The sequence below is a fragment of the Thermosynechococcus sp. NK55a genome (genome assembly GCF_000505665.1).
GTDB lineage: Bacteria > Cyanobacteriota > Cyanobacteriia > Thermosynechococcales > Thermosynechococcaceae > Thermosynechococcus.
Map to the genome: position 1 here is coordinate 1,571,761 of NC_023033.1, position 57,295 is coordinate 1,629,055.

55 protein-coding genes and 1 pseudogene (1 of these 56 cut by a window edge) are annotated in these 57,295 nt (G+C 53.7%); 30 read left to right on the forward strand and 26 right to left on the reverse strand.

The window, feature by feature from the left end; translation table 11 throughout:
• Nucleotides 1–279 precede the first annotated feature (279 nt).
• Entirely contained in the window at nt 280–3,291 is a 3,012-nt protein-coding gene (locus NK55_RS07645) for an AAA family ATPase (RefSeq protein ID WP_024125184.1), read from the forward strand.
• A gap of 62 nt (nt 3,292–3,353) precedes the next feature.
• Nucleotides 3,354–4,601, forward strand: a complete 1,248-nt coding sequence (locus NK55_RS07650) for a VWA domain-containing protein (protein WP_024125185.1) — start codon at nt 3,354–3,356, stop codon at nt 4,599–4,601.
• Here the strand turns inward: NK55_RS07650 and NK55_RS07655 are convergent.
• From NK55_RS07655 to NK55_RS07675, 5 genes are read right to left on the reverse strand one after another with little or no spacing between them, the layout of a single operon-like run.
• Nucleotides 4,593–5,369: an S-adenosyl-l-methionine hydroxide adenosyltransferase family protein gene (locus tag NK55_RS07655; protein ID WP_024125186.1), complete on the reverse strand. Its 777-nt coding sequence runs from the start codon at nt 5,367–5,369 to the stop codon at nt 4,593–4,595. The two genes, NK55_RS07650 and NK55_RS07655, sit on opposite strands and share 9 nt — an antisense overlap.
• A 7-nt stretch (nt 5,370–5,376) precedes the next feature.
• Nucleotides 5,377–6,111 carry an SDR family oxidoreductase gene (locus tag NK55_RS07660; RefSeq protein ID WP_024125187.1) on the reverse strand — a complete coding sequence of 245 codons (735 nt, stop codon included), beginning with the start codon at nt 6,109–6,111 and terminating at the stop codon, nt 5,377–5,379.
• On the reverse strand, nt 6,108–7,403 hold the full coding sequence (locus NK55_RS07665) for an FAD-binding oxidoreductase (RefSeq protein WP_225871746.1): 1,296 nt from the start codon (nt 7,401–7,403) through the stop codon (nt 6,108–6,110). The genes NK55_RS07660 and NK55_RS07665 overlap by 4 nt, the downstream gene beginning before the upstream one ends.
• A gap of 40 nt (nt 7,404–7,443) precedes the next feature.
• The gene (locus NK55_RS07670; protein ID WP_024125189.1) at nt 7,444–7,851 is read right to left on the reverse strand and encodes a GtrA family protein; all 408 of its coding nucleotides are present in this window, start codon (nt 7,849–7,851) and stop codon (nt 7,444–7,446) included.
• Entirely contained in the window at nt 7,848–9,254 is a 1,407-nt protein-coding gene (locus NK55_RS07675; protein WP_024125190.1) for a UbiA family prenyltransferase, read from the reverse strand. The genes NK55_RS07670 and NK55_RS07675 overlap by 4 nt, the downstream gene beginning before the upstream one ends.
• A gap of 244 nt (nt 9,255–9,498) precedes the next feature.
• On the opposite strand from NK55_RS07675, the gene NK55_RS14290 reads away from it, so the two are divergent.
• A complete protein-coding gene (locus NK55_RS14290; protein WP_071823303.1) occupies nt 9,499–10,056 on the forward strand; it encodes an IS5 family transposase in 558 nt (185 codons plus the stop codon).
• Nucleotides 10,057–10,424: 368 nt separating this feature from the next.
• Here the strand turns inward: NK55_RS14290 and NK55_RS13195 are convergent, their stop codons facing one another.
• Nucleotides 10,425–11,261, reverse strand: a complete 837-nt coding sequence (locus NK55_RS13195; RefSeq protein ID WP_157869692.1) for a hypothetical protein — start codon at nt 11,259–11,261, stop codon at nt 10,425–10,427.
• A complete protein-coding gene (locus NK55_RS07685) occupies nt 11,251–11,769 on the reverse strand; it encodes a hypothetical protein (RefSeq protein ID WP_041429139.1) in 519 nt (172 codons plus the stop codon). The genes NK55_RS13195 and NK55_RS07685 overlap by 11 nt, the downstream gene beginning before the upstream one ends.
• Here NK55_RS07685 and NK55_RS07690 point away from each other — a divergent pair.
• From NK55_RS07690 to NK55_RS07715, 6 genes are read left to right on the forward strand one after another with little or no spacing between them, the layout of a single operon-like run.
• Complete coding sequence (locus NK55_RS07690; RefSeq protein WP_024125191.1) at nt 11,768–12,727, forward strand: SPFH domain-containing protein; 960 nt, start codon at nt 11,768–11,770, stop codon at nt 12,725–12,727. The two genes, NK55_RS07685 and NK55_RS07690, sit on opposite strands and share 2 nt — an antisense overlap.
• Nucleotides 12,728–12,730: 3 nt before the next feature.
• Nucleotides 12,731–13,000 carry a phosphoribosylformylglycinamidine synthase subunit PurS gene (purS, locus tag NK55_RS07695; RefSeq protein ID WP_024125192.1) on the forward strand — a complete coding sequence of 90 codons (270 nt, stop codon included), beginning with the start codon at nt 12,731–12,733 and terminating at the stop codon, nt 12,998–13,000.
• A gap of 5 nt (nt 13,001–13,005) precedes the next feature.
• Nucleotides 13,006–13,611, forward strand: coding sequence for a hypothetical protein (locus tag NK55_RS07700; RefSeq protein ID WP_024125193.1), 606 nt, complete (start codon nt 13,006–13,008; stop codon nt 13,609–13,611).
• A complete protein-coding gene (gene purQ / locus NK55_RS07705) occupies nt 13,608–14,333 on the forward strand; it encodes a phosphoribosylformylglycinamidine synthase subunit PurQ (RefSeq protein ID WP_024125194.1) in 726 nt (241 codons plus the stop codon). Before NK55_RS07700 ends, purQ begins: the two co-directional genes overlap by 4 nt.
• Before the next feature lie 28 nt (nt 14,334–14,361).
• On the forward strand, nt 14,362–14,991 hold the full coding sequence (locus NK55_RS07710) for a MarC family protein (protein ID WP_024125195.1): 630 nt from the start codon (nt 14,362–14,364) through the stop codon (nt 14,989–14,991).
• 52 nt (nt 14,992–15,043) lie between these two features.
• A complete protein-coding gene (locus NK55_RS07715) occupies nt 15,044–15,766 on the forward strand; it encodes a C40 family peptidase (RefSeq protein ID WP_024125196.1) in 723 nt (240 codons plus the stop codon).
• Here the strand turns inward: NK55_RS07715 and NK55_RS07720 are convergent.
• From NK55_RS07720 to NK55_RS07740, 5 genes are all read right to left on the reverse strand, one after another.
• Nucleotides 15,749–16,912: a GuaB3 family IMP dehydrogenase-related protein gene (locus NK55_RS07720; RefSeq protein WP_024125197.1), complete on the reverse strand. Its 1,164-nt coding sequence runs from the start codon at nt 16,910–16,912 to the stop codon at nt 15,749–15,751. The genes NK55_RS07715 and NK55_RS07720 overlap by 18 nt on opposite strands.
• A 112-nt stretch (nt 16,913–17,024) precedes the next feature.
• Nucleotides 17,025–17,915, reverse strand: a complete 891-nt coding sequence (locus NK55_RS07725; RefSeq protein WP_024125198.1) for a hypothetical protein — start codon at nt 17,913–17,915, stop codon at nt 17,025–17,027.
• Between the two features lie 154 nt (nt 17,916–18,069).
• Nucleotides 18,070–20,253 (reverse strand): glycine--tRNA ligase subunit beta, encoded by a 2,184-nt coding sequence (gene glyS, locus NK55_RS07730; RefSeq protein WP_024125199.1) that lies wholly within the window; start codon nt 20,251–20,253, stop codon nt 18,070–18,072.
• A gap of 12 nt (nt 20,254–20,265) precedes the next feature.
• Entirely contained in the window at nt 20,266–22,413 is a 2,148-nt protein-coding gene (locus NK55_RS07735; RefSeq protein WP_024125200.1) for a polyribonucleotide nucleotidyltransferase, read from the reverse strand.
• A 71-nt stretch (nt 22,414–22,484) separates the two neighbouring features.
• The gene (locus NK55_RS07740) at nt 22,485–23,510 is read right to left on the reverse strand and encodes a hypothetical protein (protein WP_024125201.1); all 1,026 of its coding nucleotides are present in this window, start codon (nt 23,508–23,510) and stop codon (nt 22,485–22,487) included.
• Between the two features lie 201 nt (nt 23,511–23,711).
• Between NK55_RS07740 and NK55_RS13510 the strand changes: the two genes are divergently transcribed.
• Both NK55_RS13510 and menA read left to right on the forward strand, forming a co-directional pair.
• Nucleotides 23,712–24,101, forward strand: coding sequence for a hypothetical protein (locus NK55_RS13510; protein WP_024125202.1), 390 nt, complete (start codon nt 23,712–23,714; stop codon nt 24,099–24,101).
• 33 nt (nt 24,102–24,134) lie between these two features.
• Nucleotides 24,135–25,031, forward strand: coding sequence for a 2-carboxy-1,4-naphthoquinone phytyltransferase (gene menA / locus NK55_RS07750; protein ID WP_024125203.1), 897 nt, complete (start codon nt 24,135–24,137; stop codon nt 25,029–25,031).
• Here menA and NK55_RS07755 read toward each other — a convergent pair.
• From NK55_RS07755 to thrS, 4 genes are all read right to left on the reverse strand, one after another.
• Nucleotides 25,019–25,285: a DUF5340 domain-containing protein gene (locus tag NK55_RS07755; RefSeq protein WP_024125204.1), complete on the reverse strand. Its 267-nt coding sequence runs from the start codon at nt 25,283–25,285 to the stop codon at nt 25,019–25,021. The genes menA and NK55_RS07755 overlap by 13 nt on opposite strands.
• Before the next feature lie 37 nt (nt 25,286–25,322).
• Nucleotides 25,323–25,829, reverse strand: coding sequence for a GNAT family N-acetyltransferase (locus NK55_RS07760; RefSeq protein ID WP_225871803.1), 507 nt, complete (start codon nt 25,827–25,829; stop codon nt 25,323–25,325).
• A gap of 170 nt (nt 25,830–25,999) precedes the next feature.
• The gene (locus NK55_RS07765; protein WP_024125206.1) at nt 26,000–26,656 is read right to left on the reverse strand and encodes an NAD(P)H-dependent oxidoreductase; all 657 of its coding nucleotides are present in this window, start codon (nt 26,654–26,656) and stop codon (nt 26,000–26,002) included.
• 252 nt (nt 26,657–26,908) lie between these two features.
• Entirely contained in the window at nt 26,909–28,726 is a 1,818-nt protein-coding gene (gene thrS / locus NK55_RS07770) for a threonine--tRNA ligase (protein ID WP_024125207.1), read from the reverse strand.
• Between the two features lie 230 nt (nt 28,727–28,956).
• Here thrS and NK55_RS14160 point away from each other — a divergent pair, with 230 nt between their 5' ends.
• Nucleotides 28,957–29,661 carry a response regulator gene (locus tag NK55_RS14160; protein ID WP_024125208.1) on the forward strand — a complete coding sequence of 235 codons (705 nt, stop codon included), beginning with the start codon at nt 28,957–28,959 and terminating at the stop codon, nt 29,659–29,661.
• Here the strand turns inward: NK55_RS14160 and recR are convergent, their stop codons facing one another.
• Both recR and NK55_RS07785 read right to left on the reverse strand, forming a co-directional pair.
• Nucleotides 29,662–30,270 carry a recombination mediator RecR gene (gene recR / locus NK55_RS07780; RefSeq protein WP_024125209.1) on the reverse strand — a complete coding sequence of 203 codons (609 nt, stop codon included), beginning with the start codon at nt 30,268–30,270 and terminating at the stop codon, nt 29,662–29,664.
• A gap of 8 nt (nt 30,271–30,278) precedes the next feature.
• Nucleotides 30,279–31,904, reverse strand: coding sequence for a peptide chain release factor 3 (locus NK55_RS07785; protein WP_024125210.1), 1,626 nt, complete (start codon nt 31,902–31,904; stop codon nt 30,279–30,281).
• Between the two features lie 44 nt (nt 31,905–31,948).
• On the opposite strand from NK55_RS07785, the gene galE reads away from it, so the two are divergent.
• Nucleotides 31,949–32,980 (forward strand): UDP-glucose 4-epimerase GalE, encoded by a 1,032-nt coding sequence (galE, locus tag NK55_RS07790; RefSeq protein ID WP_024125211.1) that lies wholly within the window; start codon nt 31,949–31,951, stop codon nt 32,978–32,980.
• 457 nt (nt 32,981–33,437) lie between these two features.
• Here galE and NK55_RS07795 read toward each other — a convergent pair whose 3' ends face one another.
• Nucleotides 33,438–33,647: a chlorophyll a/b-binding protein gene (locus tag NK55_RS07795; protein ID WP_024125212.1), complete on the reverse strand. Its 210-nt coding sequence runs from the start codon at nt 33,645–33,647 to the stop codon at nt 33,438–33,440.
• A gap of 186 nt (nt 33,648–33,833) precedes the next feature.
• Here NK55_RS07795 and NK55_RS07800 point away from each other — a divergent pair, with 186 nt between their 5' ends.
• Genes NK55_RS07800 through NK55_RS13515 form a run of 3 tightly spaced genes read left to right on the forward strand, consistent with a single transcriptional unit; the run spans nt 33,834 to nt 38,270 of the window.
• Nucleotides 33,834–34,802 carry a bestrophin family protein gene (locus NK55_RS07800; RefSeq protein ID WP_157869693.1) on the forward strand — a complete coding sequence of 323 codons (969 nt, stop codon included), beginning with the start codon at nt 33,834–33,836 and terminating at the stop codon, nt 34,800–34,802.
• 35 nt (nt 34,803–34,837) lie between these two features.
• Nucleotides 34,838–37,147 (forward strand): heavy metal translocating P-type ATPase, encoded by a 2,310-nt coding sequence (locus NK55_RS07805; protein WP_024125214.1) that lies wholly within the window; start codon nt 34,838–34,840, stop codon nt 37,145–37,147.
• Nucleotides 37,122–38,270: a site-specific integrase gene (locus tag NK55_RS13515; RefSeq protein WP_024125215.1), complete on the forward strand. Its 1,149-nt coding sequence runs from the start codon at nt 37,122–37,124 to the stop codon at nt 38,268–38,270. The genes NK55_RS07805 and NK55_RS13515 overlap by 26 nt, the downstream gene beginning before the upstream one ends.
• Here NK55_RS13515 and NK55_RS07815 read toward each other — a convergent pair.
• From NK55_RS07815 to NK55_RS07825, 3 genes are all read right to left on the reverse strand, one after another.
• Nucleotides 38,248–38,442 carry a hypothetical protein gene (locus tag NK55_RS07815; RefSeq protein WP_024125216.1) on the reverse strand — a complete coding sequence of 65 codons (195 nt, stop codon included), beginning with the start codon at nt 38,440–38,442 and terminating at the stop codon, nt 38,248–38,250. The genes NK55_RS13515 and NK55_RS07815 overlap by 23 nt on opposite strands.
• Before the next feature lie 65 nt (nt 38,443–38,507).
• Nucleotides 38,508–38,771, reverse strand: coding sequence for a DUF3146 family protein (locus tag NK55_RS07820; RefSeq protein WP_024125217.1), 264 nt, complete (start codon nt 38,769–38,771; stop codon nt 38,508–38,510).
• A 12-nt stretch (nt 38,772–38,783) separates the two neighbouring features.
• A complete protein-coding gene (locus NK55_RS07825) occupies nt 38,784–40,376 on the reverse strand; it encodes an Hsp70 family protein (RefSeq protein WP_024125218.1) in 1,593 nt (530 codons plus the stop codon).
• A gap of 120 nt (nt 40,377–40,496) precedes the next feature.
• Between NK55_RS07825 and hemH the strand changes: the two genes are divergently transcribed.
• The 3 genes from hemH (at nt 40,497) to NK55_RS13695 (ending at nt 42,217) form a co-directional block, all read left to right on the forward strand.
• Nucleotides 40,497–41,663: a ferrochelatase gene (hemH, locus tag NK55_RS07830; protein WP_041429144.1), complete on the forward strand. Its 1,167-nt coding sequence runs from the start codon at nt 40,497–40,499 to the stop codon at nt 41,661–41,663.
• 79 nt (nt 41,664–41,742) lie between these two features.
• Entirely contained in the window at nt 41,743–42,027 is a 285-nt protein-coding gene (locus NK55_RS07835; protein ID WP_024125220.1) for a hypothetical protein, read from the forward strand.
• A 19-nt stretch (nt 42,028–42,046) separates the two neighbouring features.
• Entirely contained in the window at nt 42,047–42,217 is a 171-nt protein-coding gene (locus tag NK55_RS13695; protein ID WP_024125221.1) for a hypothetical protein, read from the forward strand.
• 3 nt (nt 42,218–42,220) lie between these two features.
• Here NK55_RS13695 and argC read toward each other — a convergent pair whose 3' ends face one another.
• Nucleotides 42,221–43,273 carry an N-acetyl-gamma-glutamyl-phosphate reductase gene (argC, locus tag NK55_RS07840; RefSeq protein ID WP_041429146.1) on the reverse strand — a complete coding sequence of 351 codons (1,053 nt, stop codon included), beginning with the start codon at nt 43,271–43,273 and terminating at the stop codon, nt 42,221–42,223.
• Between the two features lie 203 nt (nt 43,274–43,476).
• On the opposite strand from argC, the gene NK55_RS07845 reads away from it, so the two are divergent.
• Together NK55_RS07845 and NK55_RS07850 are read left to right on the forward strand one after the other, a co-directional pair.
• Entirely contained in the window at nt 43,477–43,806 is a 330-nt protein-coding gene (locus NK55_RS07845) for an Hpt domain-containing protein (protein WP_024125223.1), read from the forward strand.
• 5 nt (nt 43,807–43,811) lie between these two features.
• Nucleotides 43,812–44,510 (forward strand): DUF1995 family protein, encoded by a 699-nt coding sequence (locus NK55_RS07850; protein WP_024125224.1) that lies wholly within the window; start codon nt 43,812–43,814, stop codon nt 44,508–44,510.
• Here the strand turns inward: NK55_RS07850 and NK55_RS12915 are convergent.
• The 3 genes from NK55_RS12915 to lpxA all read right to left on the reverse strand — a co-directional run bounded on the left by NK55_RS12915 (nt 44,490) and on the right by lpxA (nt 47,351).
• Complete coding sequence (locus NK55_RS12915; protein ID WP_024125225.1) at nt 44,490–45,944, reverse strand: serine/threonine-protein kinase; 1,455 nt, start codon at nt 45,942–45,944, stop codon at nt 44,490–44,492. The two genes, NK55_RS07850 and NK55_RS12915, sit on opposite strands and share 21 nt — an antisense overlap.
• 7 nt (nt 45,945–45,951) lie before the next feature.
• Entirely contained in the window at nt 45,952–46,485 is a 534-nt protein-coding gene (locus NK55_RS07860) for a hypothetical protein (RefSeq protein WP_024125226.1), read from the reverse strand.
• Between the two features lie 62 nt (nt 46,486–46,547).
• A complete protein-coding gene (lpxA, locus tag NK55_RS07865; RefSeq protein WP_024125227.1) occupies nt 46,548–47,351 on the reverse strand; it encodes an acyl-ACP--UDP-N-acetylglucosamine O-acyltransferase in 804 nt (267 codons plus the stop codon).
• A gap of 64 nt (nt 47,352–47,415) precedes the next feature.
• Here lpxA and NK55_RS07870 point away from each other — a divergent pair, with 64 nt between their 5' ends.
• The 9 genes and pseudogenes from NK55_RS07870 to NK55_RS07905 all read left to right on the forward strand — a co-directional run.
• Nucleotides 47,416–48,942 carry a UbiD family decarboxylase gene (locus NK55_RS07870; protein ID WP_024125228.1) on the forward strand — a complete coding sequence of 509 codons (1,527 nt, stop codon included), beginning with the start codon at nt 47,416–47,418 and terminating at the stop codon, nt 48,940–48,942.
• A gap of 166 nt (nt 48,943–49,108) precedes the next feature.
• Nucleotides 49,109–49,954 (forward strand): DNA repair protein RecO, encoded by an 846-nt coding sequence (recO, locus tag NK55_RS07875; RefSeq protein ID WP_024125229.1) that lies wholly within the window; start codon nt 49,109–49,111, stop codon nt 49,952–49,954.
• Nucleotides 49,944–50,579 (forward strand): MFS transporter, encoded by a 636-nt coding sequence (locus NK55_RS13520; RefSeq protein ID WP_051372823.1) that lies wholly within the window; start codon nt 49,944–49,946, stop codon nt 50,577–50,579. The genes recO and NK55_RS13520 overlap by 11 nt, the downstream gene beginning before the upstream one ends.
• Complete coding sequence (locus NK55_RS13525; protein WP_162147179.1) at nt 50,525–51,244, forward strand: MFS transporter; 720 nt, start codon at nt 50,525–50,527, stop codon at nt 51,242–51,244. The genes NK55_RS13520 and NK55_RS13525 overlap by 55 nt, the downstream gene beginning before the upstream one ends.
• Nucleotides 51,245–51,335: 91 nt before the next feature.
• Complete coding sequence (locus NK55_RS07885) at nt 51,336–52,727, forward strand: PP2C family protein-serine/threonine phosphatase (protein ID WP_041429149.1); 1,392 nt, start codon at nt 51,336–51,338, stop codon at nt 52,725–52,727.
• A gap of 75 nt (nt 52,728–52,802) precedes the next feature.
• Nucleotides 52,803–53,192, forward strand: coding sequence for a hypothetical protein (locus NK55_RS07890; protein WP_162147180.1), 390 nt, complete (start codon nt 52,803–52,805; stop codon nt 53,190–53,192).
• A 99-nt stretch (nt 53,193–53,291) separates the two neighbouring features.
• Nucleotides 53,292–55,894, forward strand: a pseudogene (gene mutS / locus NK55_RS07895) (DNA mismatch repair protein MutS).
• 49 nt (nt 55,895–55,943) lie between these two features.
• Entirely contained in the window at nt 55,944–57,170 is a 1,227-nt protein-coding gene (locus NK55_RS07900; RefSeq protein ID WP_024125232.1) for an MFS transporter, read from the forward strand.
• A 77-nt stretch (nt 57,171–57,247) separates the two neighbouring features.
• On the forward strand, nt 57,248–57,295 hold the 5' end (the start) of the coding sequence (locus NK55_RS07905) for an AarF/ABC1/UbiB kinase family protein (RefSeq protein ID WP_225871804.1). Its footprint extends 1,743 nt past the window's final position; the window shows 48 of its 1,791 coding nt (coding positions 1–48); its start codon is at nt 57,248–57,250; the stop codon falls past the right edge of the window.

Here is a 57,295-nt window from a genome sequence, read left to right on the forward strand (position 1 = left end):
GTGAGCTGTTTCCTTGGCTGTCATTTGGAGCAGTTCCCGCCCATGAATTCAATGGGATCATCTTCACTTAGAAGCCCAAGTTCTAGTAAACGGTGATCCTCCTGCACTGCAAATCGCACCGATGGGGGGGTTGGAGTGGGTTAAGGTGGGCGTGATCATGATCTTATTGCTCCTCTTATTGATCGTAAGTATTTTAGGCAGATATTTTAGACAGACTCTCAGGAGTGGCGCATTCTTCCCCACAGAATGCCCTAAACTGTGTCAAGGGTGTGGTGCCCTATGATTCCACGTCAACTGGTATTGCGCAACTTCCTCAGCTATCGCCAAGCCACTCTTTCCTTTGCGGGGTTACATCTGGCCTGTATTTGTGGTGCCAATGGGGCGGGCAAGTCTTCGCTCCTTGAGGCGATCGCTTGGGCACTCTGGGGGCAAAGCCGCGCTAGCCGTGAGGATGATGTGATCTACTACGGCGAAATGGAAGCCCAGGTGACATTTGAGTTTAGCGTCCAAGGGCAGACTTATCGGGTGGTACGGTTGCGGCGACGGCAGCAACAGACGGTTTTGGAGTTGCAGATTCAAACGGCGCTGGGCTATACCTCGCTAACGGGGCGATCGCTACGAGCGACCCAGGAAAAAATCATTCAAATTCTTCGCCTTGACTACGCCACCTTCGTCAACAGCGCCTATTTGCGCCAAGGACGTGCCGATGAATTTATGGCCAAGCGCCCCAGTGAGCGCAAGCAACTGCTGGCCAGCCTTTTGGGCTTGGATCAATACGAGACCCTAGCGGAGGCGGCGCGGGATCGCGCCCGTGACTACAAAGCCCAAATCAGTGTTCTGGAGCAGCGACTCCAGACCCTCGCGGATGAATTGGCCCAGGAGCCCCGCCTGCGTACCCAACAGGCAGCGGTGCGCCAGCAGATCCAACAGCAACGGCAGCAGGTACAGCAGTGCCAACAACGACTCCAAGAGCAACAGGCCGCCTACCATATCCATCAACTCCAACAGCGGGACTATGAACACTTGCAACAGCAGCGCGATACGCTTGCGGCAGCGATCGCCCACCTGGAGCACCAGTGCCAGACCCTTCGCCAAGAACAGGCCGCTATTGCGGATTTGGAAGCCCGTGCCCCCCTATTGGAAGCCGCCGTCAGGCAATGGGAGAGCCTGAAAACCGCCGAAGCGCAATTGCAGCAGTGTTTTAGTAAGTATCAACAGCTGCGCCAAGAGCGCGATCGCCACCAGCATAGCCTCGACCAACAGCGGCAAGACCTTCTGCGCACCCTCCATGGATTGGAGAGCCAGCAGCAATTTCTGCTGGAACAATGCCAGCAGTTGGAAAAGTTGCTCAAGCAAGAAAATCAGATTATTGCTGCTTTTGAACAGCTACAGCGAGCGCGCGCTCACCTCCAAGCCCAAGAAGAGCTGCAACAAAAAGTCTTTCCGCTCCTGCAAGCCAAACAGCGCCTCGAACTGGAACGGCAACAGCAGGAACAACGCCTCCGCAGCCGGCGCGATGAATTGCAGCAGTTGTGGCAGCATCTCCATCAACAGATAGAGCGGCAACCCGCTCTCCAAGAGGCAGTGACCCTGATTACAGCACAGATTGCAACCCTTGAAAAACAGCGTATCTATCAAGACCATGTGCGAGAAAAGGGACTGGAGCGCCGCCGCTTCCTCGAACAACTGCAAGCCCGCCAGCGGGAGTATGAGCGGCAAATGAATCAACTGGAGCAGCGCTTGGAACTACTGAATCAACCGGGAGCCATTTGCCCCCTGTGTCAACGTCCCCTCGATCGCGAGCACTACCAGGCTGTCCGGCAACGCCATGTCGCCGAAAAAGAGGAACTGCTGAATCAGGTGTGGGTCATCCGCGAGCAACTGGCAGTTACCGAGCGCGAAATTCAAGTTTTACGGCGGGAATATCTAACGGTGGGCTATGAGATCTCACAACTGACGCAACTGTTTGAGCAGCGGGGGCAACTCCAGCAGCAACTCCAGAGCACCCAAGATTTAGAACCGCAACTGGATCGCCTAGCCGGGGAAATTCAGCAGGTTGAGGAACAGCTCAGGAACGGCCATCAGGAAAGCCTTGGGGAACTGCAAGCGATTGAGGCAGAACTGGCACGCCTGAACTATGACGAGAAAAATCTGGCGATCGCCCGCGGCCAAGTGGAAAAATGGCGTTGGGCCGAAGCCAAGGAACAGGAACTCCGCCAAGCGCAACGGCAATACCAGCAGATTCAGCAGCAACTGCCAAACCTGATGGCCCAACAGGAGGAACTGCAACGGCAGCTCAATGCCCTTGAAACCACTTCCCCTCTTGCCCAGACCTTGGCAAGGATTGACCAGCAATTGGCCACCTTAGCCTACAATCCAGAGCGCCATACCCAAATTCAGGCCCAACTGGCTGCCCTCGCAACGGACTATGAGGCCTATGAGGCCCTGCAACGGGGGCGATCGCGCCAACCCCAACTCCGCCAAGACCTCGAGCACCTAGCGGAAACGCTGCAGCAACAACAGGCACAATTGCAACACATCACTGACAAACTCGCCACCCTTGAAGAAACCGCTCGCGCCGCTAGCCGCCTGGCCGCCGATCTCCATCAACAGCAACAGCACCTCCTCAAGCAACAGCAGACCCTCGAGGCCAACCTTGCCCAGCATGGCAAACTCAGCGCCGAATTAGAGCAACTCCATCGCCTCAGACAAGAATACGAACAGGGACAGCAAACCCTTGCCCACCTCCGTCATCAATACCGCCTCTACTGCGAGCTAGCCCAAGCCTTAGGCAAAAATGGTATTCCCGCCCTGCTTATTGAAACCGTCTTGCCCCATCTAGAGGCAGAAACCAATCATATCCTCGGTCGCCTCAGCAACCACCAACTCCATGTGCAGTTCATTACCCAGCGCAGCCGCCGTCGCAGTGGAGCCGACACCAAGCCCATTGAAACCCTTGATATTCTCATTGCCGATTGCCAAGGGACCCGTCCCTACGAAAGCTATTCGGGGGGTGAAGCTTTTCGCATCAATTTTGCTTTGCGCTTAGCCTTAGCCCGACTCTTGGCCCAGCGATCGGGGAGTGATGTCCAGTTTCTGATTATTGATGAGGGATTCGGTACCCAAGATGCCCAGGGTTGTGAACGGCTGATTGCCGCCTTGAACGCGATCGCCCCCGAATTTCACTGCATTCTCGCCATTACCCATGTTCCTGCCCTCAAGGAAGCCTTTCAAACCCGCATTGAGGTCACCAAAGTAGCGGGAGCCTCCCAACTGAGCATCATCACTTAAGCCCGTCGTTGGTCTTTTCGCCAAAATAGTAGAGTAGGCTCAGAAAGAATCACTTTGCAACGATGACAGTTGAACTCATTGCCAAGCTCAGCGATCCCATTGTCAGTGCCGGACAGGGGGCACAGCGCCAACTAGAGCTGACGCTAAGGGCACAGCGGCAACAACAGCGCGCTCCTCTAAATCTCTGCTTGATTTTGGATCACAGTGGGTCAATGGCATCGCAACCGTTGGCAATGGTGAAACGGGCAGCAGAGTCCCTAGTGGATCGGTTATTGCCGAGCGATCGCCTGAGTGTCATTGCCTTTGATCACAAAGCGAAGGTTCTGGTGCCCAACCAGACGGTCTGGGACAAGGAGGCCATTAAAGCCCAGATTGCCACCCTCGAACCGGGGGGTGGAACCGCCATTGATGAAGGGATGAAACTAGGATTGAAGGAAATTGCCACAGGCAAGCAGGGTACTATTTCCCAAATCTTTCTGCTCACAGATGGTGAAAATGAACACGGTGACAACCAGCGTTGCCTTGAGCTGGCCAAGCTGGCCGCGGAGTACAACATTACCTTGAATGCCCTAGGGTTTGGCGTCCACTGGAACCAAGATGTCCTTGAACAAATTGCCGATGCCGCTGGCGGACGGCTGGTGTTTATTGAATATGCTGAGCAGGCGATCGCCTGTTTTCAATCCCTCTTTAGCCACATCAGCAACGTGGACTACACCAATGCCCATGTCCTACTCACCTTGAGTGAAGCCGCTCAACTGGGGAACTTCAAACCCGTGCACCAAGTGGCGCCCGACACAATTGAACTCACCTACGAAAGCCCCGATCCCCACGAGTATGTGATTCGCGTGGGGGATGTCTCGGCAACCATCAGACGGACACTCCTCATTACCCTAACGACCCAGCCCTTGCCAGCGGGGTCTCACCTCATTGGTTTTGCCCAAGTCCGCTATGATGACCCGGTGCAGCAGTCCAGAGGCCTTTTCTCTGAGAGGATTCCCCTGACGCTCACAGCAGAACCAGAGCACGTGCCCCAAGTAGATCCAGAGGTACAGCAAAGCATTCTCATCCTCGAAAAATACCGCAAAACTAAGCTGGCAGAAACGAAGCTGCAATCGGGGGACACCGCTGGCGCGGCCACCTTTCTTCAGAGTGCGGCCAAAACTGCTCTACAACTGGGGGATGCGGAAGCAGCAAAAGTCCTTGAGGCCTCTGCCCAAGAGCTACAGCAACAATCTACCCTCAGTGAATCTGCCCTCAAGCGCACGCGCATTGCCTCAAAAACAGTCCTGAGCCGTCCCCCCTCAAACTAGCCACAGGGCATCGCCATTCTGGCAGCCTAGGAGAGATTGGGCACTGCCCCTATTCACCGCTAGCTCAATAAACCCATGACTGCCTACCAAGGCAATCAGATGGTGAGGTGGGGCATCGCCATAGGTGGGGACAAGGGGAATCTGCTGCCCCTGAATCCGGATTTGGTGATAGCCCTTAGCCAACAAATGCCCAGGGAGCGTAGTAATCACATTCCCAAAGTGATCAATGGCTTGAATCCAGCCTTGGACGCCTTGGGGGGTCATCTCATAGGTGAGATGGGGCAAGCGCACCAAACTGTCTGGGTCAATGGCACAGCCAAGGAGAGCAAAATCCGTTCCTGCGGCTAAATGGGCAGCCACGGCGGCAAAAATGTCCCGCCCATGGAAGGTCAAACTGGGACTGGCGGTGCGCCAAAATTGCGGTTGGGTTAGCTCAACGACGCGTCGGGGAGAATAGCGATCGCACACCTGGCTAAAGATGCCATTATCTGGACCAACACAATAGCCAACCTCCAAATCGAGGGCGATCGCCCGCCGACTTGTGCCCACCCCCGGATCCACCACCACGATATGCACCGTTTCCGGCGGAAAATAGGGCACCGCTTGCAGCAGTTGAAAACTGGCTGTGCGGCAATCCTGGGGTGGAATTTCATGGCATAGGTCAATGACCTGGGCTTGGGGGCAAATACTGAAAATCACCCCCTTCATCACCCCCCCATAGACATCCCGGTAACCAAAATCCGTCAGCAGTGTAATGCAGCAAGCCATGGGCATTTCACAGCAACAGTCGCTTAAATAAGGGTTCAGGAATCCAACGAATCACCGCCATGATCCAGCGCCAAGTGGATCGCACGTAGATCACGTCCTTCTTTTTTTCTATAGCTGAGAAGATTGCATTGGCCACTTCCTTTGGCTCCGCCGTAAGTTGGGGGGGCAATTTCCTTCCTTCGGTCATCCGCGTCTTCACATAGCCGGGCAAAACCGTTAAGACCTGTACCCCCGATTTGGCAAGGCGATGCCGCAATCCCGACAAAAATGCTGTGAAGCCAGCTTTCGCAGAACCATAGAAGTAATTACTTGCCCGCCCCCGTTCCCCAGCGACAGAGGAAATCCCCACTAACGTACCAAACCCCCGCTGCTCAAACAGATTGGCAAAGAGACTTAAAATAACCGCTGGACCTTCATAATTGGTGCGCATCACTTCAAGAGCAAGGGACAAATTTTGCTCACATGCTTTTTGGTCTGGCATGAAACCAACAACACAGATCACAATCGCCGGCTGCTCCGGGAGTTGCTGGATAAAGGCTGCATGGGTCTCCAGCGCCAAGACATCAAATTCATGGATACTGACAGCCACACCATAGCGTATTTCCAAATCCGCTTTATCTGGCTCCAGGCGGCTCACCTGCCGTGCAGCCAATTGAATTGGATAACCCTGAGCCGCAAACTGATGGGCGATCGCCCGCCCCATATCGGAAGTCGCTCCCAAAATCAGAACAGGGGCGGTCATAGATGTAACCTCTTCGACTGTTCTGAGGCAAAGTTCACCGTCCACTGGTGGGCATCCCTGACTTTTACAAAGGTTTCTACCCGAGAATCGGACTGGCGCAGTCGCATCGGAGTTAAATGGCTATCCTTGGCAAGGTAAAAGCGACCCCCATACTGTAGAGTGATTTCCTCCAGTTGATCCAAAAGCTTGAGGGTGCGTTGGGACATCGGAAAGTCCAGAGCCAAGGTATAACCCGCCATCGGAAATGAAAAATAACCCTGTTGATCACCCAACTTCTTCAAAACTCCGAGAAATGACCCCGCTCCTGCGACTGACGTGCAATGCAGTAACGCCGCTAGACCCTCGCGGGCAGTGCTCAGGGGCAAAACGCATTGGAACTGGACCAAACCACGCCGCCCATAGATGCGATTCCACCCCAAGAGACAATCCAGGGGATAGAAGAAAGTATCCCAATCCACAAAGGACTGGCCGGCTTTGCGTTGACTATTGAGGAAATACAGTTGATTAAAGGCACGCACAGTTAATGAATTCAAGGCACCATTGGGAAAATCCACAGGAATCGAGAACTGACGCCGTTGCGGAGTCCACAGTGGCCTGTGCCGATATTTGGTTGGCAGCTCCTCCCGCGTCGCGTGTTCTCCTAGCATCAGCACAGACCGCCCCAACTGAGAACGAGCCGCTAGACAATCAATCCAAGCCACGGCGTAGGTCACATCCTGCGCAGCCTCAAAGAGATCAACGGCCTCGTCTAAATTCCTGGCGATATAGGTGGTTTGGCGAATCCACGCAGTTTCAATGGGGCGCAATCGAAAGGCTGCCCTGAGGATCACCCCCGTCAAGCCCATTCCCCCCACCGTCCAGTAAAACAAATCTCGATTTTCTGAAGGAGAGCAGCGATAAATTTGCCCCTCGCTAGTTAGGAGATCCAGCCAGTCTAAACTTTGAACAAAACTGCCCTCTTTGTGGTGGTTTTTTCCATGAACATCGGCGGCAATCATGCCCCCCACCGTAACGAACTTCGTGCCAGGGGTCGCCAAGGGAAACCAACCGCGAGGCCCAAAAATCTCTAGAATCTCTGCCAGTAGAACCCCTGCCTCAGCAATCAATTGACCGGTTTGCGGATTAAACCCCAATAGGCGATTGAAGTGGCTCATTTGCAGTGTTGCTTGCCGATTGAGGGCGCTATCTCCGTAGGCACGGCCATTTCCACGGGCAATGAGCGGCAAACCACTGTTGAGAAGCTGGATAATCTCGGATTCTGAGCGCGGGCAATAAACATGACAGGTCTGCACAGGATACCGTCCCCAGCCGCAGAGCCTTTTGAGAGAACTCCTAGGAGTCATTAGAGAAGACATAGCGTTTATCCAAGTGATACTTGACCCCATAGCCAATGGCTAAACCAATAATGGCACCCATTTCCCGCATGAAATGGCTTTGCCAAATCAACCAAAATAGGGTTTCAAATCCCCAAAAAATGGCGGTTGTAAAAATTCCCATTGAAGCATACAGACTAAATTGACGGCTATAGTGATGTATACCCTTTTTATGATCGAAGAAAATCCATCGCTTATCCAGATAGTATTTCACCACCAACCCCACGAGCGTACCCACTGCTACTGCGACCACAAAATAAGGGAAGCTATTATCAATGATTAATATTATCCTCTGAAAAAATAAATTCATAAAGGTAGCAATCACCGCAAAAACGGTATAGCGAATAATTAGGGTTTGTAAAGTCATAAAACTCCACCTAAGATAAAGCAAACCAGACAAATCAAGAAACAGATTTGGCTTTGTCGATCTTTAATTGCATAAACAATTGGATCATAGTGCATCAAACCGCGGTGGGTCAGCATGATGGTTCGGGTAATCCAGTATAGAAGCACACAGCAAATGCCCCAGAGTACCTGTGGGTTTGTGTAAAGAAGCTGCACTTGGGGAGAGTTGATATAGAGCGCCAGCACCAAAATTGAGACATAACCCGCCCCAATAGCCATCATGCTAATAATCGGCAAATCGTCAACGTGGTAGCCTCGACCACTGGCCTTGAGTTGTTTGCGGTGATAGTAATCCACCAGTTCTGCTTGGCGCTTGACGGTTGCCAGACAAAAGAAGAAAAAGATGGAGAAAGCCAAAAGCCACACACTGAGGGAAATCCCTGTGGCAACCGCACCTGCAAAGATGCGAATCGTGTAAAGGCCCGCAAGGACGCAAATGTCAATAATCATCCGGCGCTTTAGGTAAAAGGAGTAGGCAGTGGTGAGACCATAATAGGCGAGGAGAATGCTCAGAAATGACCAACTAATGGTGGTGGCGATCGCCACGCCGCCGCCGAGGAGGATCAAAATCAGCCATATCCCGTGGGAGAGGGGAATATCTCCAGCGGCAAAGGGACGATGACGCTTGCGGGGATGGGCGCGATCGGCCTGCAAATCTAAAAGGTCATTTAAGACATAGACACTGGACGCCGTCAGACTAAAAGCAATTGCTGCCACCAGCGCAATCCAAAAGGTGGACAAATTAAACTGGTGCGCCGCGAGCATAGGCACAAAGACCAAAACATTTTTTACCCACTGATGGGGCCGAATTTCCTTGAAGTAGGGTTGAATGCTTTGTTTTGCGCTCCCTAAATGTTCCACATTGGGATTGATTTGCTCGACTTTTTGGCGTAGCCGAGGAGATGCATTGACGGTAATTGCTTTGGCCACAACTGCCCACACAGGTAAATCAGCCTCAGAATTCCCCATGTAGATAACATTTTTCTCACCCAAACGCTCTAGGATAAACCTTGCCTTGTTTTCTCCCTTCAAATTAAGCTGGCCATCAGAACCATAAACCTCATCAAAAAGCCCCAAATGGGCAGCAATCCTTTCAGCGGCGAGTTGATGAGTGGCAGTGATGAGGGCAACCTTAGCCCCCTTGGCTTTCCAATCTTGGATATACTGAATAACTTCTGAGTTATAGGGTAATGTGGTAATGTCCAAGTCAGTACAGGTAGCTAATTTTCTTTTGATCTGAGCAGGATTGAAGCTTTTTATTTTGAAGAGTTGAATTAGTAGCTCACTAAAAGACAAACAGATTAATTCTAGAAGGACATTCGTTCTCAGTAGGGTGTTATCCAGATCGATAAGAAGGTAAACCATTTTTACAGTTTAAGGTTTTGCTGGGCGTTGGTGCAATAACAATAGTATTTTACCTTTACGCCGGTAAACGGTCGTCTGACAGACAAACGGAAAGCAAATGGCAGTGAGAACCTAGCGAAATGAGCGCATGGCAGAGCAAAAACATCGCTACTGGGTGAAGAACTAGGCAAAATATGACCATGCACTGGTCAATCATGGCAACCAAACGATCTAGTTTGATGAGGAGGACATTGCCAAGAACTGGATGCCCCTTCCCTCGAACAGGCGAGGTAAGTCGAGGTTTTATTCTAACTTGGCCATTCAAGTCTATCTGAGGCCCAAGATTCTGTCCCGTCTGCCCCATCGTGCTGCGGAAGGGTTGGTGAACTCACTGATGCGCCTGTGTGGGTTGAACTTGCCGGTGCTGAATCACACTCATGTGTGGCGCCAGGCGGCCACGTTGGAAGTGAAGATTCCACATCGTTGGAGAACAGGTGCGATCCATGTCGTGGTGAACTCGATTGGTTTGAAGATTTTCCGTGAAAGCGAATGGAAGGTGCACCAGCATGGGGCACTCAAGCGTTGTACCTGGCGCAAAATCCATCTGTCGGTAGATGCAACAGCCAAGGACATCGTCGGCATCGAGATCACCACTACCCCCTGGCACGACAGTGAAGTCTTTCCTGACCTGCTCTCGCAAGTCGAAGGTGACATTTCCCAAGTCAGTGCCGATGGGGCTTACGACACCGAGGCAGTGCATGCTGCCATCAGCGAACCTCAGGTGAAGGCAAGCATACCGCGGCGCGAGGAGGCGGTGCCTTAGGGGAATAATCCTCCCCGTGACCTGATCGCCGATATTGCCGCCAAGGGACAGGAAGGCTGGAAGGAAGAATCTGGCCATTACCTGCGCAGCCTTGCCCAGAAGATGATGTACTGGTTCAAGCAACTGGGGATCGTCTCTTCCCACAGGCCTTTGACCGGCAGGTTACTGAGAGTCATGTGCGTGCAGCGATCATCAAGACTTTGCTCTAATCTTGACACGCCACAGTGCGTGCAGGGTGGGCATAGTGCACCTGCTGCATGAATCAGGATGGGGAGAGGGGAAGATCATACTGGAAACCGCTGATTCAACCCATAGGTATATTAAATAACGCTAATTGTGTACCAACACCCGCACAATCCATTGTTTTTTTAACCCAGATTTTCCATTAGCCACTTCAATGCACGTTTTAAAAAGCTTAAAAAGCCAGTATCATATCCACCAACACAGCAGTGTGGTATAGACCAAGTTGTTAGATAGATTAGTCCAGCAACAATAAAAATTCGTCTGTAGCGATACTTAATGTTTACTTCGCTTGCAAGAGCAAGACAGAAAAACATAAATATGATGACATGAACCCAGCGACCCCAATCAATTGCGAGAAGAAAAAGAGGAAATATTGTTGCTATGCTAGCCACAAACAAAATTTCTCGTTCTTTATTCCACCATGTAGTAAATGATAGAGGAAGTAATGCAAGCCAAAGAAATACAGGGGTAAAGAGAGACCGGTAATCCAAAAGACTTAGCACACGTCTTAGTGCAGTACCGGTATCTTCGCTAAGCCAATCGATAGATCCTTTACAGATATTGGGATCAAGGTTGCGAGTTGTTAAAGACTGACAAATGGCCTGCGCTAAAGCTTCATTGCCTTTATAGAAAAAAGCGAAAATCAAAATTACTGAGCTTGCCGTGGCGAGGATTGAGCTGTAGGCAATAGCAGTACGATTAGTGATAAGTCCATCTTTTGTGCTCACATAAATCAAATAGAAGAAAAACGGTAGCGTGAAAACAGTTAATTCATGTGAAAGTGCCCCTAAGCTGTAAGCAAGAGATATAAAGGTTAGCTTAAAAGGGGTGACGTTCTTATTGGCATATATCAGGCAAAAAAAGCAAAGATTAGGAAAACAATAATCTCCTTTCGGAATCCACCTTGCGTGTCGTAGAAAGGGAAGAGCAAAAATGCTGGTGAAAATAGGATTAAAAGCCAAAATAAACTTCTTTTTTTCGATAATAGAGCTTTAGTACAAGACCAAAAATTAGAGCATAGATAGCTACTTGTGTGACATAGGTTACCCATAACAATGGCAAACCAAAGTCTGAGACTTTTAATAAGAAGGTCCCTATTAGTCCTCTTCGTACGATTCCTGCACTGTAATTGATTAGCCAATCACCCGTTTTCCAGTTGTTTCCACCATTCAAAATTTCTATTGCGTAATAACGACAAAAGTAAGCAAAAAATACCCAAACTACATATGGCGCATATTTTTCTATTTTTGTTTTGCTGAGCATCTTAGAACAATTTTGCCTTAGAGATGTCATTAGTGCATTAAAGCAGCCAATGAAATCTGTGGCAAGGGGCTGTGTCATCGTAATTATAAGCAGCAACACCTCTTGCAGGGGAATAGGTAACAGATTATGAATTCTCTGCTGCTGGGCATGACGCTCAAACGGCGAGCCACTAGAGTAGTAGTGAATCGGTTTGGGAACCAAAACCATGAATGAGCTCTTTGCTTTGCTGTTTATATTTGGGCTTGGGACCTGGGGTATTCCTAGCTCTGTGCGGATTATCAAACAGGGCAATATGGCGCTGGTCGAGCGGTTGGGCAGCTATCACCGTCGCTTGGAACCGGGGTTGAATCTTATAGTTCCCCTCCTTGAGCGGGTAGCCTTTGAGGAAACGATTCGGGAAAAGGTCTTAGATATTCCGCCGCAGCAGTGTATCACCCGTGACAATGTAACGATTACCGTGGATGCCGTCGTTTACTGGCGGATTATTAATATGGAGCGCGCCTATTATAGGGTGGAAAACCTGAAAATGGCGATGGTGAATTTGGTGCAAACGCAGATTCGAGCAGAAATGGGGAGGCTAGAACTCGATGAAACCTTTACCGCTCGTACTCAGGTGAATGAGAATCTCCTACGGGATCTCGATATTGCCACAGATCCGTGGGGCGTGAAGGTGACCCGTGTGGAACTGCGGGATATTGCCCCCTCGAAGGCGGTCCAAGACTCGATGGAACTGCAAATGTCTGCGGAGCGCAAAAAACGCGCTGCTATTCTCACCTCCGAAGGGGAACGGGAAGCGGCCATCAACTCTGCTCGCGGTAAAGCAGAAGCTCAAGTGTTAGCCGCCGAGGCAGAACAAAAAGCCGCCATTCTGGCAGCGGAAGCAGAACAAAAAGTGGTTGTGTTGCGTGCCCAAGCCGAGCGTCAAGATCAGATTTTGCGTGCCCAAGGAACTGCAGAAGCGATGAAGATTATTGCGGCAGCACTGCACGAAGATCCCAAGACGAAGGAAGCGCTCCAGTTTCTCCTTGCTCAGAGCTATTTGGATATGGGACGCACCATTGGCCACAGTGATAGCAGTAAAGTACTATTTATAGATCCGAGCAGTATCCCAGCAACGATTGAGGGTGTAAAGTCCCTAATCGAGCAGTCTCCCCGCGAGGTATAGTCCATGGCACAATTTCGGGCACAGGTTTTTGTTACGCTGCGACCATCAGTGTTAGATCCCGCAGGAGTTGCCGTACAGGCGGGGATTCATCATCTGGGCTATACAAATGTGCAATCGGTGCGCATTGGCAAACTAGTAGAACTCACCCTAGAGGCCCGCGATCGCGCCACTGCTGAGGTACAACTCACCCACATTGCCGATCAACTGTTAGCCAATCCCGTGATTGAAACCTTTCGCATTGAATTGCAGGAGCTGGCGACTGCCGCAGAGTAGGCACGATGTTCAACTGGTGGGATGATCTATTAGCCAGTATCGAGGCGGGCATCAAGGCCGGCATTGAATCGGGATTGCAGTCCTTGGCCCACACCCTTGCCCCTTTGCTGCAAGTGCCGGAAGCCACAGCTCCCTTCCAGCGCATTGCCTTCTTTCGGGCGGGTGTGGATCAACCGATCGCTGGCCCTGGCATTAGAGTCGAAGGTGCTGCTTGGTGTCTGGCGTCCCACTGGCCGCAGAGAATTCCCCTCTTTGAACTCCCGGAAGCCCATCTGTGGCTGGAAGTGCCCTCTGCCCAAGGGGGAGATCAACTGCTCCTGTGCCGTGCTTTAGTCAAAACCGGGAGCTTGCCCGAGGGGGCACAACTGTTCCTCAGCCGCAGTCAACCCTTGGGTTGGACATTTTCGCGCACGGTTTCCCTCGTGGGCGATCGCGACTGGCATCTGTGCGAAGTGCCTTTTCACCTCAAACCAGAACTCCAGACCCCCGGCTTGATTAAAATTGGGGTGGAATTCATGGGACGCGGTGTGGTCTGGCTACGGGATATTGAGCTGCTCCATGCCCCCGCCAAGTTAAAGCCAATTACTGATGTGATGGATGGATTGCTGTGAGTCATGGCCTAAACGTAGGGATTGTCGTTTTTCCCGGATCTAATTGCGATCGCGATGTGGCCTACGTCACCAGTGAAATTCTCCAGTGGCCCACGCAACTGCTATGGCACGAGGAGACCGATCTGCGGGGTTACGATTTGATTGTGCTGCCGGGGGGCTTTAGTTTTGGCGATTATTTGCGCTGTGGGGCGATCGCCCGCTTCTCACCCATCATGGCCGCCGTCAAAGACCATGCCGCCGCTGGCAAATGGGTGCTCGGCATTTGTAATGGCTTTCAAATTCTGACGGAGGCAAAACTGCTGCCGGGTGCCCTCGTGCGCAATCGGGACTTGCACTTTATTTGCGATCGCGTCCATTTGCGCTTAGAAGCCAAAGAGCGGCCATGGCTACAGGCCTATGGCGATAAGACCGTGATTCGCTTGCCCATTGCCCATGGTGAAGGCTGCTACTATGCCGATCCTGCCACCCTCGCCGAACTGGAAGCCAACCGCCAAGTCCTCTTTCGCTACGCTGATGCCCAAGGGAATGTTACCCCTGAAAGTAATCCCAATGGTTCGCTCAACAATATCGCAGGTATTTGCAATGCTGCCGGCAATGTCTTGGGAATGATGCCCCACCCTGAACGTGCCGCTGACCCTGCCTTGATCAGCTCCCCCAGTGAACATACCCTGGAGGGCCTACAATTGTTTCAGTCACTACTAGGGGCCCCTGTCGGTTGCTAGAGGAACAGTGCTCAGCTAATGCATCTCCATGGAGCCGCTGCTGTCTTATCTGGTGGGAGCGATTGCAGCCCTCTTTCCCATTGTTGATCCCATTGGGGCTATTCCCATTTTCTATGCCCTAACTGCCAAGCAATCTCACCAACGCCGTTGCCAGCAAGCAAAACAGGTGGCCCTCAACGTGGCCGCGGTGCTGACGGTTTTCTTTCTCATGGGAAAAGGGCTGCTTGCCTTCTTTGGCATCTCTCTGCCGGTGGTACGTATTGCTGGTGGCTTGATTGTTAGCCATACTGCTTGGCAGATGGTGACATCTCAGGACCGGTTGACCCATCGGGAGCAAACGGAAGCGGCAGATAAGGCGGACATCTCCCTAACCCCTATGGCTGTTCCCCTCCTCAGCGGCCCGGGGGCGATCGCCATGACCATTAGCCTCTCTACGCGCTGTCATACCTGGCTAGAATATCTAGGGGCGTGGTTGGGGATTTTGTTGTTGAGCGCGATGGTTTACTTCCTTTTGATCTTGGGAGAACCCCTCAGTCAAGCCTGGGGAATTACCGGTCGGGGAGCCTTGACACGACTATTGGGCTTTTTCATTCTGGCGATCGCCGTCCAGTTCATTGCCGATGGCAGTCTGGCGCTCCTCCAACCCTTGTTGCGCTAGCGTACTTCGTCCTCTTGTCAATCTTTCGTCAATCGCTATCCAATCCATCCAAATGCCCATTTTTGCGACCAAGGGTGCCCACGTTTACCAACTGCACCAACTCACGGCAACGGTGAACCTCTACGACGCCTCCAGGGGCGATCGCTTGGCAACCCAAGGGGCAGCAGGACGGTTTCTCTGGGTATCTGCTTTGGCGTCTGAACGGACCCACGTACAACTGGCGGAGGATGAATACTGGGGCTGGTTGGATGCAGAGGATTACTGCCATCTCACACCCGCGACTCAGCCCTATCAACCCATTGCCCGCGATCGCGCGGACATCGAGGCTGTCCTTGAAGAGGTTATTGCCTTTTGCTTGGCGGCACAGCAAGTCCCCCATGAATATCTCTGGGGAGGAACCGTCGCCCCCCACTACGACTGTTCTGGCTTGATGCAGGCCAGTTTTGCCAGTCAAGGCATTTGGCTACCGCGGGATGCTTATCAGCAGGAGGCCTTTGCCACCCCTTTAGGGAGCAACTCGATTGCGGAAACCCTACCCCAACTTCAGCGGGGCGATCTGGTCTTTTTCGGCAGCTGTGAAAAGGCGACCCATGTGGGCCTCTATCTGGGGCAGGGGCAGTATATTCATAGCTCTGGCAAGGAATACGGCCGCAATGGCATTGGCATTGATACCCTCTTCCCCAGTGAGGATCCCGTGAGCATTGCCTATCAGCGGCAGTTTCGCGGTGGTGGCCGCATTGAGTATAGCTATCTGCCCCTAGCGACCCATCCCTAGTTTTTGCGCTTTTTGATAGACCTTACCTTCCGTGAGGAGGGAAGGAGCAATGACGATCTCCACCTGCTGCATTTCCCGCAGATCCTTGGCCCCAAGGGTTCCCATACTGGTTTGCAACGCCCCAAGGAAGTTGTGGGTTCCATCGTCCAACTGGGCAGGTCCCCGCAGAATCTGCTCAAGGGTACCTGTGGTGCCCACATGAATGCGCGTCCCCCGAGGCAGGACAGGACTAGGCGTGGCCATACCCCAGTGATAACCGCGACCGGGGGCTTCTTTAGCACGGGCAAAGGGCGACCCCATCATCACTGCATCTGCGCCGCAGGCAATACATTTGCAGACATCGCCACCGGTGACAAGGCCGCCATCGGCAATCACAGGCACATAGCGTTGCGTCTGTTCAAAATAGGCGTCCCGTGCTGCTGCACAGTCGGCGATCGCCGTCACTTGAGGCACGCCCACCCCAAGCACGCCACGGGAGGTACAGGCCGCCCCTGGACCGATTCCCACCAGAATTGCCGCCGCGCCACAGTGCATAAGACTGAGAGCCACCTCATAGGTGACACAGTTCCCCAAAATAACGGGCATCGGCATCCGCTCACAAAAGGCAGCCAAGTCTAGGGGATCTGTCCCCTCAGGCGCAAGGTGAGCCGGTGAGACAACGGTTGCTTGCACAAAGAGCAAATCCGCCCCTGCCGCTGCCACAACATCACCAAAACGACTGGCCCCCGCTGGAGTTAAACTGACAGCAGCAATCCCCCCTTGGGATTTGATTTCTTGAATGCGTTTTTCAATGAGCTGGGGTTGAATTGGCTGCGCATACAACTGCTGCATCAGGGGCACAAATTCATCCACACTGACGCTGGCAATGCGTTCGAGAATCGGTGCGGGATCTTCGTAGCGGGTTTGAAGCCCCTCAAGATTGAGGACGCCCAGTGCCCCCATTTGGCTGAGTTTGACGGCCATGGTAACATCCACGACCCCATCCATGGCACTGGCAATAATCGGAATTTCCCGTTCAATGGCACCAATGCGCCAGCGGGTATCCACCAATTGAGGATCAAGGGTGCGGTTGCCGGGGACAAGGGCAATTTCATCAATACCGTAGGCGCGGCGGGCGGTGCGATGTCCGCCTAGTTGAATTGTCATGGTGTTCCTCGCAGTTGGTAGGCTAAATGATCAAGTACCGTGTCTGAGTTGTTGTGGACAGTGGAACAAATTTACAAAAATTTACAACACCTTGACAAGCCATGCCTTGGCGCTAGTTCAATGGTGGGTTGGGCGATCGCCGAACCGGGCGAAAGGAAGTCGGACGCGGTGCTGGGGGCGATGAAGCGGCGCGCTGGGGGCGGGCTAGCCGTGCCTTGGCCTTGGCTTTCTTGGACTTCTTGATTTTGCGCGGGGGCAGAATACCCACTGTGGTTGCCTCCTGGACCACTAAACTTGTTCCCTGTCGTTGCACCTGAAAGTCCCAAAAGTACCCCGGCGACTTCATGGGCACGGTTCCTGTGAGTTTCAGTTTGAAGGCTTTGGGTTTTTCGCCCCGCCGGCGCGGCAACTGCTGGATTTTAACGACGACAAAGTTCTTTTCTTGGGAGTTGAAGATCACTTCTCCCCGTACAGAAAAGTAACCGTCATTGACGCCGGGATCCACTGCTGTGGCATTGGCCTGTTGCAGGCGCTCCGGTTCCCATACGCCCACAATTTGCAGGTGCAGTTTCACCGCTGCTTTGTCTTTGTCAGCATTACGGGTGCGAGGGTAGACTACCCAGAGGTGGGGTTCATTCAAGTCGAGATATTTTTTAATCAGGTTCATCACCTGCCCCAAGAGGACGGTTTCAATTTCCACCCCATCCTCGGTAATCATTACCCCTCGGTTGAACTCCTGCTCCGAAGCGGGTACATAGCGACCTCGCACAACCCCGATCGCCCGATATTGCATCCGTTCACTGGGGGGTGGGATGGGTTGGGGGTGGGCAGGAAGATCCGGTTGCCTAGAAATGGGTTCTTCAGGAGCGGCATTGACCTTGGGCAGTGAGCTACCCGCTGCAGCAACACCGAGAATTTCTGGGCGAGGCTTGGTTTCTAAATCAGGGGCAGGCGCTGGGGTCTTCTTGGTGCGGGGGCGCTTGGCCGGCGGTTCAGCAGTCATGGCAATTCTCGCAAACAGTCTAAACACCCATTGAGTAACTGTTCAGATGAACAGGCCACGGCAATTCTCAATTGGGGTACTCTCAATTATGCGTTGCTACTGGGAGCTAAGCAACACTTTTATTCCTGCCAAAATTCCTGCCAAACTTTGAGAACTATGGGGCTGATGGAACGCTCTCAGTTTGGACAATTGCCCCAAAATCGCCAATAATTGCCGCACAGTTGCGCAACAGACCAAGGAGGGCTAAACGATTGGCACGCACTGTCGCATCCTCTGCCATCACCAGCACACTTTCTTCCCCATCGAAGAAGCGACTGACAATCGGGGCAAGGCTGACTAAAGCATCCACAATTTGGCCATAGGCACGCTGCCCCTGGGCCTGTTGCACCGTTGGCAAGATGTCCTTGAGGGCGCTGTAGAATTCCTTTTCAATGGGGGCTTCAAGGTGCTTGGCCTTGACTGCGCGGATATTTAGGCAGTCTGTCCCTAGGGTGCCTTGGCGTGCTAAGCGAGCGGCGCGGTTCACCGTGGGGTAAATGGCCATGAGGTCACCAGATTGGCGCAGTTTTTGCAGAAACTGGGCGCGATCGCGGGCATCAACCACATCCTGGAGGGCACGAGTCTGCAACTCCGGCTGATCCTCTGGAATCACCGCATTCACCAAGTCATACTCAATGCCTAGGTCTTCTTGAAGAAGTGTCCGCAGCCGTTGGCTAAAAAACTGCCGCAGTTGCTGCTCTAAATCAGCGGCACTGAGCTTGGCAGCAAATTGGCGACAAAAGGCTTGGGCATACTCCTGTAGCAGAGCGAGGAGATTTAGGTGGTGTTCCCCCTGCCAGAGGATGGTGATTACCCCATTGGCTGCCCGCCGTAGGGCAAAAGGATCCGAAGAACCCGTGGGACAGAGGCCGAGGCCAAAGAGGCAGACTAGGGTATCCAAGCGATCAGCCAATCCCACCACCTGGCCCGTGAGACTTTGGGGCAGGCGATCGCCAGCAAAACGAGGCAGATAATGTTCAAAAATTCCCATGGCCACCGCTGGGGCTTCCCCAGAGACCCTGGCATAGACTTGTCCCATATAGCCCTGCAGTTCAGGAAATTCCCCCACCATCTGCGTCACTAGATCCGCTTTGCATAGACAAGCCGTGCGCTCAATGGCAGCAATATCCGCAGCCGCACAATTTAAAGCGGTTGCAATTTGGCGAGCCAAGGCGGTTAGCCGCTTCACTTTGTCCGCCATCGATCCCAATTCATCTTGGAAGGTCACCGTGGCTAGTTTCCCGCAGTAGTGCTCTAGGGGCTGTGCCGTATCCGCCCTGTAGAAGAACTCAGCATCCGCTAGGCGGGCCCGAATCACCCGCTCATTCCCAGCGCGAATCAAGGAAGTGGCCGCCGGATCGCCATTGCTAATCGTGATGAACACCGGCAGCAGGGCTTGGCGAGTCGCATCGGTGTACACGGGAAAATACCGCTGATGGGACACCAATACGGTGGTAATCACCTCAAGGGGCAGAGCAAGAAACCGCGCTTCAAAACTCCCCAAGACTGCTGTTGGCCATTCCACAAGGTGGGTGACTTCCTCCAAAAGGGGCACTTCTAAATCCACCCATCCCGCGGCCTCCGCAGCAAGGGCAGCAATTTGCTCGCGAATCCGTTGCTGGCGGGCTTCTGGATCCACCAAGACCCCTGCCTTTTCAAGGGCAGATGCGTAGTCTTGGGCATGGCTGAGGGCAATGGCGCCTTGGGAAAGCACCCGATGGCCATAGGTGGTGCGATCGCTGGCAATGGACACAGAATGGCTTTCCAAAACCAAGGGCAACACCTGCTCATCCCACAGCAACACCAACCAGCGAATGGGACGCGAAAAGCGCAGATCGCCATCTCCCCAGCGCATGAAGCGAGGGCCCTCAAGGGCAGCAATCCACTGTTGCGCCAACTCGGTCAAGAGTTGAGGGGTTGGTTGGCCGGGGCGAATCTGTTTGAGATAGACCACCTCCCCCTTTTCCGTGGCGCGGATTTCAATTTCCTCGAGACTGCCTTGGCGCGATCGCAGGAACCCCAATAGCGCAGGGGTGGGTTCCCCCTCCCGAAAGGCCACGGTGGCCGCTGGCCCTTTGATCTCAATTGCTTGATCCGGCTGCTGGGGCGGCAACCCCTCAATCAGTACTGCTAAGCGGCGCGGGGTTGCCCAGACGTTGACCTCTGCCGTGAGTCCCCGTTCCTTAAGGGTTTGGGGGATCAGGGTGCGCCACTGCCGCAGGGCACTACTGACAAAGCGGGCGGGCAGATCCTCAGTGCCCACCTCCAAGAGGAAGGTATGCAGTGATGACTGGGGCATGGTGACCATGGGCTAGACAACGGAGTTACTGCGGGCGGCTTCGGCCTCGTCGGGATGAATGCCAAGGCGGGTGAGGTTAATGCGGCCTTTGCTGTCCACCTCACGAATTTTGACGACAATTTCATCGCCAATTTTCACCTCATCCTCAACTTTACCGACGCGATACTCCGCCAACTGGGAAATGTGGATCATCCCCTCTTTGCCCGGGAGAAACTCGACAAAAGCACCGATGGGAATAATTCGTGTCACCTTGCCCAGATAGACATCACCGGCGTTGAGCTTTCGCGTTAGACCCTCAATGGCAGCCCGTGCTTGCTTCGCATTGGTTTCATTGGGGGCAGTAATGGTGACTAGCCCCTCTTCGCTGATGTCCACCTTGACGTTGTATTGCTCAGAGATACCGCGCACAGTTTTGCCCCCTGGACCAATGACCAGGCCAATCATATCGGGGGGAATTTGCAAGGTGAGCAGCCGTGGCGCACTGGGGGGCAGTTGGGGACGGGGTTTATCGAGCACCGCCAGCATTTTCTCAAGGATATGGAGCCGCGCCGGACGCGCCTGTTCGATCGCCTGCTTAATCACGGCAACGGGCAAGCCGGTAATTTTCATATCCATTTGCAGGGCGGTGATGCCGCTGTCGGTGCCGGCCACTTTGAAGTCCATGTCCCCAAGGAAGTCTTCAATCCCCTGAATGTCGGTCAGGATGCGCACCTCATTGCCCTCCTTGATCAACCCCATGGCCGCACCACTGACGGGCTTGCGGATTGGTACCCCGGCATCCATCAAGGAGAGGGTGGAACCACAAACGGAGCCCATAGAGGTCGAGCCATCGGAGGAGAGCACCTCCGACACCACCCGAATCACGTAGGGAAACTCCTCCTTGGGAGGAAGGACGGGTTCAAGGGCACGCTCAGCAAGGGCACCATGGCCAATTTCTCGCCGCCCCGGCGATCGCAGGGGTTTGACTTCACCGACGGAGTAAGGGGGAAAGTTGTAGTGGTGCAGATAACGTTTGCTGTCCTCAGGATGCAGATCATCAAGAGCTTGGGCATCGGCAGGAGAACCGAGGGTGGTCACGGACATCACCTGCGTCAAGCCACGATTAAAGAGGGCGCTGCCATGAACCCGCTCCGGGAGAACCCCCACCTCACACCAAATAGGGCGCACTTCATCGAGACGGCGGCCATCAACTCGCACCCCTTCTTCAATAATTTGCTGCCGCATGAGTTTTTTCGTGACGGCCTTAAAGAGGGTGGGTAGGGCTTTGGGGTTTTCCGCCGCCGCCACAGCCACTGGGTGATCTTCGGGCAGAGCAGCAATTTCTTGGGCGATCGCCCCTTGCACCTCATCGAGGGCAGCATCCCGAACATTTTTGTCCTTTTCAAAGCGTTTGAGAATGGCTTTGACCGGTTGAGCGGCACGCTCGTAGATAAAGTTTTCTAAGGTGGGGTCGATCGCCGGTGGCTCAGCGCGGACAATGTCAATGCCCAATTCCTTGAGGAGATCCCGCTGCGCTTGAATCAGGTCCTGGATCACCTCATAGGCAAAGTCAATGGCCTCAATCATGTCGGCTTCTGGCAGTTCATTGGCACCGGCCTCCACCATCACCACCCCATCGGGAGACCCGGCAACGACAAGATCCAAGCCACCGCGCTCAATTTCTTTGTAAGTGGGGTTGATCACAAACTCATCCCCCACAAGGCCGACGCGCACCGCTGCCATCGGACCATTAAAGGGAATTTGTGCCAAGAGAACGGCAATTGAGGCTCCGGTTACCGCCAACACATCGGGGGGAACATTTTCATCGAGGGAAACCGTCGTTGCCACCACTTGGAGATCGTCGCGCAACCACTGGGGAAAGAGAGGGCGCAGCGGCCGGTCAATCAGACGACCAATGAGAATGGCTTTTTCGGGGGGGCGACCCTCACGCCGTAAAAAACCGCCGGGAATCCGGCCAGCCGCATAGAGGCGCTCTTCGTAATCCACAACAAGGGGCAAAAAATCAATACCTTCACGCGGGGCAGCACGATTGGCCGTTACGAGTACAGCTGTTTCTCCCGAACTAATGAGAATGGAGCCGGCGGCTTGGGGGGCAAATTTTTGCAATACTACCTTAACATCCCGTCCATCTAGGGGGATAATCTTTTCTAGACCCTTCATTTGCGTTCTATTGTGTCCTTACTTCCTATTTCTTTCTCTCTACTAGGATAACTGCTTCTGCCACTCATCCGCTAAACTTCAAGGATTAGCCGTGTGCCCCCAAGAACCGCAAGACTGGGGGTGGCTGTCCAGCTTTGGGTCAATAAAATTTGTATCAGTTCTGCCGATCGCTGGCCGCTGGGGCTACCCTGCAACCCCAAATAGAAACTAGCAGAGTGGTGGCTATCTTGACCCAGAACCTTCAGCAGATCATCAGCGTAGTGAATGGCTTTTTCCATCTGGGTTTGCAAGCTGGTCCATAAATCCACATTGCGGAGATTGCTTAGGGTTTCGGCCACCACGTCTTGACGATGTTGAATTAAGATAGTTCGCGGCTGGAGCTCGGGGGGTAAATCCGCAAAGAAAATAGCGGGGCCATAGCCAATGAGATGAACGGTCTCCATCCATTTCGTTTGCGGCAGCAGTAATTGACGGACAATGTGACAGGCAAGGGCAGTGATAATTAATCCTTGGCTATGGGCAACAAGATACAATTCAGCCCCCGCTTGTAACCCCTTGACAATTTCATAGGCCAACCGCAGGGTGGGACGTGGCGCCCCGGCTGGAAAGGCACCGTAGAGATACTGGGCAAAATCCCACCAGCTCAATTTTTGTAGGAATGATAGATCAAGGAGTTTCGTTAGGTCAGCGGTACGATTGATCTCGAGGGGGCGCTGTTGGATTTGGCTGGGTTGGGCGATCGCTAGAATATCGGCATCATCGGCCAGATCTTTGCTCACCAGTTGGCCAAGGAGTTTGGCATACTGATAGCGGCGATCCTTGCTGGGGTCTGGAGCTGGGGTCTGGGACCAAAAATGGTAGAGTTCTGCCTTACCGAGGAAACTTTCCAAGAGATCCGCTTGGAAGCCATGGGTTTGATTGTGAATGCCACGAATTTCTAAAGGATAAGTCGCCGTGAGTTCGGCAAGGCGGTTCAAATCCCGCAGTTGCTTGGCAGCATCGCTACCTATCCCATTCACATGGAGTAAACGCCGTCGCAGAGGAGCACTGAAGAGTTTCTGGGGCAAAAGAATCGTGCCGTCGAGGGTAGAGGTCATAGGAGATTCAGAAATTTAAATGAGAGACTTTGGCCAAACGCCATCAAAGGCGGCTAAGTTGTGATCATGGTCACAGTCATTCTATCGAGGGATAGGTCATACTAAATAGTGACTCAGTACTATCCGAGTCATCAACAGGGAACACACAACGAGCCGACAGACTGTAGGTCAGTTTGTCGGTTTTTTTAGATAATTTCAGGCATGCGCCACAAACAGATCACGGTTCGTTTAGATGCCAAACTCTATGGCCAACTTCAACGCTGGCAGGTGCAGCAGGGATGCAGTTCCCTGAGTGAGGCAATTCGTAGGCTTTTGCAACAATCCCTTCAGCCGACGGAGATGACCTGTCCAACGGTTTTACAACGCCTGAGTACCCTAGAACAGCAAGTGGCAGCTCTTGAACGCCAACTGCGCCCCCCTCAACCCACTCTTGAAACCCTGACGATCCCCGAGCTAGAGCGGCTAAACCGCCCACAACTGGTGGCCTTAGCCCGGGATTTGGGCATCTATAGCTATAAGCTGAATAATCCAGCGTTGCGGCAAGCGATTTGGGCGGCAAAACAAGCGATCTATGGGCAGGGGCAGCAATGATATGCTGACCAAGGTGACTCAAAGTTAAGGGAGATGGCTGGTTCGTCAGAATCCATAGATCGCTCGCGTTTATGGTGGGCGGCGATTAAACTTCCCATGTACAGTGTGGCAGTGATGCCCATTTGGTTGGGCACGGCGGGGGCGATCGCCAAGACAGGCAGAGTACACTGGTGGCCTTTTGGTTTGTTTCTAACGGCGGCTGTACTCATTTTGGCCTGGCTGAATCTGAGCAATGATGTCTTTGATGCTGAAACGGGGATCGATCGCCACAAGTACCATTCCGTGGTCAATCTCACAGGCAAAAAGCAACTGATCTTTTGGCTGAGCAACCTCTGCTTACTCTTGGGGCTACTGGGGATTGCCGCCATTAGTTGGCTGCAACAGGATGGAACGGTTTTAGGGTTGGTATTGCTCTGCTGTGCCCTAGGGTATAGCTACCAAGGGCCGCCCTTTCGTTTGGGCTATTTGGGTTTGGGGGAGCCGATTTGTTTTATTTGCTTTGGCCCCTTGGCAATCGCTGCCGCCTACTATAGCCAAGTGCAAACCTTTAGCCCCAGTATTTGGCCTGTAGCCACCCTCAATGGTCTGACAACAACGCTGATTCTCTTTTGCTCCCACTTTCACCAGGTGGCCGATGATCTAGCCGCCGGCAAACGTTCCCCGGTAGTGCGCCTAGGGACGGCTCGCAGTGCCCAACTGGTCTATGGTGCCTGTGGTCTCTTTTATGGGGTGTTGGTGGCCAGTGTTCTCTGGGGACTCCTGCCGGGGCCAACACTGCTGGCTTTGGGTTCACTGCCCTGGGCAATTTATTTGTGCCAGCGGATGGCGCAATTTCACAGTGTGCCTGAGCAGATCGAGAACTCGAAATTTATTGCGGTGCAACTGCATTTTTGGAGTAGCTTGCTCTTGGGATTGGGCTATTTGCTTTGAGCTTGGGGGCGATCGCGATTCAGTGACCACTGGTATTCGACACTGCCGCCGCCCGCTTGCCATTCCTCCTCAAACTGCTTTTGCAGCCGCAGGGCTTTGCGCAGATGAATGACAGCACTGTGGAGCTGTTGATAGCCACTGGAGTTGGGGGGGAGGGTGGGTAAGGAAGCCTGTTCCAAAATTTGCAGCACTAGCTCGTAATGAATGTGGGCAGGAACGGGAACCTCATCTGAGGGGGCAGAATAACGAGTCACCGGGGCAAACACCTCCAAGGAACAACTATCTAACCTTCTAGCGGCGGCGGGGACGGCGATAGGTCAGCCGCTCGGAGCGATCGCGCTCGTAGGCAATCAGTCGGCCATAGATTTCATGCTTGGTTAAGTTTAACGAAAAAAAGACATGCCGCCGCGGATTGCCAAAGCCCTTACGGGTAAAAAACTTCACTGCGGGGGTATTAGCAGGGTCAGTATCCACCAGCATAAACCGTGCCCCCTCTTCAATCATGCGTTCGATGAGCTTATCCACGAGCCTGTCGGCAATGCCCCGCCGTTGATACTGCGGATGGACCCCTAGCCAGTTAATGTAACCATAGACCCATGGGGCTTTGCTAATAATCGTGCCCAAGATAAACCCGACCACCTGTGAATCGGCTTCGGCAACCAGACAGTATTCTGGATCGGTGTTATAGAAACCAATAACCTCCCATTCATCCCAGATGCGATAGAGGGAAGGATACAAATCACTTGTAAAAAGTTCTTCACCCAGGTGAAAGACTGGCGCAATGTCATCAATCCCCATCTCGCGAATCGTAATGTTAGTGGGTTCAGAGCGCTCTTCTTCTTTGGTGGGAACGATCTCTAAATCAACTAAATTGTGGTCGATGGGATCATCGGTGTGCAAAGACATACAAACTTTGTACCGAGCTATTTCTAGCTTAGCCTATGTTCATTGGCATCAAGCGGGCAATTCTAACGCACTTCCACAACGGCCTCTAGGGGATAGCGCACCTTGGGGGAAGTTGCATACTGGTCATCAGCGGCCCGGTAGCCAGCGGCACACACAACTACGGCATGGTAGCCTTGGGCAGGGAGGTTGAGAAGGCGGTCGTACTCTTGAGGTAAGAACCCCTCCATAGGACAGGTGTCAATTCCAAGCAGGGCCGCCGTCACCATGAACTGCCCCAAAGCAATATAAACTTGGCGGGCTGACCATTCATCAACATTCAGAGGATAAGGGGGCGATTGCAAGAAGCCCTTGACCAAATCTCCATACCCTTGCAGCTCTTCCACTGAGGTTTGGCGGACTTCCGCTTGCCGTGCAAGGTAGCGATCGACATCGGCAGCATTCAAATGACTTTTGATCGCAAAGACCACTAAGTGAGAGGCATCCACCACCTGCCGTTGATTCCAAGTGTGCGGCAGCAGGGCTTGGCGCAGTTCTGGGGTTTCAATGACGTAAAACTTCCACGGTTGCAGACCAAAGGAGGAAGGAGCGAGGACCAAACTTTGTAGAAGTGTTTGCCACAGAACCGCAGGAATTTTGCGATTAGGATCAAACTTTTTTGTGGCATAGCGCCATTGCAATTGCTGCAAAATCACTGTTGCCAAAACAGGTGTCTCAGTCATGGGTCACCACATTTTTCTCAAGCACAAGATTTTTCTCAAGCACAAGCATAGAACCGTCTCAACACTATCGCCGTATTGAACAGGAATGAGTAAAACTGCCAAAGGGTTGAGTAGTCAGGACAAGGGGGCTGAATTTACAGGTAACAGCCGGCAGCCGCGATAGCTCTTTTAAGCTTATCGGATTTACTGCACCCCAGCCCCTTTCCCTTCCTCTTTGGGAGCAAATTTGGGAGCAAAATTGAGATTTTGAGCTTAACCCCACTCAATCTCACCATGCATGGCATCCATTGCCAATGTCAGCTTTTCAATCAGGTGATCAACGGCAAAGGTACCGACATCTCCTACAGCACGGGTGCGAATACTCACCGTCTGACTTTCTACTTCTTTGGCGCCAATGATGCCCATCACCGGTATTTTCTGGGTTTCAGCATTGCGGATTTGTTTAGCCAAGCGATCGCCACTGCGATCCACGCTCACGCGCACCCCCCGCTCTTGCAGTTGAGCCGCCACCCGTTCGGCATAGGGACGTTGCTCATCCCCCACAGGCAACAGGCGCACTTGCTCCGGTGCTAGCCAAAAGGGGAAATCCCCTGCATACTCCTCAATGAGAATGCCAATGAGCCGCTCCAGGGAGCCAAAGGGGGCACGGTGGATCATCACCGGTCGGCGGCGGGTATTGTCCTCAGCAACATATTCCAAATCAAAGCGCTCAGGCAAATTGTAGTCTACCTGAACCGTTCCCAACTGCCACTCGCGACCGAGGGCATCCTCAAAGATAAAGTCCAGTTTCGGCCCATAGAAGGCGGCTTCACCAATGCCTAAAAAGTGCTTCATGCCCAACTGTTCTACGGCTCGCTGAATTGCTGCTTCGGCCTTTGACCACGCCTCATCGGAGCCAATGTATTTATCGGACTTAGGATCGCGAAAGCTCAAGCGGGCCTTGAATTTATTCAGACGCAGACAGCGAAAGACCGTAAGGATGAGGTCAACTACATTCAAAAACTCGGCATCCAACTGTTCTGGGGTAACAAAGAGATGGGAGTCATCCACCGTAAAGCCGCGTACCCGTGTTAAGCCCCCTAATTCTCCCGATTGCTCATAGCGATAGACAGTGCCAAATTCCGCCAGCCGCAGCGGTAAATCGCGATAGGAGCGCAGCTCACTTTTATAGATTTGAATGTGGAAAGGGCAGTTCATCGGCTTGAGGACAAACCCCTGCTCGTGGGCGGCAGCCTCAGCATCTTCGGCCATTAGAGGGAACATATCCTCCTTGTACTTTTGCCAGTGGCCAGAGGTCTTAAACAAATCCACACGGGCAATGTGGGGAGTGACCACCGGTAAATATCCCCGCTTCAGTTGCTCTTTTTTGAGAAAGTCCTCAAGGGTGAAGCGGAGCACCGTTCCTTTGGGGGTCCATAGGGGCAAACCTGGTCCGACTGGATCGGCAAAGATAAACAGGCCTAGTTCTTTACCCACCTTGCGGTGATCGCGGCGGAGTGCTTCTTCTTTGCGACGTTTATACTCCGCCAATTGTTCGGGGGTTTCCCATGCGGTGCCGTAGATGCGCTGAAGTTGGGCTTTGGTTTCATCCCCCCGCCAGTAGGCACCGGCAACACTTTCAAGGGCGATCGCCTTGGGATTAATCTCGCCAGTATTTTCAACGTGGGGCCCTGCACAGAGATCCCACCACTCATCCCCCAAGTGGTAAATCGTAATTGGTTCTTCGAGGTCTTGGAGAATTTCTAGCTTGTAGGGTTCCCCCAGTTCGCGAATGCGACGCTCGGCTTCCGCACGGGTCACTTCTTCACGGATCACTGGTAGCTTGCGCTTAATGATCTTGACCATCTCCTTCTCGATAAGCCTCAGGTCTTTTTCACTGAAGGGCTCTGGGTGGTCAAAATCGTAGTAAAACCCGTTTTCAATCCAAGGGCCAATCGTCACTTGAGCCTTGGGAAACAGCTTCTGGACGGCCATTGCCAAAATATGGGAGGTGGTGTGGCGAATGCGCTTTAGCCGCTCTGACTCACTGGTTTTGGGGAGGTGAATAGGGGCAGCAGCAGACTCTGGCATAGGGGTGATCTATTTAACAAATCTTGAATGAGGGTGAGACTTCTATTGTGACATTCTGCTGGGGCGATTAGCAGTGAGTTTTTTTTGGGGCGGGGGCGATCGCCTGTGGGCAAATGGAAAAGACATGGCTATGCTAAGGTTGAAATCACGTAGTGATAGTGATCATGCCACTGCCGCCCTCTATTCAGCATATCTTGTATAGAAATCTCGCATAGGAATGGAGTGTTTCCGTGAGTAGCCGTAAAGTCGTTGTCATTGATGACAGTAAAGTCATCCGGATGCGCGTCCGTGAAATGTTGCCAGAGGGCGACTATGAGATCTTGGAGGCCAAGGATGGGCGTGAGGGCTTGCAACTGATTGAGCAGTCTGATCCCACCCTGATCATGCTAGATTTTCTGCTGCCGAAGGTGAGCGGCTGGGAAGTCTATCAGGAATTGGAGAAAAACAACCTCCTAGGGGCAATTCCCTTAGTGATTATGTCGGGGCGCAAGGAAGAGGTCACAGAGAAGCTCCAGGAGCCCTTTGAGTGGTTTGAGTTTATTGAGAAGCCCTTTGAAAAAGAACAACTCGAAGCAGCAATTCAAGAGGCCTTTCGCAAAGCCCGTAAGCCCAGACCCGTCAAAGCAGTAGCCCATGCTGAAGTGGCTGCTCCAGTAGCCGTGGATCTCACCCCCGTCTATGACAAATTGGCCGCCCTTGAAGGCGCCATTCAAGTCTTGCAGGCACAATCTGTCACTGCAAATGACTTTGCTCAACTCCAAGCAACGGTTGCTCAACTGCAACAGCAACCAGCGGCAACAGGTCGTGGTGGGGATGAAAATCGCCTTGCTGCTTTAGAAGCTGAAAACCAACGGTTGCACCACGAGGTGGATCAACTGAAGCGAGCCGTTCACCAAATTGTGGCGGCATTGCGGCGGTTGCAGGGGGGACACTAACTACTGCCACTCAATCTCGCGGCGGCCGGCGAGGGCACGGGCAAGGGTCATTTCATCGGCATAGTCGAGATCGCCACCCACGGGTAGGCCAAAGGCAATGCGGGTTACTTTGACAAAGGGGCGCAGCAGCTGTCCCACATAGAGTGTGGTGGTTTCCCCTTCGATACTGGGGTTGATGGCGAGGATCACTTCTGTCACTTGCGGTTGGCTGGCGCGCTGAATGAGCGGTTGAATGTGCAGGTGTTCGGGGGTAATGCCCTCTAGGGGTGAAATGAGTCCGCCCAAAACATGGTACTTGCCGTGGTACTCGCGGGTTTTTTCAATGGCAATGACATCGCGGGAATCTGCAACCACGCAAATCGTGTGATTGTCTCGCTGGGGCGAGGCACAGATCTCACACACCGGTTCTGCAGAGAGATGAAAACACACTGAACAAAGTCCCACCTGCTGTTTGGCCTCAAGAAGAGCCTGAGCTAGGGCTTGGATATCGGCTTCAGGACGTTTGATGAGGTGGAGAGCTAGCCGTTGGGCAGTCTTCGGGCCAATCCCCGGCAGGCGCTGCAACTGCTCAATGAGACGAGCAAGGGGACGGGTATAAACACTACTCATGGGGCAGGCTAGGCAGGCACCGCAGCGGCAAGGGGGGCGATCGCGCTCAGGCGTAGTTTTGGATGATCTGCCATTGTTTGTTGCAGATTCCACTCGTTCTTAAACAGTAGAACTGGCCGTCCCCAACTGTCCTTGACGGTAGCGGCATTAAAAATGCGGCCAACCGCTTCAAGGGCTTCCCAACCATCGAGTACCCAACGCGCAACGGTGTAGGGCAGGGGGTCAAGGCGGGTCTCAACACCGTATTCATGCAGCAGGCGAAACTGCACCACTTCAAATTGCAGTTGCCCGACAGCGGCAAGGATGGGTTCTCGTTTCGATTCATCAGTGGAGTACATAATTTGCACGGCGCCCTCTTCCCGCAGTTCATTCACCCCTTTTTGGAAGGATTTGAACTTGGAGGGATTGGGGTTGCGCAGGTAGGCAAAGAGTTCTGGCGAGAAGCAGGGAATGCCCTCATACTCTAATTTTGGGCCGACATACAGGGTGTCGCCAATGGCAAACATCCCCGGATTATTGAGGCCAATGACATCACCAGCATAGGCCGTTTCCAGGGATTCACGACCTTGGGCAAAGAGTTTTTGAGGGCGTGAGAGGCGAATGGTTTTGCCAGTGCGGGCATGGCTTACGGTCATGTCTTTCTCAAATTTGCCGCTACAGACTCGCACAAAGGCCACGCGATCGCGATGTTTGGGATCCATATTGGCCTGCAGCTTAAACACAAAGCCCGTGAACTGCTCTTGGGTGGGATCAATGGGCCCGCGATCGCTCTTGTAGGCCATTGGCGGCAGCGCATAGGTCAAAAAGTGCTCCAGAAACAGACGCACACCAAAGTTGGTCATGGCACTGCCAAAGAAGATGGGGGTCATTTTCCCCTGATGCACCAAATTGAGGTCGAGCTTGGCACCGACACCCTCGAGGAGTTCCAGTTCGTCCTTGAGTTGGTTGTATTCCAGCCGATAGGGCTCGATGTAGGGGGCAATGGCAGGATCCCCAAGGGCAATGACGGTTTCAGCCGCAGCACGGCTACCGTGGGTCGTGCGCTCAAAAAAGTGAAAATTCTGCCGCAGGCGATCGTACACCCCCCGAAAGCGATCGCCCATTCCCAACGGCCAGTTCACCGCATAGGGAATCAGCCCCAGCTCCTGTTCAATTTCGTCAATGAGTTCCAGAGGCTGGCGCCCCGGCCGATCCAGCTTGTTGATGAATGTAAAAATCGGTAAGCCCCGCAGCTGGCACACTTCAAAGAGCTTGCGGGTTTGGGGCTCTAGACCCTTCGCAGCATCCACGAGCATCACTGCATTATCAGCCGCCGCAAGGGTGCGATAGGTATCTTCACTGAAGTCCTGGTGACCAGGGGTATCCAGGAGGTTAATCTGATAGCCTTGATATTCAAGCTGCAGGACCGTGGAGGTAATCGAAATGCCCCGCTGTTGCTCCATGGCCATCCAGTCGGAGGTAGCTTGTCGCTGAGCTCGCCGTGCTTTGACAGCTCCCGCCTCGTGAATGGCGCCACCGTAGAGCAGTAACTTTTCGGTGAGCGTCGTTTTCCCGGCATCTGGGTGGGAGATAATGGCAAAATTACGACGTCGTTTCACCTCTTGGGTGATTTCACGGTGCAAGTCACTGGTCATGGCAGAATCGGTAGGTGTCCTCCTAGTGTAACAGATAGGCTTTAATGACAACCAACAATGATAATAATTCGCCGCTGATTCTGGTGACAGGGGGCGCGGGCTATATCGGTAGTCATACCGCCTTGGCACTCCAGCAGGCCGGCTTTCAAGTGCTTATTTTAGATACGCTGGAGCGGGGACACCGCGACTTGGTGGAGTCGGTCCTCAAAACAGAACTCATTGTTGGCGATATTGGCGATCGCCCCCTCTTAGATTGGCTGTTTCAAACCTATTCTGTGACAGCAGTAATGCATTTTGCTGCCTATATTGAGGTGGGTGAGTCTGTCCGCTATCCCGATCGCTTTTATCAAAATAACGTCCATGGGGCCCTAACCCTCTTACAGGCAATGGTGGCTGCCGAGATTCCCTATCTTATCTTTTCTTCCACAGCAGCAGTCTATGGCTTGCCTCCAGAGGTACCGATTTGCGAAACCTGCCCCTGTGCCCCCATTAATCCCTATGGTCGCTCTAAGTGGATGGTGGAGCAAATAGTTGCCGATATGGGCAGTGCCTACGGCCTCAAGTCCTTAATTTTCCGCTATTTCAATGCAGCGGGTGCGGATCCCCACTCTCGTCTGGGGGAAGATCACCATCCAGAAACCCACCTGATTCCACTCGTCTTGCAGGCAGCCATGGGACAACGCCCCCACATCGCCATTTATGGTACAGACTATCCCACCCTCGATGGCACTTGCATTCGCGACTATATCCACGTCGTGGACTTAAGCCAAGCCCATGTGCTGGGATTAAAGTACCTCTTGAGCGGCGGCAACTCGGAAATTTTGAACTTGGGGAATGCCCAAGGGTTTTCAGTGCGGCAAATTATTGAAACAGCTCAGAGGGTCACAGGTTGTTCGATTCCAGTTATTGAAGGCGATCGCCGAGCAGGAGACCCCGCGATCCTCGTTGCCAATAGCGATCGTGCCCGTCGCATCCTAGGCTGGCAGCCCCAGTACCCCGACATTGAGCAGATCATTCGCCACGCTTGGCAATGGCACCAGCGTCGCCACGGACGTAGCGAAGTCATAATGCCATAGATGCTTACCTAAGTCAAAAAATCTTAAAAAATTCTATGGACTCCAACTCTAGTATTATGGATGGCAAAGCAAGCCGCAGTTAGACTAATTGCCCTTAGACGAATTGAGAAGTCTCCCGCAGCTACAGGCAATTTGCCATAACCAATACCGACGGCCGCACAGCCCAAGCCAAATAAAACTGTCAGTTCAGCCCTCGGGCATTTGGTCGAGTACCCTAGGACGCGCAAAATTGTTCTCATGGCATAGACTAACCAGACAAATTTTCTAGTTACCTTATCATGGCTCTGTGCCTAGGAGTAAGACATCAACCATAAGTTATGATTGATTCATTCCATTAAAGGCTCAAAGGAAAAAGCCCACCCCGAAAGGTAGGCTGACCCATTCCAGGAATTTTTTGTTCTCTCTAGCGGCGCAAGGGCTGCTGAAGAACTGATAGGCCTAAGAGCGCAGCAACGACCTAGAGGCTATTCAAAAAGCCAATCAGACCGTGGCCCGTAATCACTTCCAAGGCTAACAGGGAGATAAACCCAATCATGGCCAGCCGACCATTGAAGAGTTCTGCGTAGGGAGTAAAGCCGGCTTGCGGCTCACTCATCACGTACATTTTGGGTTCGATGGCAAAGTTGTTCATTTTGCCTTGCTCATCAATAATGCTGCCACCTTTCATTTTGATACCCCTTTTGTTACGAAGTGTTTCTTGTTCTTAATATAAGTTAACACTTCTACTGGGGAATGGCAAGAGCTAACGGATTTTCTTAAGATTTGCAGTCTCTTCAGTTGTTCTTGGCCGTCAAAACACCGTTTCAGCACGCCAGTGTGCTAAAGATTGGGGTGGGAATCGCCCCTGGTATTCATGAGCCGCTTCTCTTTCCTCGGTTTTCACCGCTCCAAACGCCAATTACCTCTAGATCACTCGGGCGTAGCGAAGTTTTTGTTGCAACCGCCGCAGTGGTTACGTCTGGCTCTGCGGCTGCGGGGCTCCGTCATTCCGGCCATTCTCTCAGAAGTGCTCTTTTGCGGTGTCTTTGGCACCTTGGTGACGGCGATTGATTTTTACGTGATCAATGTCCACTGGCCAGTTCTGGGCAGTCTGATTCCGTCGATTGTGCTGGGGTTGCTCCTCGTCTTTCGCACCAACACTGCCTATGAGCGCTTCTGGGAAGGCCGCCGCCAGTGGGGCAACATTGTTAATAGTTCCCGCAGCCTAACCCGCTTGATGTGGACCGCCATTGACGAGAATAGTCCCGAGGATCGCCAAGCTAAAATTGATGCTGTTCATTTAGTGGGGGTGTTTGCGATCGCCACCAAGCAACACTTGCGGGGGGAGCCCTTTGCCGAACTGGAACCCCTGCTCAAGCCCCACCAATACAAAGAACTGCAAACCGTACAAAATGTCCCCCTGCGCATTGCCCTTTGGCTTGAGGACTATCTGCACCACCAACACCGCCGAGGGCACCTGTCCTTATATCAACTTACCTACATGGATGAACTCCTTGTGCAACTGGTGGATGCGATGGGCGCCTGTGAGCGCATTCTAAAAACACCGATGCCCCTTGCCTACGCCATTCACCTCAAGCAGTTACTATTTCTCTATTGTTTACTGCTGCCCTTTCAACTGGTGGATAACCTGGCGTGGTGGACGGGGCCAATGGTGGGACTCATGGCGTTTACCCTCTTTGGCGTCGAGGAGATTGGCATCGAAATTGAAAATCCCTTTGGCCGTGACCTCAATGATCTGCCCTTGGATGCCATTTGCCTAACAATGCAGCAAAATATCAATGACCTGATTAGTGCGCCGACTCATCGCCATCGCTCAGCCTAGCCCTTTTCCTCATGAGTTTCTAGGGGTAATTGACCATGACTGCAACTGTGCTTTCCCCTCCGCCAGCAAAGGTTTATTACGAAGTGGTGCATCACTTACCAGGGCGAGTGCGGTTACGGATTCCCCGACTGCAATATGACGATCGCTATGGGCGGCAACTGCAAGCTCTGTTTGTGCAAGAAGAGAGTGTGCAACAGATTCGCCTCAACTTGCCCGCCGCTAGCCTGATTGTCCAGTACAACCCTGAAGCGAATCATCCCCTTCAGCGCTTTGGCCAATTGATTCAGGCCGCAGCAGCTGAGCATCTCCCTCCACTGGCGGGGATCCTACCCATTGATAAGTTGGTGTACTCCCCCTGGAACACCAGCTACTTTATCGAGAAAATGGCGCTATCCACCTTGGCGCTGGCGATCGTGGCGCTGCTGCCGGTACAAACGCCCTTTTACCCGGCCATTGTCGCCACTGTCATTGCGGTTGTGGCACTACCCACCTTCCAAGAAGCCCTAGAGAACCTCGAACATCGCCGTCTCAATGTCACCCAACTGGAATCCCTGTGGACGATTCTGCATACGCTGCAAGGGGAATACATGGCGCCGGTGTTAGCCGCTTTTATGAATCAGCTGGGCGGGGCCCTGCGGGATATGACCGCTCAAGTGGGGGAAAAGCAAGTTTTTGATCCCCTGGATCAACAGCGCACCTATTGGGTAGAGCGGAGCGGCACTCGCCAAAATGTCTCTGTGGGTGAGCTACAGGTGGGCGATCGCGTGATTGTAGCCGCCGGATCTGCTGTGCCTGTGGATGGTACCGTGCTCTGGGGGTCTGCTGTGATTCAGCGGCAGTTTCTCACAGGAGAGTCGGATCTACTGCCCTGTGAGCCTGAGCAAACGGTGCTTGCGTCTTCTCTTGTGGTGCGCGGACAAATTTGCGTGGTTGCCCAAGCCGTCGGTGAGGATACTCAGGTGGGCAAAACACTGCAACTGGCTCGCCAAGCGCCCCAACTGGATACCCGCATTGAAAACTACGCTGAGGAAATCTCCAACCAAGCAATTTTACCTGCGATGGGCGTTGCTGCCATTGTCTATGGTGCTACCCTAGATGCCCATCGGGCGATCGCCCCCCTACAATTGGACTTTGGCTCAGGTATTGGCATTACAATTCCCACTGCGATTTTGGCAGCCCTCACCCATGCTCCCCATGTCGGGGTTTATTTTCGCAATGGCCGCGCCCTTGAACTCCTCTCGCGGGTCAATGTTATTGTTTTTGATAAAACTGGCACGTTGACAGAGGTGAAGGGAACGATTGTGGGGGTCAATCTCCTCAAGCCCGGCCTGAGTGAGCAAACGCTGCTCTATTGGCTGGCCACCGTGGAACAGTCAATCAATCACCCCTTTGCCCTTGCCATCCTTGAATATGCCGCTGAACGCGGGATTGAGGCGGGCACCTATAGTGACTGGGTCTATGAGCCAGGTAAAGGCACCGCAGCAACCGTAGAGGGACAGGAAATTTTGGTGGGCACCCCCCAACTGATGCGCGATCGCCAAGTGCCCATTGATCTCGATGAACTGCGCACCCATGAAGGCGTCCTCTGGAATCGTTCCCTTGCGTGTGTTGCCTGTAACGGTGAACTGGTGGCTCTGGTGTTCTACAGCAACCCCGTACGCTCTGAAGCCGCTAGTGTGATTGCCGCTCTACAACAGCGGGACATTGAGTGCTATATGGTAACGGGAGATCACCACGAAGTCGCCAATGCGGTGGGCTATGCCACTGGCTTTCGCCCCGGTCAAATCTATACGAATATGCTGCCAGAGGACAAAGTCGCACTCCTAGAGAAGTTCAAAAATGGCGGTGAAAAAGTAGTGGCCTACGTAGGGGAAGGCTTCAACGATACGGCAGCAATGGCCTACGCTGATATTTCCATCACCCTTGCTGACGGTAGTGATGCGGCGCGGCAAACTGCAGATCTTGTCTTGATGAACAATAGCCTTGAAGGATTGGTGCAGGCGATCGCCCTCAGTCAAGAGGTGATGAACATTATTAATCAAAATATTGCCCTTGTGGTCATTCCCAATGTCAGTGTCGTTTTAGCGGGGGTCTTTTTGAGCCTGCACCCCGTAATTGCGGTTTTGATTAGCAATGGGGCAACCCTCTTGGCCGAACTGAATAGCCTGCGCATCCTCACGGACTATCGCCCCGTCAAAATTGAGCGCAAGCCCAGTCGTAGCCGCTCCCAAGCAGGGGTTCTGGATATTCCTTGGAAAAAACGTCCTCGCCGCAGTTTTGATCATTTCGGCAGCAAGGTGAGTTCACAATCCCTGAGCAATGGCCACCTCCCCTCAGAAACTTGACCAACAACTTCAGCAGGTCAATCAACGCCTCAAACTGGCGCAGTTGGGTTTGCAAATTGAACAGCGCGGCCAACGCCTCAGCCTACGGGGTACCCTGCCACCCCGGCCGGGCAGCCATCGGCTCCGCCCCCACCAACAGCGTTTAAGTCTAGGGTTACCCGCCACCCCCAGCGGTCTTAAAGCAGCAGAGAAGGCAGCCAAAATTATTGCTGCCAAATTACTCGAAAACACCTTTCGCTGGCAGGACTATGAACGGGTCAAGGGGCTAGGGCGTCTTGGGGAGTTATCCTTGGGGGAGCAAATTGCCGCCTTTGAAACTGCATGGTTAGCTCAGGGGAATCTCAGTCGTACGACATGGGAAACCGCCTATCTCCCCTATCTGCGGCAGTTACTCAAAGCCGCGGCCGCCCATCCCGACTATTCGTTAGCAGAATTGATCTATGGCCTGTTGCAACAAATCCCTGCTGATCAGCGACAACGACAGGTGGCCTGTACCGCCTTTCAAGGGTTTTGTCGGTTCCTGGGGGTGGCGTTACCGATTCCCCTTGCTCAGTTTTGGGGCACCTATTCACGGCGATCGCTCCAACCACGGGAGTTACCCAGTGATGAGGAGATTCTAGCCGCCTATCAACAGATTCCCAATCCCCAGTGGCGGTATGTCTATGGCTTGATGGCCACCTATGGCCTGCGCAATCATGAAGTGTTTTTCTGCGATTTGAGTGGCCTTGTCACCGGAGACCCGCAAGGAATGATTGAGGTGCAGGAAACCACAAAAACTGGCTGCCATCAAGTGTGGCCCTTTCCTCCCCAGTGGGTTGAGGTCTTTGGATTGCGATCGCCCCAGTTGCCAAGGATCAATACGGATTTAACCAAAACCACACTGCAGCGCATTGGCCAACGGGTCAATCAACAATTTCGCCGCTACGGCCTGCCCTTTCGTCCCTATGACTTGCGCCATGCTTGGGCGGTGCGCACAATTCACTATGGCTTACCCGATACCGTTGCCGCACGGATGATGGGACACAGTGTGGCGATTCATACCCAAACCTATCACCGCTGGCTGACCCTACGGGATCAACGGCAGGCAGTGACTCGTGTCCTTACTCAATGCGAATACTCTTGAAGTCACTGGGGGGGGGACTGGGGGGCTGATAGTCGCCGTACTGCTTGAGCCAGTCACTCACCGGCTTTTGATCGAGGCTCAACCCCAACAATCCAGAGACAAAGCCCCCCATAAAGGCAACGGGTTTTTGGCTTAACTCTTTAACAAGGGGCGCTAATTCGCTCAAGAACATAGGCTATCTGGCAATATCAGCACAGGTTTCCTCACTGATTGTAGCTTAGGCACAGAGGAACGCACCTAAAATTTGGCACGGACAACAAATTCATAATCGCCCCCCGGCTCCAATTGATAATCTTGGGCTTCCAGAAATCGGCCCAAGGGTTCTTTGATCAGGGCACGTCCAAGGACGGGGGAGATTTGCAGTTTTTTGGCCTTAAATTGCCAACAAAATTCCCACTGGTACTCGCTAGCGCAGACGTGGCCACGAATGTGACCCTCTTGCCAACTTTGGGCAATGATGCGGACATAGGCAGTGGTTTGGGGTAGGGGGTGGCTAGCCACAATTCAACTCGGTCAACGCAATTGGGTGACGATTTGATTATTGATGAGACGCTCTTGGGTGAGCAAGTCATCAACGGTGACCCGCAGTTGGCGATCGCCATCTACTTGCAAGAGGACACGAATGCGATCGCTCCCCGGATAGCCGGGAGGATCCAATCTTGCGAGGGTTTTGCCCTGGGGGGTGTCGTTGAGGGGCTGCACTGTCCGTTCACTCACACTACGGGTAATCAGGCGATCGCCATCAAAAAAGATCTCCACGCCCCCTTGTTCATCCCCCAGTTCACCAATCACCAGTTCAATACTAGGCTGGCCCTCCGTCGAGGCACCTAAAATCAATTCCACGGGTTCAGCCATGGGGTAGGGCTGTCCCCGCTGAATAATTGGGTGCCAGCCATGACGGTTGAGCTTGGCATCCCAAAAGCGAATACCGTAGCTGTGGTAAAGGAAATCCTTGAGCTCTAGCCCTTGGGTCACCGCTAGGGCACCCATGGCCACTGCCGTAAAGGGATGCTGGCCACTGATCTTGGCAGGGTCAAAATACTCGGCAACCCATTTTTGCACCGCTGGCATTTGCGTGGTTCCCCCCACCAGGAGAACTGCATCAATTGTGTCGGGAGTAATCCCTTGGCGGCGGGCCTGTTGTAGTACTTGAGTGAGGGCATTATCGAGGCGTTGGAAAAACTGCTGTTGCCGGAGAATCTCCTCCAGTTCAGGCCGCTCAAGGCGCAGTTCAAGGGTGGTGAATGTTTCGCTGTCAAAGTACACCTGTTGGGCGTAGGGCTGCTGCGAGAGTTGAATTTTTAAGCGTTCAGCAAGGCGCAGCAGCAGACTATTGGCAGGCAACCCGCGCTTCACCCACTCATCGACAATCCAGTGATCAATATCCGTGCCCCCTAAATTCAATCCTGCCTTAGCAATCACCCGGGCGGTGCGGGGGCGTTGGTTGTCGCTAGCGGCCCACTGGCGATCGCCCCACTTGAGAATAAATCCCAAGGGACTGCTTTGCCGTTGATTGGTCTTGAGTTCCACAAGGGAGAGATCGAGGGTACCCCCGCCAAAATCAATCACCAAAATCAGCGGGCGATCGGCCACCCCATAGCCCAAAGCCGCAGCCGTGGGTTCATCCAAGAGGCGAATTTGCTGAAGGGCCAACCTCTCACACACCTGCCACAGCCAACGGCGATAGGTCTCAAAACTATCTACGGGCACCGTGAAAATCAGCCCCTGCTCGATGTCGCCGCCGCCAGTGGGTTTCAGTTCTTGCACCAGGGCTTGCAAAAACCAGGTGCCAATGGTTTCAAAGCTCAAGGAACAGCCATCTAACTCTGGTAAATAGCCCTGTACCGTGGTGCCAATGCCGCGCTTAAATCGCGAGAAAAATCGGCGATCGCCCACCACATCAAGCCCGCGATCGCGCACCTGCTGCCCCACCACCACCAGAGGCACACTGGCATCCTCCACATAGACCAAGCTGGGGACAAGGGCAGGCACCTCACCAAAGCCCACCGAGCGTCCAGGGAGCGTTACCGCTTCGGCAGCTTGAGCGGCAGAATTCCACCGCGCCACCAACGTATTACTGGTTCCAAAATCAATTGCGTAGGTCACCGTTTGAACACATCAACAACATTCTTTAATCCTTACCTTAGCGAGATTTTCTCCCCCTGAGATCCTGAGAGTATGTCACAATAAGAAAGCGATCGCGAAAAGATTTAGGTGATTTTGGGAATGGCGAGCCAAACAGGTGTACTACTTCTCAATTTAGGGGGGCCCGATCGCCCCGAGGATGTCCGCCCTTTTTTGTACAACCTGTTCTCCGATCCCGAAATCATTCGCCTCCCCTTTCGTTGGCTCCAAAAGCCTCTTGCGTGGTTTATTTCCACCAGTCGGGCCCGTCGCTCTCAGGCAAACTATGCCCAAATTGGTGGCGGCTCCCCCCTGCGGCGCATTACCGAACAGCAAGCCCGTGCCCTGAAAGACGCCTTAGGAGGCATTGGCATTGAGGCTAACTTGTACATTGGGATGCGCTACTGGCACCCCTTTACGGAGGAGGCGATCGCCCAAATCAAAGCGGATCAAATTCGCGAGCTGGTGATTTTGCCCCTTTATCCTCAGTTTTCCATTAGCACAAGTGGTTCCAGTTTTCGCCTCCTAGAGAGCCTATGGAATCAAGACCCTGAATTGCAAAAAATTCGCTATACGCTGATCCCCTCTTGGTACAACCACCCCGGTTATGTGCTCGCCATGGCGGACTTGATTCGCCAAGAACTGGATCGGTGTCCCAACCCCGATGAGGCGGTAGTTTTCTTTAGTGCCCACGGCGTTCCCAAAAGCTATGTCAGCGAAGCCGGCGATCCCTACCAAGAGGAAATTGAAGCCTGCGTCAGGCTGATCATGGCTGCCCTCAATCGCCCCAATGCCCATGTGCTGGCCTACCAAAGTCGGGTGGGGCCGGTCGAGTGGCTGCAACCCTACACCGAAGATGTCATTCTCGAATTGGCAGCCCAAGGGGTGAAAACCCTGGTTGTGGTGCCCATTAGCTTCGTTTCAGAGCACATTGAAACTCTCCAAGAAATTGACATCGAGTACCGCGAGATTGCTGAAGAAGCCGGCATTGAAGTGTTTCGGCGAGTGCCCGCCCTCAACGATCACAATGGTTTTATTAGCGCCCTTGCCCAACTGGTGAAGGATGCCCTAGCAGCACCACCGCGCACCTTTGCTGAGGTAAACAAGTCCCGCAAGCGGGTGAAGCTTTATCCCCAGGAGCGCTGGGAATGGGGCATGACCTCCGCCGCCGAACGCTGGAATGGTCGCTTGGCCATGTTGGGTTTTCTGGCGTTGATGATTGAACTCATCAGTGGTCAAGGCCCCTTACATATGCTGGGGCTATTGTGAGCAATGTCGCCTGCCTGAGAGGGGGAATCTTAAAATTTTCGATACAATAGACCTAGTGCCATTGAGAAAGGCTATAGTTGTGTCTGAAGCGCCCAAGCCAGAATTTGACAAACAAAAGTTCCTCTTCCCCATCAGTTCCTACCGCGGCCCATTTACGCCCCAAAATTTGGCCTTTAATGCCAATTTGCAGGAATTTGCCCAACGGGTAAACTACATTTGTGGCTTGGAAACCGGTGGAAAAATCACTAGCGATGAGGCCTACAATCAAATCAAGGCCCTCTGGAAACAACTAAAGAAATCCCGAGAATTGCTCTTTGCCAGTCTTCCGCCTGAGGAGGAGGGGAATAGTTCAGATGTTGATTGATATTGATTGATGAGTTCCGATGGCTCCCTTGACACCGACAACGCTACTGTTAAGCTTGAGTACTGCTCCCTTTCTGGTGGCTTTGTGCCTAGGACAGGGATTATGGCAGATGGGGTTATGCTTGAGTGCAGCCAGTACGGAGATTCTACGGGGCGATCGCCTGCCCTTGGTGACACAGGATGAAACTTGAGTCCTAGGGATAAAAAGCAACCTGCGGTAAGCCCATCGTCTCTGGCCAACCCATCATCAAATTCAAACACTGCACCGCCTGGGAGGCTTGGCCCTTCATGAGGTTATCAATGGCAGACATGACAATCACGCGGCCGGTGCGCTCATCCACTTCAATGCCAATAAAGCAGGCATTGGTGCCCCAGGCCCATTTGGTTTGGGGATAGAGGCCGGGGGGCAGGATATTGACCCAAGGGGAATGGCGATAAAAGGCTTGGTAGATAGTGATCAAATCTTCACGTACCAGACCCGGATCCCGCAGGGTGGCATAGACAGTGGCCAAAATCCCCCGAGGCATGGGCACGAGGTGGGGTGTAAACTGCACGAGAACACTTTGGCCAGCCAAATCACTACAAATGGCTTCAATTTCTGGGGTGTGGCGGTGACGCGCAACATTGTAAGGGGCAAGGGAATTGTCAGCTTCTGCAAGGAGGAGATTGATTTTGCCCTGACGCCCGCCGCCAGAGGTACCGGACTTGGCATCAATAATTGCCGTATTTGGTTCAATCAGCCCTTGCTTCATTAAAGGTGCCAGTGCCAGCAAACTAGCGGTGGGGTAACACCCCGGACAACCAATGAGGGCACTTTGGCGAATGCGATCGCGATAGAGTTCTGGTAAGCCATAGACCGCCTTTTGGGCCGTAGCCTGATCTGCCCTGGGTTCACCGTACCACTGGGTGTAGGTTTTCAAATCCTGAAAGCGATAGTCTGCCGATAGATCCAGCACTTTACAGCCCTGCTCAAGGAGTTGCGGGACAAGCTTACAAGCAATGCCATTGGGCAGCGAGAGAAACACCACTTGGGCGCGATCGCGAATGACCTCCACGGATACGGGCTCCACCGTGAGATTCACCCGCCCCTGCAAGTGGGGATATAACTCCGTGTAGGGGCGACCGGCACTGCCTTCACCACCGAGATAAACAATCTCCACTTGGGGGTGCTCAAGGAGTAAGCGCACCAGTTGGACGCCCCCATAGCCTGAGGCACCCACAATCCCCACCGTCACGCGATCGCCCATAGTTCCTCGTCTTTGCTGCGGTTGTTTGCTGAGCCACTGCGATAGTGCCATCGAATCCCTGATTTCGCCAAGGGGGTAAACTGCGCTCAGGAAGTTAAGAATTATTACAAAGCTCCCCCTATGCTTCTTGCCTCAACCCTTGAATTGCCTTGGCTAGGACAGGCTACAATAACGACGAGTCACCTGTGGGGAATTGGGAACTGATGACATCGCCAATTGACTGGGACTATTTAGCTACCCTTTCGGGGGGCGATCGCGAGTTTGAGTTGGAACTGCTACAAACCTTTGTCGAGGATGCCCAGCAACGCCTAGCGGCTTTGGCAGAAGCTGTGAACCAAGGGAACGTGGATCAAATCAAGCGAGAGGCCCATCACCTCAAGGGAGCCAGTGGCAATGTCGGTATTAGCGCCATGCAAGCAGTCGCAGCCCAACTAGAACAGTCCACTACCACAGAGACCCTAGGGCAGGCCAAAGCGCTCATAGAGGAGCTGCAGCGCCTCTTTAACACCGTGGTCAGCGAAGTCTCTGCCTAGCCCCCATGTCCATTTTGCCGCCCGATAGCCTGGAGACTGCCCTGAGTCAAGCCCAGCAGGCCACCCAAGCGGCGCTCCAAGAGGGTAAAAACCGCCTGCAAATCGAGATTCTGCTTCCTGATCTCAATCCCATGGGCTTGGCGGCTGGCTACCTGCCCCTGTTTGCCGAAATGGGCAGTGATCTTAAGGTCTTTTTTGCCGATGCTGGCTCTGCGGCTCTTGCTCGTCGTGAATGGGGTGAAACCCCCTATAGGGTGCGGGGGGTTAATGAACTTCTGACACCCATTGAAGCGAGCGATCGCGCCATTGTGATTGTTGCCCCTACCCCTGTGGAGGTCACGGCAATTGAGCAGATGTGTCTGACTGCGGGCGATCGCCCCTTTATTCTCTTGAACCCACGGCTACAGGATGTGGCCACCGTGGGCATTGGCTACGCCGGTCGCCGGTTGCGGGAACGATTTTTGAACACTCTCGAACCCTGCTATTATCTGCGTCCCCTCGCAGAAACCATTATTCTCTGGCGCTGTTATCCCCAACCGTGGCAAATTTGGCAATACAGTGAAGCAGCCCCCACGTGCTTAGCAGAATTTGCGCAACGCCCCAGTAGCGAGGACATTGAGCGTGCCCTCACCCCCCAAGGTCAACCCCGTGGTCAGGGAATCTTTAGTCGCTTGGCTGCCTTTTTACGAGCACTTCAGAACTAGACACCCTCTAAGGGGTAGCCGGTTCAGTGTTACTCGTTGGCGGAGGTGATCCCTCCGGCGTTGTGTCTGTCGGTGCTGGCGAGGGCGCAGGTGCCGGTGGAGATGGTTCAACGGCGGCGGGGGGGCGACGGGCGGCTCTGCGCTCTTTGGGGGCTTTGGGGGGGTGGGAGATAGGGATGGAGGAGGAGTTGGCGTTAACCCTGGCGACACTTCCTCAGGACTCGGACTGGGGGTGGGAGTTTCCGTCTGCTCTGGGGTGGGCGTCGGTTCCGTGGGGGTGGGTTCCGGCTCTGGGGTCGGTGTCGGAGTGGGGCGGGGCGTCATCTCTACGGGTGGTACAACAGTCGGCAGGGTTGGTGGAAATGCCTGTTCCTGAGGATGCGGGGGAGGAGGAGTCACTGTGTCCACGCGTTGATGGCGCAAAAATAGCCCTAGGCCAATGCCCGCTAGGCTGCCAAAGATTGCCGTTCCCAACAGCCACAGCCACGGCGAAAAATTGCGTTGTCTAGGGGAAGCAACGACTGCTGTCCCCTCTGGTTGAGTATTGGCAAAAACAGTGGATCGGTGCTGCGGCATTACCGCCACCGTTGCTGTGGTTTGACGCGCCACAGACTGCCCCATCAGCAGTTGTAACCAGGCCCGCACCGTTTGGGGACGCTCACGGACATCCAAAGCCATTCCCACTTCAATAGCATCAATGGTGCGCTGGCTTAGATTGGGCTGAAACTGGCGTAAGTCCTCGAGCGGCACGCGATCGCGCAGGATCGAGGCCACAGGCGGGCGTCCGGCCAAAAGGGCATAGAGGGTTGCCGCAAGAGCATAGACATCAGTGGCGGGCGTCCATTGGTGGCGCGGTAAATACTGCTCCACTGGCGCATAACCTGCTGAGACCAGCCCCGTATTTGTTTCCGTCACCCCAGTGGTGTATTCACGGGCAATGCCAAAGTCAATCAGCACCACCTGATCGGTGCCCTCCCGCAGCATAATGTTATCGGGCTTGACATCGCGGTGCAGTAGGCCATGCTCATGCACCAATTCAAGGGCACTGGCCACTTGGCGGATATAGTGGAGCGCCGTTTTTTCCGGCAGCGGGCCTTCCTCCTGAATCACCTGCGCCAATGTTCGGCCGGGGATATAGTCCATAACAATGAAGGGGCGACCCCCCTCAATAAAGCAATCACTGACACGCACAATGTGGGGATGATTAAACTGGGCAAGACGCTGGGCTTCCTGAATAAACCGCTCCCCCAGATCATGAATCCGCTTTGGGGGTTCCTGCTGCAAGTTCAATGTTTTGAGCACCACCGTCTGATGGAGTAGGGTGTGGGTTGCGCGATAGGTGACCCCAAAGCCCCCCTGGCTCAAAAGGGCATCGAGGCGATATTTGCCCCCTTGGAGGATTGTGCCCACACTAAGTAAACTAAGGGAGGACATAGGTACCTTAGGGACGCAATGGAGCAGACGGAGCAGTGGTTGACAGCGAGGCTGACCGTTGACTGAGAATCACCAAGCGATAGCCCAAATATGCAGGTAAGGTTGCCATCATCATCAAGAGTATCACGGACAACAAAGATTCCCATTCAAACCGCGGTCCATAGTAACTACGGTAAGGGTCATATTTAGGAGTCGGCTTAATTTTTTCCCTGAGTGCCATGGGTCGCCTAAAGCGCAGGCGGCGATCGTCCAGCTTTTCAAATAAAATCCAGCCCCCCTGGGCTTCCTCCTGGCAGACTTTGCGCAGGACATCGGGATTGTGAAATTGGTTGCGGCGCGATCGCAGGATTTTGAATTCCCAACCCGCCAACTTGGGGGACGCTTGATGGGGTTCTTCTTTAGAGGGGTAGGTGGTCAACTGTTCCTCTTCTTCATCGCATTGTTGACTGAGTTGCTTTTGCCAGCCCCACCACTGATAGTAAAGCAGTGCTGACACACCGAGGCTACCACTCATCAGGGACAATAGCAGCACTTCAGCCATAGCGAACAGGAGCAAGAGTCTGTTGGGGGATCATACTTAGAGGGTAAAAGGTTATCTTCCCCTCAGGCGCGATCGTCTCCCTCGCCGCGGCGGACAAAGTGGCAAATGCCCCGTTCTGAGGCACTGATAAAATCGCAAAACTCTTGAATGAGAGGATGCACAAACTGTTCCCGCAGGTGCTGAACGGCTTGGGAGGTGGTCAATTGTGAGCGGTAGAGAATATCTAAGGCTTTTTTGAGGAGCTGTCGGTCTTGGGCAGAAAAGCCGGCTCGCCGTAAGCCCACCACATTTAAGCCCATGATTGTGTTGGTGCTGAGGCTACGGGTCATACAAAAGGGGGGCACATCTTTTTGAATGGCAGTACCGCCAGAAAGCATGGCCAAGCGACCAATGCGGGTAAATTGATGCACCAGGCAGTTGCCGCTGATAAAAGCGCGATCGCCCACATGGGCATAGCCAGCAATCAACGTATTGTTGGCGATTGTCACATGATTCCCCACATAAACATTGTGACCCAAGTGGCTATGGGCCATCAGCAAGCAATCATGCCCTACATGGGTGACTGTTTCTGGCTGGGTTCCCCGATGAATCGTCACTCCCTCCCGCAACGTACAGCGATCGCCAATGTGGACATAGCTAATTCCCCCTTGATAAGCCAGATCTTGGGGCAGATCGCCAATCACCGCCCCACTATGTACTTTGCAGTTCTCGCCAAGGCGGGTATATCCCAATAGGGTCACATGGGGAGCCAACTGCGTACCGCGTCCAATCTCCACCGTGGCCGCCACATAGCAAAAAGGACCAATTTCCACCTCTTCTCCAATGTGGGCACCCGCCTCAATGACTGCCGTGGGATGAACCGCCATGACATTCCTGCACGATTGGCTAAAGATTCTTAACATAAAAGAGATTAAGCGATTTTGATCCCCGATGACGAACGACCTGCGGCACTATCTCCAGCTTTTAGAACAGCGGCAACAACTGCGACGCATCACCGTACCCGTTGATCCTGATCTGGAAATGGCCGAGATTTGCAATCGGCTATTGGCCGCAGGCGGGCCGGCCTTGCTCTTTGAAAACGTCATTGGTTCCCCCTATCCCGTGGCGATGAATCTTTTGGGAACCCTAGAGCGGGTCTGCTGGGCAATGAACATGGATCACCCCTTAGAGCTAGAGACCCTTGGTGAAAAGCTAGCGAAGCTGCAGCAGCCCAAGCCGCCGAAAACCCTGAGTCAAGTCCTTGATTTTGGCAAAATTCTCTTTGATGTTGTTCGTGCCAAGCCGAGCCGTGATTTGCTGCCCCCCTGTCAGCAGGTGGTGATCAAAGCTCCCGATTTGGATTTACGCCAACTACCGCTGATTCGCCCCTACCCCAAGGATGCGGGCAAAATTATTACCCTTGGTCTGGTGATTACCAAAGACTGTGAGACCGGCATTCCCAATGTAGGCATTTACCGCTTGCAACTGCAATCCCCAACCACCATGACCGTCCATTGGCTCTCGGTGCGGGGAGGGGCACGCCATCTGCGCAAGGCAGCTGCCCAGGGCAAAAAACTAGAGGTGGCGGTAGCCTTGGGGGTTCATCCTTTGATTATCATGGCCGCGGCAACACCAATTCCCGTGGATTTATCCGAATGGCTCTTTGCGGGTCTCTATGGTGGGGGTGGTATTCAGTTGGCCAAGTGCAAAACCCTTGATCTAGAGGTACCTGCCCAGTCGGAATTTATCCTTGAGGGCACGATTACCCCTGGTGAAGTCTTGCCCGATGGCCCCTGTGGCGATCACATGGGGTACTACGGTGGTGTGGAAGATTCGCCAGTTATTCATTTCCACTGCCTCACCCATCGTCGCAATCCCATTTACTTGACTACATTTAGTGGTCGCCCCCCCAAGGAGGAGGCAATGATTGCCTTAGCCCTCAACCGCATTTACACACCCATTTTGCGGCAGCAGGTACCGGAAATTGTGGACTTCTTTTTGCCCATGGAAGCCCTCAGTTATAAGGCGGCGATTATTTCCATTGACAAAGCTTATCCTGGCCAAGCCCGGCGCGCCGCCCTTGCCTTTTGGAGTGCCCTACCCCAATTTACCTACACCAAGTTTGTGATTGTGGTGGACAAAGAGATCAATATCCGTGATCCGCGGCAAGTGGTGTGGGCCATTAGCTCCAAGGTGGATCCCAGCCGTGATGTCTTTATTTTGGAAGATACTCCCTTTGATTCCCTTGACTTTGCTAGCGAAAAAATCGGCCTTGGGGGACGCATGGGCATTGATGCCACTACCAAAATTCCCCCAGAAACAGACCATCCTTGGGGCGATCCCCTCACCGCGGATCCGGGGGTGGCACGGCGAGTCACGGAACGCTGGCAGGAATATGGTCTTGGGGATATTGATTTAACCGCCGTAGATGCAACGCAGTTTGGCTATGAGCTAGACCCGGCCTTTCGTTGGCGATAAGTGCAACAACCGCGTTCATAAAACGCGTTCATAAAAGATGACAAATAGACAAGTAGAGATGGGGTAGAATGCTTGTCCGCCAAAAGTTGATCACTGTTTAGGGGACTGGCCGCGATAGGCTAAAAGATAGGCTCACTAATCTACCGCTACTGTCTGGATACTTGGGATGGGTCGCACCTACCGCACCATTGGCATTAACCTCAAGGCCATGCCTCTGGGGGAAAGCGATCGCCTGCTCAGTGTCTTTAGTCGCGATCGCGGGCTGCTGAAGTTAGTTGCCCCCCATAGCCGCAGCTCCCGCTCGAGACTGGGGGGACGGGTGGATTTGTTTGTTGTCAATGACCTCTTTATTAGCGCCGGCCGCAATCTAGACCGCATTCTTCAAGCAGAGACAGTAGCCACATACCAAGGCCTCAATAACCACTTGATCACGCTGACCGCTGCCCAATATCTCGGTGAGGTGGTGCTCTACCAAATCCATCCCCAGCAACCCCAGCCGGATCTCTTTGATTGGCTCTGTGCCACGTTGGATCAGCTTCAGGGGGCTTCGAGTCGCGCTGCCCTGGCGCTATTGGTGCGCGGCCTGTGCGGCATCCTGCAATTGGAGGGTATTGCCCCGGAATGGTACCAGTGCCAGGAAAGTGGCTGCAAAATTGCCATCCCTACAGCGGATACCGACTGGCGATTGGGTTTTAGTTTTGCCAGTGGCGGCGTTTTCACGATCAGGGCGGATCAGACAGTGGGGAATGGGTCTCTTGGTGGTGCGGGGGGCGATCGCCAACTGACAGCCAGTGAAGTCCGTCTGGGGCAATGGCTTGCGATGCCCACCACGCAATTCTTAGCACGGGAGGAATTCCTCGCCCAAGCCGAGGCTTATCCCTTCAGTGTTTGGCTCTCCCTGGAGCGGCTGTTGCGCCAGTACCTGCAATTTCATCTGGAGCAACCGTTGCGGGTGCCCCCCTCCTTGATAGTTGTTTTTCACCTGTTGGGGTGTCCCAGCCATGACCATTGAGCAGCAAGACATTCCCTTGGAGTTGCCCCTACCACCGGTGCCGCCCCTCTGGCAAAACCGCAATTTTATTGCTCTTTGGCTGGCACAGGTCTGCTCGCAGTTGGCCGATAAAATTTACCTTGTATTTGTCATTGCTCTGATTACGGAGTTTTTCCAAGCGGCAAACCAGAGCATCAGTGGTTGGGTGTCGGCGATCATGATTGCCTTTACGATTCCGGCCATCCTCCTTGGATCCGTGGCGGGGGTGCTGGTGGATCGCTGGTCAAAAAAACAGGTGCTCATTGTTACGAATTTATACCGTGCCCTCCTTGTTTTAGGGATTCCGATCACAATTCTCCTTGGCGCCGGGCAGTGGTTTGGGTTTATGGCGCTGTTGCTGATCACGTTTACAATTTCCTGCTTAACCCAGTTTTTTGCCCCCGCCGAACAGGCCGCCATTCCTCTGCTGGTGGATAAGTCCCATCTGATGTCCGCCAATTCCCTCTACACGCTAACGATGATGGCGGCTCTTGTTGTGGGGTTTGCTGCGGGTGAGCCGCTTTTGCATCTGGCGAGCCACTGGCATGCCCGGTGGGGTGGGGCAGTGTTTTTAGCGCCTGCTATGGTGGGGCAGCCCTTCTATTGATGCTGCTGCGGCCACCGGATCAGTGTCATCTGCCCCCGAGTCGCCCTCGGCAAGTGTGGCAAGAACTCCGCCAAGGCCTTCAGCTTTTACAGGAATATCCCGCCCTGCGTTTTGCGCTGCTGCAACTCATTTTGCTCTTTGCCAGTGTGGCCGCCATGTCCGTTTTGGTGGTGCGCCTTGCGGAAATCTTACCTGGCCTCGATACGGCTCAATTCGGTTTTCTGTTGGCCGCAGCGGCCGGCGGACTCGGGCTAGGGGCACTGCTGTTGAATACCGTGGGTAAGCGCTTTGCCTATGGCTGGTCAAGTTTGCTAGGCTGTTGGGGAATGGGAGGCATGTTCCTTGGTCTGTCTCTGAGTCTCGATTCCTTGGCTTGGAGCATCGCCTACGTCGTGGGGTTGGGCTTTTTTGCCGCCTTTGTGGCAATTCCCCTGCAAACCCTCATCCAACTCATGACACCACCCGAACAGCGAGGCACTATCTTTGGCCTGCAAAATAACCTGGTGAATATTGCCCTCAGTGTGCCCTTGGGCGTGGCTGGTTTAGCGGAGACATGGTGGGGGCTGCAACCGGTACTCATCGGCTTGGGGGGGGCGATCGCCCTTGGTGGGACGCTGATGACCCTCAGCCATCGCAACGGTATGGTGAGCGGCAACCTGCTCTAAAAGTTCCATAAAAAATCTTAAATCCTTTCATCTTGACGTTTTTTGCGCTACGCTGTACAGTCAATTGACGCTTTTGCTGGCGTAACTTACCATGTCACCCGCCTTCCCCTCATCCTCTACGACCTCTTCTAGTCCTGTGATCGCCCTCAAGGAAATGGTGTCGCGGTTACAGCGGGAAAACAGCAAAATTCAGGAGCTATTGGCATCCCTGAGCTTTGCGCTGCGGAGTTTCAATAATCTGAATCAATTTTTTGAACTGATCCCGCTGATTACCTGTCGGGTAACGGAGGCGGAGGCAGCTGCATTGGTCCTATTTCGCGCCGATGGCCAAGCCCGTCTTGAACAGCTCCATTGTCACGCCAGCGATCAGTGCCCCAATATTCGTGCTGCCCTAGAAACCGCCACCCGTACCCTTGCCAATAGCGTTGGTATGGCTGCAATCGATGCCGGGAGCGATCGTCCTCGACTTGAGCAGCTTTTAGATCAGCAACTGCGGGAACGTCTTCCCCAAGGCATTCAGTTCTACGCCACCGCCATTCTCGTCAAGGATTCCAGACTCACAGAGCGGGGACGGTTATACGTTTTTAGCCAACAACCGGACTATGGGTGGAATGAAACGCGACAGCAACTGTTGCAGGTGATTGCGGATCAAACGGCGGTGGCCATTGCCAATGATGAATTGGCCTTAAAGTTGCGCGATCGCCAGCGCTTGGATCGGGAACTGGAAATTGGTGCTGAAATTCAACGGCGACTTTTGCCCCACCGCTGTCCCAAAATCCACAGCCTAGAGCTAGCCGCCGAGTGTCGCACCGCCAGTTGGGTTGGGGGAGACTATTACGACTTCATTCCCATTACCTATGGCCTTAGCGATCAACAAGAGATTGAACAAGGCCGTTGGGGCATTGCCATTGGCGATGTCATGGGTAAAGGGGTACCCGCCGGACTGATCATGACCATGACCCGTGGCATGCTGCGGGCAGAAGCGCTGAATGGTCACCGTCCCAGCCGCATTTTGCAGCACCTCAACCGGGCGATGCAGCCGGATTTAGAAAGCTCCCACCGCTTTGTGACCCTCTTTTACTCTGAGTACAACCCGCAAACCCGGATTCTTGCCTACAGTAATGCTGCCCACCTGCCCCCCCTCCTATGGCGGGCTGAAACCGGGATGATCCATCGGCTGGACACCTACGGTATGCTCATTGGCTTGGATCCCCGCAGTCAATACCAAGAAGCCGAAGTACGCCTCCAAGCAGGGGACACCGTGATTTACTACACTGATGGCATCACAGAAGCCGATAATCCCAAGGGCAAACGCTTTGAGGAAGAAGGGCTAGCAGCGGTTGTCAAGGAAGGCTGCGCCAAAGGTTTAGGGGCACAGGCACTATTGGACTATATCTTTGATGCCGTTGATGCCTTTACCAATACCAAGGGCCGACGCAGCGACGATATGACGTTGGTGATTCTGCGGGTGATTGACCAGTAGGCCACACCGCAACCCTGGCCCTGGGGATTGTCAGTTGCCCCCTCCGCTCCTGTAACAGAGAGCCCTCCCAAGGTCATGGCAATCAAATCAATAAAAGCGGTTAAGATAACCGCAGGTATGTACGAGGTGGCGATGCGCTACTTTGTTGAGGTCAGCTTCCGTTGTGATGATGATGCCATTTGGGACACCCTAACCCGTTACCTTGGCTTTGTGGTTGCCGAAACCCTTGACCAGGCTATGACACTGCATCATTTTTTTGAGATGCATCCAGTGGTGTCTGGCGTGGAAACCTTTGTCCAATCCAGCGAAAGCCAACCCTATCTGCTGCTGACCACCTATCCAGAGCGCATCAGCAAGGCCAATGTTCAACGCAGTCGTTTTCAGGAGGCGCTGGCAATTCTTGGCGAACAGAGTTCTGGGCTGGCGGAATGGCTCTTTATGGAGACTACGGGGGATGAGTATTAAGCGCTCTACTCCACGATAGGGAAAACTATAAAATATAAAGTCCCCTTGGAGCACACCACAGGAAGTTGTGACGTTGCTATGTCCAACGATCGCCCGCTGATGCATTCTGAGACTGAATCCCCTGCCCTGCGCTTAGGACGTAACCCCGGTTTGCAGGTGCGCCACGATGAGGTGGAGCGATCGCTGTTGACGCCGATGCTTCAGCACTATGCTGAACTCAAGGACGCCTATCCCCAAGCCCTGCTTCTCTATCGGGTGGGGGATTTCTACGAAACCTTTTTTCAGGATGCCTGCACGGTGGCCCGCGAATTGGAACTGGTGCTCACCGGCAAAGAGGGTGGCAAAGAAGTGGGACGGGTGGCCATGGCCGGCATTCCCCACCATGCCCTTGAACGCTATTGCCGCACCCTCATTGAAAAGGGCTATGCCATTGCCATCTGCGATCAAGTGGAAGACCCTGCCCAAGCCCAAGGATTGGTGAAGCGGCAAGTGACCCAAGTCTTTACACCGGGAACGGTTTTAGATACAGAGCTGCTTCAACCGCGCCGCAATAATTTTTTAGCTGCTGTTCTACTTTCTGGCAACCATTGGGGGTTGGCCTATGCCGATGTCTCGACGGGGGAGTTTTGTACCACCCAAGGGAGCGATCGCGCCGATCTAGTGGCAGAACTCAACCGCTTGCAACCGGCAGAAATCCTCCTGCCCACCGAAGCGCCGGACATTAATCGCCTCTTGCGCCCCGGCGAAGGCAAGGATCAATTGCCCCCGGAATTGCCGCCCCAGTGGTGCTACACGCTGCGATCGCCCCAAGATTTTCAGGCAGCGGAAGCGCGGCAACGCCTGTGTCAACGTTTTCAGGTGAAATCCCTGGAAGGCTTTGGCTGTGAACATCTGCCCCTTGCCATGCGCGCCGCTGGGGGACTGTTGGCCTATTTGGATGAAACCCACCGCCAGCAGCCTGTTCCCCTGCAAAACCTCAGCACCTATTTCCTGCAACAGTATCTTTTTCTGGATCCGCAGACTCGCCGCAATCTGGAACTCACCCAAACCGTTCGCGACGGCAGTTTTCAAGGCTCACTCCTGTGGGCGATCGATCGCACCACAACCGCCATGGGGGGACGCCTGCTCCGCCGTTGGCTGCTGCAACCCCTCCTTGATATTGAGCAGATTACGGCTCGCCAGGAGGCGATTGCTGAGTTGATAGCCAACAGTAGCCTGCGCCAGAGTCTACATCGCCATCTTCAGGAAATTTATGACCTTGAACGCTTGGCCGGTCGGGCGGGATCAGGGACTGCCAACGCGCGGGATTTGGCAGCGCTGCGGGACTCCTTTCGCACCTTAGTCTCTTTGGCAGCGGTGGTTGCGAACACGACCTCTCCCTATCTGCAAGCGCTGGCTCAACTGCCACCGGTTATTGAGCAATTGGCGGACACCCTCAGTGCGGCCCTGGTAGATCACCCCCCCATTAGTCTCAGCGAAGGGGGAATTCTACGCCCCGGTGCCTATCCCGAACTGGATCAGCAGCGCCAGCAAATCGAGCAGGATCAACAGTGGCTTCTCAATCTGGAAGCCCAAGAGCGACAGCGCACGGGCATTAGTACACTGAAAGTGGGCTACACCAAAGTCTTTGGCTATTACCTCAGTGTCTCCCGCGCCAAGCTGAGCCAAGTGCCCGATGACTACATCCGCAAGCAAACCCTCGCCAATGAGGAACGCTTTATTACGGCTGAGCTCAAGGAACGGGAAGCACGGCTATTGGCGGCTCAAAGCCATCTTTTTGAACTGGAGTACCAATACTTTGTCCAGTTGCGCGAGCAGGTGGCCGCTCAGGCCTCAACGATTCGTGAGATTGCAGCAGCAGTAGCAGCGGTGGATGCCCTTTTGGGGTTAGCCGAGGTGGCGGTGTATCAGGGCTATTGCCGACCGCAAATGACCCGCGATCGCCAGCTTTGCATTCGCGGTGGCCGTCACCCCGTTGTGGAGCAAACGTTACCGGCCGGCTTTTTGTTCCCAACGATACCCAACTGGGGACAGAGGCAGATTTAATGGTGCTGACGGGTCCCAATGCCAGCGGCAAAAGTTGCTATCTGCGGCAGGTGGGTCTGATTCAACTGCTGGCGCAAATGGGCAGTTATGTGCCCGCTACTAGTGCCACCTTGGGCATCTGCGATCGCATTTTTACCCGCGTGGGTGCCGTTGATGATCTCGCCACTGGCCAATCCACCTTTATGGTGGAGATGAATGAAACCGCGAACATCCTCAACCATGCGGGCGATCGCTCCCTTGTGCTCTTGGATGAAATTGGCCGCGGCACCGCCACCTTCGATGGCCTCGCGATTGCGTGGTCAGTGGCAGAATATCTGGCGACCACCCTCAAATCCCGCACTATTTTTGCCACCCACTACCACGAACTCAATCAACTGGCAACGCTCCTGCCCAATGTGGCCAACTATCAAGTTGTCGTCAAAGAACTCCCCAACGAGATTATTTTTCTACACCAAGTGAAGCCCGGTGGTGCCGATCGCTCCTACGGCATTGAAGCCGGACGCCTTGCCGGCTTACCTCCAGTCGTGATTCAACGCGCCCGCGAAGTGATGTGCCAAATCGAGAAGCACAGCAGAATTACCGTGGGACTGCGCAAAAGCCCAATGAGTGACCCCCCAACCGCCCCTGAGATCAATCAGGGGGAGCTGCCCTTTTAATTCCTTAGCTAGAATAGAGATTGTAACGTTTTGTTAACAAGGGGAATTTGTGGTTGTCCTGTTAAAGCTCGCCCCACCCCTACGGCAAACGCTCCTGCGGCTGATCTTGGCAGGTCTGTTGTTTTGGTCCAGCATTGCTGCAATGTTGCCTACCTTACCCCTCTACATCGCTGCGAAGGGGGGCACGCCCCATCAGGTGGGGTTTGTCATGGGTGCCTTTGCCGTGGGGCTGCTGGGTTCTCGCTCCTGGTTAGGCCCCCTCGCCGATCGCCGCGGACGCAAAATGACCCTGCTCATTGGCCTCGCCGTGGCGGCGATCGCCCCCCTATTTTACATCCTCAGCCACAACCTACCGCTCCTGATGGCGGTGCGCCTGCTCCATGGCGTGAGCATTGCCGGCTTTACCACCGGTTACATGGCTCTGGTGACGGATATTGCCCCACCCCAACATCGCGGCGAAATCATTGGCTACACTAGCCTTGTCCATCCCATTGGGGTAGCCCTTGGGCCCAGTTTGGGCAGTTGGCTGCAAATCCACTACGGCCATGGCTGGGTCTTTATGATTGCCAGCACACTGGCCGCCTTCGGCTTCATGACTGCCGCAGGGGTGCGGGCAGTGAATAGGGCGCAGGAGGCTCTCCAGCCGCCTCCAGAGAAAACCCTCTTTTGGCGGTTATTGCTGTCAGAACGGCTGCGGATTCCTAGCTTAGTGATGTTGAGTGTGGGCTTGACCTTTGGCACGATCGCCACGTTCATTCCCCTCTTTATGGCAGCCGAGCAGTTGGGGGTATCCCCAGGTCTGTTTTACGCCGTCGCGGCGATCGCCAGCTTTATCGGTCGTGTCCTGACGGGTGCTGCCTCCGATCGCTGGGGACGAGGCATTTTCATCTCCGCTAGCCTCGCCGCCTACGTCATCTCAATGGTGCTCCTCGCCCAAGCCCAAACCGCTTTGGATATCCTCTGGGCAGCGATTCTTGAAGGTCTTGCCGGCGGTGTCCTGATTCCGATGGTGGCTGCCCTCATGGCCGATCGCTCCATCCCCCAGGAGCGCGGACGGGTTCTCAGCCTCAGTTTAGGCGGTTTTGATCTGGGAATGGCCCTAGCGGGTCCCCTGCTGGGGGGACTGGTTGAGCATTGGGGCTATCGCCTCATCTTTCGCATGGCAGCAGTCTTTAGCCTCTTGGGGTTGACCTTCTTTTTAACCGCCAGTAGTAAAAGCCTGCCCGATTCCCTGCGCTTTGCCCTCGGCATGGGGCGCGATCGCTATGCCCTATAGCCTACTATTTTTTGGGATCGCCCTCTTGGCTGGAACAAACGGCGCAAGCCCCCTTAAGAGAAGATGGCCTGTCGCTGATGTATCCCCTCTTCAAGAAAAGGGCGGTATCCTTAGGGATTCGTTAC

What these genes read in the sequence shown, in the direction of transcription:
- NK55_RS07645 (WP_024125184.1), top strand. Translation starts at nt 280, where the DNA reads ATGATTCCACGTCAACTGGTATTGCGCAACTTCCTCAGCTATCGCCAA.
- NK55_RS07650 (WP_024125185.1), top strand. Translation starts at nt 3,354, where the DNA reads ATGACAGTTGAACTCATTGCCAAGCTCAGCGATCCCATTGTCAGTGCC.
- NK55_RS07655 (WP_024125186.1), bottom strand. Translation starts at nt 5,369, where the DNA reads ATGGCTTGCTGCATTACACTGCTGACGGATTTTGGTTACCGGGATGTC.
- NK55_RS07660 (WP_024125187.1), bottom strand. Translation starts at nt 6,111, where the DNA reads ATGACCGCCCCTGTTCTGATTTTGGGAGCGACTTCCGATATGGGGCGG.
- NK55_RS07670 (WP_024125189.1), bottom strand. Translation starts at nt 7,851, where the DNA reads ATGACTTTACAAACCCTAATTATTCGCTATACCGTTTTTGCGGTGATT.
- NK55_RS07675 (WP_024125190.1), bottom strand. Translation starts at nt 9,254, where the DNA reads ATGGTTTACCTTCTTATCGATCTGGATAACACCCTACTGAGAACGAAT.
- NK55_RS14290 (WP_071823303.1), top strand. Translation starts at nt 9,499, where the DNA reads ATGCCCCTTCCCTCGAACAGGCGAGGTAAGTCGAGGTTTTATTCTAAC.
- NK55_RS07690 (WP_024125191.1), top strand. Translation starts at nt 11,768, where the DNA reads ATGAATGAGCTCTTTGCTTTGCTGTTTATATTTGGGCTTGGGACCTGG.
- NK55_RS07685 (WP_041429139.1), bottom strand. Translation starts at nt 11,769, where the DNA reads ATGGTTTTGGTTCCCAAACCGATTCACTACTACTCTAGTGGCTCGCCG.
- purS (WP_024125192.1), top strand. Translation starts at nt 12,731, where the DNA reads ATGGCACAATTTCGGGCACAGGTTTTTGTTACGCTGCGACCATCAGTG.
- NK55_RS07700 (WP_024125193.1), top strand. Translation starts at nt 13,006, where the DNA reads ATGTTCAACTGGTGGGATGATCTATTAGCCAGTATCGAGGCGGGCATC.
- NK55_RS07710 (WP_024125195.1), top strand. Translation starts at nt 14,362, where the DNA reads ATGGAGCCGCTGCTGTCTTATCTGGTGGGAGCGATTGCAGCCCTCTTT.
- NK55_RS07715 (WP_024125196.1), top strand. Translation starts at nt 15,044, where the DNA reads ATGCCCATTTTTGCGACCAAGGGTGCCCACGTTTACCAACTGCACCAA.
- NK55_RS07720 (WP_024125197.1), bottom strand. Translation starts at nt 16,912, where the DNA reads ATGACAATTCAACTAGGCGGACATCGCACCGCCCGCCGCGCCTACGGT.
- NK55_RS07725 (WP_024125198.1), bottom strand. Translation starts at nt 17,915, where the DNA reads ATGACTGCTGAACCGCCGGCCAAGCGCCCCCGCACCAAGAAGACCCCA.
- glyS (WP_024125199.1), bottom strand. Translation starts at nt 20,253, where the DNA reads ATGCCCCAGTCATCACTGCATACCTTCCTCTTGGAGGTGGGCACTGAG.
- NK55_RS07735 (WP_024125200.1), bottom strand. Translation starts at nt 22,413, where the DNA reads ATGAAGGGTCTAGAAAAGATTATCCCCCTAGATGGACGGGATGTTAAG.
- NK55_RS07740 (WP_024125201.1), bottom strand. Translation starts at nt 23,510, where the DNA reads ATGACCTCTACCCTCGACGGCACGATTCTTTTGCCCCAGAAACTCTTC.
- NK55_RS13510 (WP_024125202.1), top strand. Translation starts at nt 23,712, where the DNA reads ATGCGCCACAAACAGATCACGGTTCGTTTAGATGCCAAACTCTATGGC.
- menA (WP_024125203.1), top strand. Translation starts at nt 24,135, where the DNA reads ATGGCTGGTTCGTCAGAATCCATAGATCGCTCGCGTTTATGGTGGGCG.
- NK55_RS07760 (WP_225871803.1), bottom strand. Translation starts at nt 25,829, where the DNA reads ATGGGGATTGATGACATTGCGCCAGTCTTTCACCTGGGTGAAGAACTT.
- NK55_RS07765 (WP_024125206.1), bottom strand. Translation starts at nt 26,656, where the DNA reads ATGACTGAGACACCTGTTTTGGCAACAGTGATTTTGCAGCAATTGCAA.
- thrS (WP_024125207.1), bottom strand. Translation starts at nt 28,726, where the DNA reads ATGCCAGAGTCTGCTGCTGCCCCTATTCACCTCCCCAAAACCAGTGAG.
- recR (WP_024125209.1), bottom strand. Translation starts at nt 30,270, where the DNA reads ATGAGTAGTGTTTATACCCGTCCCCTTGCTCGTCTCATTGAGCAGTTG.
- NK55_RS07785 (WP_024125210.1), bottom strand. Translation starts at nt 31,904, where the DNA reads ATGACCAGTGACTTGCACCGTGAAATCACCCAAGAGGTGAAACGACGT.
- galE (WP_024125211.1), top strand. Translation starts at nt 31,949, where the DNA reads ATGACAACCAACAATGATAATAATTCGCCGCTGATTCTGGTGACAGGG.
- NK55_RS07795 (WP_024125212.1), bottom strand. Translation starts at nt 33,647, where the DNA reads ATGAAAGGTGGCAGCATTATTGATGAGCAAGGCAAAATGAACAACTTT.
- NK55_RS07800 (WP_157869693.1), top strand. Translation starts at nt 33,834, where the DNA reads ATGAGCCGCTTCTCTTTCCTCGGTTTTCACCGCTCCAAACGCCAATTA.
- NK55_RS07805 (WP_024125214.1), top strand. Translation starts at nt 34,838, where the DNA reads ATGACTGCAACTGTGCTTTCCCCTCCGCCAGCAAAGGTTTATTACGAA.
- NK55_RS13515 (WP_024125215.1), top strand. Translation starts at nt 37,122, where the DNA reads ATGGCCACCTCCCCTCAGAAACTTGACCAACAACTTCAGCAGGTCAAT.
- NK55_RS07815 (WP_024125216.1), bottom strand. Translation starts at nt 38,442, where the DNA reads ATGTTCTTGAGCGAATTAGCGCCCCTTGTTAAAGAGTTAAGCCAAAAA.
- hemH (WP_041429144.1), top strand. Translation starts at nt 40,497, where the DNA reads ATGGCGAGCCAAACAGGTGTACTACTTCTCAATTTAGGGGGGCCCGAT.
- NK55_RS13695 (WP_024125221.1), top strand. Translation starts at nt 42,047, where the DNA reads ATGGCTCCCTTGACACCGACAACGCTACTGTTAAGCTTGAGTACTGCT.
- argC (WP_041429146.1), bottom strand. Translation starts at nt 43,273, where the DNA reads ATGGGCGATCGCGTGACGGTGGGGATTGTGGGTGCCTCAGGCTATGGG.
- NK55_RS07845 (WP_024125223.1), top strand. Translation starts at nt 43,477, where the DNA reads ATGACATCGCCAATTGACTGGGACTATTTAGCTACCCTTTCGGGGGGC.
- NK55_RS07850 (WP_024125224.1), top strand. Translation starts at nt 43,812, where the DNA reads ATGTCCATTTTGCCGCCCGATAGCCTGGAGACTGCCCTGAGTCAAGCC.
- NK55_RS12915 (WP_024125225.1), bottom strand. Translation starts at nt 45,944, where the DNA reads ATGTCCTCCCTTAGTTTACTTAGTGTGGGCACAATCCTCCAAGGGGGC.
- NK55_RS07860 (WP_024125226.1), bottom strand. Translation starts at nt 46,485, where the DNA reads ATGGCTGAAGTGCTGCTATTGTCCCTGATGAGTGGTAGCCTCGGTGTG.
- lpxA (WP_024125227.1), bottom strand. Translation starts at nt 47,351, where the DNA reads ATGGCGGTTCATCCCACGGCAGTCATTGAGGCGGGTGCCCACATTGGA.
- NK55_RS07870 (WP_024125228.1), top strand. Translation starts at nt 47,416, where the DNA reads ATGACGAACGACCTGCGGCACTATCTCCAGCTTTTAGAACAGCGGCAA.
- recO (WP_024125229.1), top strand. Translation starts at nt 49,109, where the DNA reads ATGGGTCGCACCTACCGCACCATTGGCATTAACCTCAAGGCCATGCCT.
- NK55_RS13520 (WP_051372823.1), top strand. Translation starts at nt 49,944, where the DNA reads ATGACCATTGAGCAGCAAGACATTCCCTTGGAGTTGCCCCTACCACCG.
- NK55_RS07885 (WP_041429149.1), top strand. Translation starts at nt 51,336, where the DNA reads ATGTCACCCGCCTTCCCCTCATCCTCTACGACCTCTTCTAGTCCTGTG.
- NK55_RS07890 (WP_162147180.1), top strand. Translation starts at nt 52,803, where the DNA reads ATGGCAATCAAATCAATAAAAGCGGTTAAGATAACCGCAGGTATGTAC.